The organism is Pseudescherichia sp., assembly GCF_031987975.1.
Taxonomy (GTDB): Bacteria; Pseudomonadota; Gammaproteobacteria; order Enterobacterales; family Enterobacteriaceae; genus Pseudescherichia.
This window is the reverse complement of sequence record NZ_DALZYX010000014.1, coordinates 1-56,064: the sequence shown is the minus strand read 5'-3', so window position 1 is coordinate 56,064 and position 56,064 is coordinate 1. Positions and strand designations below refer to the sequence as shown.

Genomic DNA, 56,064 nt, shown 5'->3' with positions numbered 1-56,064 from the left:
CAACTTATTCTGTTTCACCGCGAAAATAAACTTGTTTAATATAACGACCACGGCCATCTCCATGCCCCAAATCCATCGATACTAATGCTTCAGCTTCGTCGCGGCTCATTCCATTTTTAATATGATGATTTACAGCATCACGTGAATAAGCGTAACGCAAACTATGCGGGGCATTTTTACCATTCATCCCTGCCTCTCGTACAATATTTCGGTAACGATCTATTGCAGTATGCAGAGAAGGTTTATCAATCAGTTTTCCGTTATGTTCACTGACATAATGAATTGCCTTATCAAGAATTGATAAAACTTTTTCACGATTGAAAACTGTTGTTTCTCTCGGCCGCCCGCCTTTAGTCCCGAAAACAACACGGACACGCTCATTATTGTTAATCAATGACTGCTTCCATGTTTTTAACGACTTTGCGGACTGCACGGTTTCTTCTGTTCTCAATCCAAGGTATCTTGAAAGTTGTACCGCGAGCGCAACACCTTCATCTTTTTTAAGCGCAAAATTCACAACCGCATTAAGTTTTTCATCTGTAATAGGAAGTTTAGTGCCATCCCGGTTAGCACCAGAAATTCCCAGGGCCTGATTACTCAGGCTGGTATGATTGGGATCGGCCAGTTTATTTCTTCCTGCTGATAATAAAACAGAGCGGATAGCAGACATCTCATTCTGTAACGTCCTGAGAGACAAACTGTCTGCCTTCCTGCTCTCAATATATTTTTCAATATGGGAAGTTTTGATATGTTTTACGTCCCTAATCTGAATATTCAGTTCAGACAGACGTTCAGAAAAACGTTCTGCAATTCTTGAGCGGTCAGCCACAGTTTTATAACTTCCCCTTCCCTGACGAGCAAGTGTGACAAGTTGTTTGCACAGCTGTTTACTGAATCTGGACATTCCTATATCTCCACAGGGATACACGTCCCTCGGCTTGTAAATAAGCGGACGGATCTGTACCCCAGTAATTCATCCCCGACGACACGGTTGCTTTTGCGCTTCCTGCGTCTCAACTGGTATCTGTGCATCGGGGCGGCGAATTGTTGAGTTCTTGCGAGGCACCCCAGATCTCTGATCTGTTTGCTGCTTATGCAGAGCTGACTTACGTCAAGCTGCCTCCAACACTACTGTTCGTAGTGTCGCCATCGATACCGAGTCGATTTCCTCCTTACTGATAATTGAACGTTCAGACGGCCTTCCGTCGTGCTTACGTTGATGTAAAAGTGAGTTTAATACCGTACTAACACGGACTACATGTTGGTCAGATGGTAGTAAAACGTTGAAAACCACGTCGTACGTGGGTTGAGACGTTATGCGCTGCGCGCGTCACTTGGTAGTGTCTTCGCCACTTCACAAGTGACGCCGCGCAGCTTCGTGCTCCTAATGCAACTCCGTAAGCGGCCAAATGTGCCAAATGGCCTTATCCGTCGATGCAAAAGTCGTACGAAACTCAGGGCGTATCCCTGGCAAGAATCATAACGTAGTGAAAGATCAGAGCCTGATTCAGCTCCTTTAATGACAATTCAACATCAGGAAGATGTGAATCATTGAGGCGTTAGCCGGCCAGTTTTTGGTCGGTGACCTTATCCACATTAGTGGCCCCCGTTTTCAAAGGTTAAACGGGTTTACCGCCATAAGGCGTCCCTCTCAGGTATGTGGGACATTAGCTGGCAGTCACCCGAAGGCGCTTCTCTCAGACCGCTGAAGCATTGGCTGGTAACCGCCCGAAGGCACCCCTCTCAGGTTACAGGGGTTTTGGATGGTCGCCGTAGCGACTTCTAATGCACTGGTGATGTTAGCAACGCCTCAGATGATCGTCAACTTTCTTATATTATTCATTGTTAGGGTCTGCATATATCACCATTCCAACAGACATTAGATCCTCAACGTCATTAGCAAGAAAAGGTATAAAAGATTTGCTTTGAATTTTTTCTACTATACCTTGCCCAACGACTATAGGTACGTATTGATAGCCAGGAAAAATATCATTTGGCTTACCTACCAGCACACCTCCAGTATATTCATGGCAATCAGGAAATACATTTGAAAGAGTACTCAGATATGAAATATCAATCAAATGACCAGTATCTGTTGTATACCAGGCATGAAGATTTAGAGCAGGCGTCTCAGAAAAATCTTCGGGCTGAAATCCCTTGTTGGACCATTTTTCAAATTCATCATATGTGGGATTATAAAGCCATTTATCTCCCTTCCATAATTGACCGACTGTCGTCCAAATTTTACAGCCAAGTGCGGATTCAAAATATGGCTGAAGGAAATGACACCACTTGAGACATTGCCCTGCTGAAAAAGAGAAGCTATCCACTTCTGCTTCATGACACACTTTTGCCATCATATTATGATAATCCAATTCACCATCCTTCAAATCCGTTATTGAACCTTCATTAAAGCCCAGCCCTTTTGTAAATTTTAATGCATGCTCAAAGTTGGCTCTGTAATCCAGAGTTTCGTCACACTCTATAATTCGGCCTTTATATTTATTATGGAAATAGGACAAGAGATTAAACACACTTACTCCTTATAGATTTATGAGTGCGGATATAGCAATATCCACACCCTTAATAATTAGTTACTTCCCTTCAGCTACATTCTTAATATTTTGCATTAAATCCTGCAAGCCGCTACTTGCGAGTCTTTGCTTTGAAGAAGAACTGTACGTTATATGAATACGACTACCTGACCCATTTTTTTCTAGCTCAATAGTTAGGTGATCATCATAGTCGCCCCAATCTGAGCCCATTTTATAATAACTTCCAGTCATCGCATCCCATTCCTGATTACTATCGGTAATTGCGCTGGCAGTCCATTCGCCATCGTTATTTTTTTCTCTAATTGATCTCAGTTCATCATTAGAGATAAACTTAAACTTCCTTTTAATTCTTGCTGCTGCAGTATCAACATCTACTGGTACAGTATAACTTTTAGAGGTCGATTCTTTTTTTTCTGAAGGAGATACTTTCATACGCTGCTCATCATTTCCTGAGGAGTTACCTCTCAGGGAATTCATTATTCCTGAGGCACCATCACTGATTTTCTGGTTTGTAGTTGCTATATCATTCATACTACAAGCTGTTACGAGAACAGGTAGTATTAAAATAGTATATAGACCCTTCATATTCCTTTTTTCTCCCTATTTTTACCGTGAAAATAACAGCTTTAGTACGACTTACTATTCCGTCACATTGTAACAGACTGTAAAACCCTGCCGTATTGTATAATGAAAGTCAATGATGAGGTATACCAAATGGCTGGGCGTAAAAAGGAAGCTCACTTCACTTTAATTATATCACTTAGCTTAGTCGTGAAGGCGGGGGAAAGCCTTTCTCTGCGCATCTTCCAGCCCATAGATGCATCTTTAATACCTTGCCCTGCAAACCAAACAGAGCCTTTGCCTGAATGGTTAATGCTGTCTATTAATGTCATCAGCTCTTCGCTGTTACGATGAGGCTGAAAGTCATCAAAAAGGGTCAATTGAGATACGGCAGCGCTTCGGAAATCAGTGAGCATCACGCCAGCACGATGATAACGGTGCCCTGGTACAAATATCGTATCAAATGCCTTTATAGCCGCGTTAATGATATCCCGTGAATCCTGAGCGGGTACAGCAAGCTCTGTTACCGCCTGATTCTTATAAAACACCTCATTTTCTGAGAAAGGGCTGGTACTGATGAAAACTGCTACCCGTTTACAAAATTGATGCTCTGCACGGAGTTTTTCTGCTGCACGTTCAGCATGAGCGCAAATGGCCTGATGCAGGCTGACTTCGTCCGACGGTTTTTCTCCAAAAGATCGGGAGCATATGATTTGTTCTTTTGGGGCAGTAAATTCTTCTAAACCGAGGCAAGGAATACCGTTCAGCTCTCTGACCGTGCGCTCAACAACTACTGAGAACTGTTTACGAATGAATGAAGGCGACAGCTCAGCCAGCTGAAGTGCATTGTTAATGCCCATAAACTGTAATTTTTTACCCAGCCGCCGTCCTATACCCCAGACCTCCTCAACTGGTACTAAAGCCATTAACTTACGCTGACGCTGTCTGTCACTGAGATCTACCACACCTCGCGTTGCGGGCCAGCGCTTACTTGCATACTGAGCCAGTTTGGCGAGCGTTTTTGTAGGGCCTATTCCCACTCCCACAGTCAGATGTGTTCTTCGCTTAATCTGATCACGTATCTGATGGCCAAACACCTCAAGCGATAACAGATTACGCATACCCGTAAGATCACAAAAAGCTTCATCGATACTGTAAATTTCCACACGCGGAGTCAGTAACTGCAAAATAGTCATCACTCTGTCTGACATATCAGCATTTATGTGGAATACAATTTCAACAGCTTAATTAGTAACCGACTCAAAGCACGCGCGCTTTAGGTATGTCAGACCAGCGCGTGGTCCAAGCAGGGCTTAGCATTTCACGTTTCATTTTCCATTCGGTATTAATGCCCTGGCCCGCAAACCATACATTTCCCATTCCGGACTGGTTGATATCATCCAGTACCTTCATCAGCTGTGCGCTATTGGCCCGCGGCTGGTTATCTTCAAACAGATTGAGCTGGCTTACACCGTTTGGAGTGAAGTTATCAAGCATGATACCTGCTTTCATGTACCTTCGACCCTCAAGCCAGATACGGTCAAGTGATCGCATCGCAGATTCAATAATGTCACGCGTGTCCTGTGTTGGCAGCGTCAGTTTCTCACCAGCGCTGTTCCCGTAAAAAACCTCACCGTTTGCGTGTGGCGACGTCCGGATAAACACACCGATGTTGCGACAGTACTGACGTTCCCCGCGCAGTTTTTCCGCTGCGCGCGCAGCGTACTGACACAGCGCCTGCTGCATAGCGACTTTTGAGGTAATTCGCTCGCCGAAGCTGCGGCTACAGACAATCTGCTGTTTTGCCGGTGGCAGCTCTTCGAGCGGAATACATGATTCACCGTTCAGCTCGCGTACGGTGCGCTCCAGCACCACGGAAAAGTTATCGCGAATGAACTTCGGACGCGCGCGTGATAGCTGCAGAGCAGTTTCGATTCCCATAAGGTTGAGTCGTTTACCGATACGCCGTCCCACGCCCCATATTTCCTCAACGGGCTGGTTAGCCAGCAGGGTTTCAGTACGTTTCGGATTACCTGGCGTAAGCGCCAGTACGCCGCGAAACTGCTTCCACTCCTTGCCCGCCCACTGGGCCGATTTTGCCAGTGTTTTGGTCGGCCCCATGCCGATACCGACGGTGAGACCCGTTGTGGTAAAGACATGCGCACGCAGGCGACGGCCAAAAGTTTCGAAGTTCTCACAGCCGTCAATACCGGTGAGATCCAGAAACATCTCATCAATGCTGTACTGCTCGACGCGTGGCGTTATCTCTTCAAGCGCGGTCATTACTCTCTGGCTGAGGCTGTGATAAAGCGCGTAATTGGAGCTGAACACGTGCACCTTTTCCGGATAATCCTGTGTTTTTACCTCAAACCATGGCGCACCCATTTTGATGCCAAGCGCTTTTGCGCCAGCGGAGCGTGCAATGACGCATCCGTCGTTGTTGCTGAGCACTAGCACAGGTCTGCCACGCAGGTCCGGGCGGAACAGCGTCTCGCAGCTGGCATAGAATGAATTAACGTCAGCCAGGCCGAACATGGACATCATGATCTCCGCCGTGTGTAGATAACCCGCACATATCAGTTTCTCCGGCGCGGAGTGTGCACGAAGTGCGCCACTACGCCGAAAATTTCCAGGGTATCCGGGTCTGGGATAATAACAGGATAGGCGGGATTCATCGGCTGCAATACCGGCCCTTTCTGGGTAATAAGAAGGCGCTTGACCGTAAATTCGCCGTACAGTACAGCGATAACCACGTCGCCGTGCTCAGGCCTGAGTGCCCGATCGACTATCAGCAGATCGCCGTCGTAAAGTCCTATATCCTGCATGCTGTTGCCCTGTGCGCGCAGGAAAAAGGTGCTTGCCCTGTGGGCTATTAGATATTCGTTTAAGTCGAGTTCCTGCTCCGCATAGTCCTGGCAAGGAGAGGGAAAACCGCAGGGTACGCGTTCCAGGAAAAGGGGCCTGTAGCTGGGCGGCGGATTATCCGCCGGGTGCATCAACTCAAAGGCGTGAAACATAGCAAAAATCCCTGTCAAAATGCTGTACGTATTTACAGTAGTATTGTCTGACTTTACGAACGAAGCAAGAAGCGTGGGGCGACACAAATATCATTAAAATAATGGACTATTGATTTATTTGAATTTATAGCGGAACGACAGCTCGTAAAACAAGCAGCTATCAGGACTTTCTGTGTCAGGGCATGTTAAAAATTTATTTTGATTCAGGAAAGATCTTACTTAGTCTGTTCAGTACTTCACTTATGCCCCTGCTGACAATCCGATCCTCCCGCATCACTGTCCCCAGAGTCCGGTGAAGCGATGGCGTTACTGAGTAAAGACTGAGACCCTGCCTTTCTTCATGACTTGCAACGGACATACGGGGAACGATGCTGTAACCCAGGCCGGAACGAACCATCCTTTTAATGGCTTCAATACTGCCAAGCTCCATAACCGGGCTGACAGTATGCCCTGCATCGCTGAACCATCCGTCAATCAGATCGCGTGTGGCACTTCCGGGTTCAAATACAATCAGCGGCAGTGGCAAAAGGGTATCAGGAGACAGCGGTTTTGCACTCTGCTCCGAGGTGTCCTTTTCCATGATTACAACAAACTCATCCGTACCCAGCGGGCTGACACTCAGGCATTTACCGGCTGCCGGCAGCGTTACCAGACCAATATCTATACGGTTTTCCTCCACTCCCCGTACAATATCTGAAGTATTGCCTGTGCGTACATCCACCTTCAGCAGGGGATGGGTCTGTCGAAGTTGCTGCAGTAAGTGAGGTAGCAGATGGATACAGGCTGTTGCGCCTGTGCCGACAGTAACGGTGCCGGTTATTTCGTCTGAATGCAGGGAAACCGCTTCAACCGCTCCGCTTACCACCGCATCAATTTTCATGCAGTGTTCAGCGAGAGTCAAACCGGCAGTCGTTGGTCTTACTCCCCGGCTGGTTCGCTCAATAAGCCTGACCTTAAGCGTCTGCTCCAGCTGTCTTATCTGCAGGCTCACTGCCGGTTGCGACAAGCCAAGTACTTCTGCCGCCCCCGAGAAACTGCCCCGGCTGATGACCAGCCTGAAGGTAGCCAGATGATCGAGGTTCAGTGTTGCCATGCCAAAGTTTTCCTCATAACGCTGATAAGCCCTGCTGCCTGTCTGAAATGATTCATCCGGGTTAGTCTCTGTTTCTGATCTGAAAGGGAGCTGTACTGATGGAAATAACCGAAGCAGATGAACGACATATTCCCGCTATACAACAGATTTATGCTTATCACGTATTACACGGCACCGCCACTTTTGAAACCGAACCGCCGGGTGAGGCTGAAATGGCAGCCCGGCTGAAAAAGGTACATGCAGCAGGACTGCCCTGGTTGGTGGCGGTTGACGGAGGAATTGTTCGAGGATACTGCTATTTGTCTCTATACCGGGAACGGTGCGCCTATCGCTTTACTCTGGAAGACTCTGTATATGTTGATGCCACGTATCAGGGGCGGGGCATTGGAAAAATGCTGCTATCCCGTGCAGTAGGATGGGCAGAAGCCCGTGGTTTTCGGCAACTTGTAGCGGTGGTGGGGAACAGTGAAAATACTGCCTCCCTTGCTCTTCACCGCGCTGCAGGCTTCAGCATCACTGGCACCCTCAGGTCTGTAGGATTCAAGCATGGGCGCTGGCTCGATACGGTTATCCTGCAGCGTACGCTCGGGCATGGCGACGCTACGCTTCCGGAAAGTACAGAATGACACAAGGATATCTGACAGGCCGCACCATTTTCTGCATCGGCATGACGCAGCTTATCAACTGGGGTATTACGTTCTACATGCCGGGTGTCTTCGGAGCCGCCATCATGGCGGAAACAGGCTGGTCTTCCGGTGAGACATTCTCCGGCCTGAGCGTTGCCATGCTCGTTATGGGGCTGGTTTCACCGCTTATCGGTCCCGTAATGGCCCGTACCGGTGGACGCACCCTGATGATGGCGGGAACTTTGGCTATAACCATCGGGTGTTTTCTGATGGCGTTTACCTATTCAACATTAGCGTGGGATGCCGTCTGGATCCTGACAGGCGCGGGCATGCGGCTTGCTCTGTATGACGCCGCTTTTGCCATGCTTGTGGAAACCGCAGGCGCAGAGGCTCGCAAGGCAATCTCTCTGGTCACCCTGCTGGGCGGTCTCGCGTCGGCCGCTTTCTGGCCTGCTGGCGCAGCGCTTCTTCACGTCACCGACTGGCGGCATGCCGTCATCATTTATGGCTGTGCGGGCCTGCTGAGCCTGTTTTTTTTAACTGCCGTTCCGGCAGGCAGTCGGGTAAAACTTCCCGTAACAGGGCGATCCGGCCATTCGGCTGACGCAACAGCAACATCAGAGGACACAAAAGCACTCATCAGCGGCCTGTGGTATGCCACTCTGATAGCGTTGATAAGCTTTGTCTCCACCGGCGTGTCCACACATTTTCCCCGGATACTGGCCTCTTATGGCGTGCCTGCTCTGGCTGGCATGCTGTGGGGAGTGGGGCAGTTAGGTGCCCGTCTGCTGGGTGTAGTTTCAGGTGCACGAATCTCCGCGATACGCCTGAACCTTATAACCGGTATCCTGCTTCCCCTCTGTTTTCTGACCGGCCTTGCAGGCAGCATTACTCCTGTGGCTACAGCCTTTTTCGTTCTGGGCTATGGGGCCGTAAACGGACTGAATACGATCGTGAAGGCCGTACTTCCTCTTGTGCTGTTTGATCCGCAGCAGTACGCCCGCAAAACAGGAATACTGTTGTCGCCGGCATTTTTTCTCGCGGCACTGGCTCCGTCTGCGTATGCCATACTGCTGGAGCGCTACGGTATACCCGGCACGCTGCTTTTTTCCTTCATCCTGACCCTGATCATTACGGCGATTTCTGTGGTCCTCTGGCAGCGTCATTCTGGCTCTGTTGTGCAGAACCGGGACCATGGAGCATCTACCCTTCACGAAAAAAATGTTTGACGGCTTCCATATTTCTATTATTCTGGAAATATAGTTAAAGGAGGCCGCATGGATTTACACACCGCAGCAAACGCACTTCGAGAACTGGGCCACCCGACACGTCTCCGCATATACCGGGAGCTGGTCAGGGCTGGTCATGAAGGCCTGCCGGTTGGCGAACTGCAGAAGCACCTTGAGATTCCTGCCTCCACGCTCAGCCATCATCTTTCAGCGCTGATGTCCGCTGGACTCATAAGCCAGGAACGGCAGAGTCGTACCTTGTTCTGCAGACCTTGCTATGCGCAGCTTGAGCAGCTGATGGCTTTTCTCACTGAAGAGTGCTGCGCCGGTGGCAGTAGCTGCAGCCTGTCTACCGAGATTTCCCATAAAGAGACTCCATTGTGAATAACGTGAATGATGCCCTGAACAATATCGATCTGACACTCCTGGATACGCCCCTTTCGGAAGAGAAATTAAAGGCCGAAGAGGTGGCGCATCCGCCCCGCATACTGATGCTCTACGGTTCGCTTCGGGAGCGCTCTTACAGCCGACTCACCACGGAAGAGGCCGCACGGCTGCTGACGGCCATGGGCGCGGAGGTGAAGTTATTCAATCCGTCCGGCCTGCCGCTGCCGGATGATGTACCTGAGACGCATCCGAAGGTCGCAGAGCTGCGCCAGCTAGTGCTCTGGTCTGAAGGGATGGTCTGGTGCTCTCCTGAGCGTCACGGTGCCATGACCGGCATCATGAAGACGCAGATTGACTGGATACCGCTGACGTCCGGGGCGGTCCGGCCCTCGCAGGGGAAAACCCTTGCTGTCATGCAGGTCAGCGGAGGCTCACAGTCTTTCAACGCCGTAAACCAGATGCGTATTCTTGGGCGCTGGATGCGGATGATCACTATCCCGAACCAGTCATCCGTTGCAAAAGCCTGGGCCGAGTTTGATGAGGACGGCCGCATGAAGCCTTCTCCGTATTATGACCGCATAGTGGACGTCATGGAGGAACTGATGAAGTTCACCCTGCTGACGCGCGGTCGTAGTGGTTATCTCACCGACCGCTACAGCGAAAGGAAGGAGAGTGCTGCGCAGCTCTCTGAGCGGGTAAACCAGCGCAGCATATAAAAAAGCCGGCATCTGCCGGCTTTTTCACATTTTCCCTGTCACAGCCAAGGGAAACATCAGTGGCTGACGCGATTCCCTTGCTCATCAATGACTGCTTCGCCGTCCTCTTTGGTAAACGCTCCCTTCTGCGGGTCCGGCAGTATGCCCAGAACCACTTCGGAGGGGCGGCAGAGCTTCGTTCCCAGCGGCGTCACCACCACCGGACGATTAATGAGGATCGGATGAGCCAGCATCGCATCGAGCAGTTCTTCATCGCTGAACCGGTCTTCAGCCAGGCCGAGCTGCTCGTAGGGATCGGTATTTTTACGCAGCAGGGCACGCACGCTAATGTCCATGTCCGTAATCAGCTTTTTCAGCTCGTCGCGCGACGGCGGTGTTTCCAGATACAGAATCACCGTGGGCTCGGTGCCGCTGTTGCGGATAAGCGCCAGGGTATTGCGGGACGTCCCGCAGGCCGGATTGTGATAAATGGTAATGTCAGTCATGAGCGTTACTCCATAAAGGCGCTGCACAGGCACAGCTCCGGGGTTAAGGTTAAACAGACAGGCGCAGGGCCAGCGCAGCCAGCGTCACAAACAGTACCGGCAGGGTCATCACGATGCCCACGCGGAAGTAGTAGCCCCAGCTGACGGTTATGTTTTTCTGTGCCAGGACGTGCAGCCACAGCAGGGTAGCGAGGCTACCGATAGGGGTGATTTTCGGACCGAGGTCGCAGCCGATGATGTTGGCGTAAATCATCGCCTCCTTCACCACGCCCTGAGCGGTGCTGCCGTCAATGGAGAGCGCGCCAACCAGCACGGTAGGCATGTTGTTCATGACTGATGAAAGCGCCGCCGTCAGAAAGCCGGTGCCGAGCGTTGCGCCCCAGACGCCATGCTCGGCAAACCGGTTCAGGGCGGCAGAAAGGTAATCAGTTAGCCCGGCATTGCGTAGTCCGTATACCACCAGGTACATGCCCAGCGAGAAGATAACGATCTGCCAGGGCGCACCTTTCAGTACCTTTCCGGTATCAATCACATTGCCTTTCCGGGCTACCAGCCAGAGAATAAACGCCGCCACCGCGGCCACAAGGCTGACCGGCACGCCGAGTGGTTCGAGGGCAAAGAAGCCGATCAGCAGCAGGATGAGAACAATCCAGCCGGTTTTAAAGGTACGCGCATCGCGAATGGCCTCACGCGGCGCCTTCAGCTTCGCCAGGTCGTAAGTGTCCGGGATGTCCCTGCGGAAAAACAGGTGCAGCATCACCAGCGTGGCGGCCACGGACGCGATATTCACCGGCACCATCACCGAGGCATACTCGCTGAAACCCAGTTTAAAGAAGTCTGCCGTGACGATGTTGACCAGGTTTGACACGATGAGCGGCAGGCTGGAGGTATCGGCGATAAACCCGGCCGCCATCACAAACGCCAGCGTGGCCCCGGGGCTGAAGCCCAGCGCCAGCAGCATGGCGATAACGATCGGCGTCAGAATTAGCGCGGCTCCGTCATTGGCAAACAGCGCCGCCACTGCCGCACCCAGCAGAACGATATACGTGAACAGCAGCCGGCCCCTGCCGCCTCCCCAGCGGGAAACGTGCAGCGCGGCCCATTCAAAAAAGCCGGACTCATCGAGCAGCAGGCTGATAATGATGACCGCAATAAACGTGGCCGTGGCGTTCCAGACAATCTGCCAGACCACCGGAATATCCCCGATTTGTACTACGCCGGTCAGCAGCGCCAGCGCGGCGCCGATAACGGCACTCCAGCCAATACTGAGTCCTTTCGGCTGCCAGATAACCAGTACCAGCGTCAGAATAAAAATCGCACCCGCCAGAAACATACCCTCTCCTTCTTAATTATAACTGCCCGTTGAAGCGGGCTGCTAACTGTACCCTGTAAATATATGCGTTTAATCGAATGTGTTTAGATAAAATTTTTACATGCAGACAGCTTTGCCGTTGGTGGTTGCGTTATCACGCTCAGCCTGCTGACTGAGATGAAGAATTTCATCCCGCTGACACAGATATGCCTGCTCAATGACCGCTGCTGCCCACGCAGGCATGTGTGGCGATAACCGGTAATGGATCCACTTGCCGTCGCGCCTGTCGATAAGCAGTCCACTCTCTCTGAGCAGGGCCAGGTGCCGCGATATTTTTGGCTGTGTTTCTTTCAGGATAGATACAAGCTCGCAGACGCAAAGCTCCCCTTTTTCGCGCAACAACAGCACCAGGCTGAGCCGGGTTTCGTCAGAAAGATTCTTAAAAAGTTGCAGGGGCAGCAGTGACGGCATAATTTCTCCTTCGTGGCGGACAGCAACAAGTCTCGTCTGCTGCAGACGAAAGGTCAACTTTATATTTATAAATTCATATATGTTTTGACGTGCTTACAGGCTTTTCAGTACAGCTTAATGAGGGAATAGCGGTTAAACGATATCACACAGATTTTAACGGCAGCACACTTTCAGCTGCCTTAATGGTCGGGCATGACGAAGTAACATCACAAAAAAAGCCTGTTTCTTTAGTGAACCGTTCTACTTATGGCAGAAAGCAGCATCAGTAAGAGTGGCTTCCGGCCAGATGACCTGCAGTGATAACCGGCACGATATCCTCAGGCTCTTCTGCCTGCTCCAGTTCGCGCAGAATACCGCAGTCCCGTGTTGCCCGGTTGGCATTGCAGTGGCTGTGGAGCTCAAATAGTTGTTTTTCCAGCATATTTAGTTCACGAATACGGGCCTGAACGTGGTTCAGATGTTCATTTATCAGGGCATTAACCGTACCGCAGTCTGCGTCTGGCTGGCTGCGCGCCTGCAGCAACACCCGGATTTCTTCATGGGTCATATCGAGCGCCCGGCAGCGCCGGATAAACATAAGCCTTTCGAGATGTGCGCTATCGTAATGGCGGTAGTTATTAGTCTGGTCCCGCAATGCGGCCTGCAGAAGCCCCTCTCGCTCATAATAACGTACCGTCTCTACAGGACATCCCGCCTGGCGGGCCAGTTCACCAATTTTCATATCACACCTCTTCTGAGCTTGACCCTGTAGTTACATCAGGGTCTTTAATGCCAGTATACGTTATGAACGGGATAAAAAAATGAGTGACTGCTGCAGTAATAAAAAATGTGGATCAGCCGCAACCGGAGAGGAGGCGTCTGTTAAAAATACCGCCACTGCCCCGACTGAGGCTTCAGGGAAAATGCCACCAAAAACGACTCAGACCACACCGGCCTGTTGCAGCACCGGGAGCTGCTGCTCAACGGACGGCCTGAGCCAGATGTCCGAACCGGTTGCAGAGCTTCCCCGCAACGATGACGTTCAGACGCGTCTGCGCATCATGCAGATGGACTGCCCGACGGAGGAGACGCTCCTCCGAAAAAAACTGGCAAAATTACCTGCCGTCAGCAATCTTGAATTCAATCTGATACAGAGGGTGCTTACCGTGACCCATACACCGCAGGCGCTGGAACCGGTTCTGCAGGCGGTGCGCTCGCTGGGTTTTGACCCGGAACCGATTGATAAAGCAATGCAGCCTGAAGGCAGCTGCTGCTCAGGCCGTGAGGCGGAAAATACCGGCGGTTCCTGCTGCTCGCCTGCCCCTGTCACATTCGGTGAGCTGCAGACGCAGCAGGTGACCGCTGACGGGGTGCGTACCAGTATCAGGATCATGCAGATGGACTGCCCGGTTGAAGAGGGCATGATCCGTAAAAAGCTGGACGGCATGTCAGCCGTCAAGGAACTGGATTTCAATCTTATGCAGCGTGTACTGACGGTGGTTCACGCACCGGATACGCTGGAGCCGGTTCTGGCCGCCATTCGTTCTCTGGGCTTTGAACCTGAACTTCCTGACAGTAATGGCCGGCACGCGGTCACTGAGGAAAAGAAAAAACACTGGTGGCCGCTCGCGCTTGCCGGTGTGGCGGCAATCGCCGCCGAAGCCATGCACTGGGCGGGCATGCCGGAATGGCTGGAAGCGGCTCTTGCTCTGGCTGCCGTTGCGGCCTGTGGCCTGTCCACGTACAAAAAAGGCTGGATTGCTCTTCGCAACGGCAACCTGAATATCAACGCCCTGATGAGTATTGCCGTCACCGGGGCGCTGGCGCTCGGACAGTGGCCTGAAGCCGCCATGGTAATGGTGCTGTTCACGATTGCGGAACTGATTGAAGCGAAATCTCTTGATCGCGCCCGCAATGCCATCGGCTCTCTGATGAAGCTGACGCCTGAAACGGCCACGGTTCAGCAACCGGACGGCTCCTGGAAAGAAACTGAGGCCAGGTCTGTATCCCTTAACAGCGTGGTCAGGGTAAAACCGGGCGAGCGTATCGCTCTCGACGGCACGGTGGTCCGGGGCAGGACCGCCATTAATCAGGCACCTATTACCGGCGAAAGTCTGCCGGTGGATAAAGGGGAAGGTGACCCGGTCTTCGCCGGGACGGTCAACGGCTCCGGTGGCTTTGAGTACCGTGTAACGGCCGCTGCCGGAAATACCACGCTGGCGCGTATCATTCATGCCGTGGAGGAAGCGCAGGGGGCAAAAGCCCCTACGCAGCGCTTTGTTGATCGCTTTGCACAAATTTATACCCCTGTGGTGTTTGCTATTGCCGTCGCAGTTGCCGTTCTCCCACCGCTGATTGCAGGTGAAAGCTGGCAGGAGTGGATTTACAAGGCGCTGGTGATGCTGGTTATCGCCTGCCCCTGTGCGCTGGTCATTTCCACGCCAGTGACCATTGTCAGTGGCCTGACGGCAGCAGCCCGCCGGGGGATATTGATCAAGGGCGGCGTTTATCTTGAAGAAGGCCGAAAGCTGAAGTGGCTGGCGCTCGACAAGACCGGCACCCTGACGCACGGTAAGCCGGTACAGACGGATGCGATTATCTATACCGGGGTGGCAGAAGATGAGGGGCGCAGTCTGGCTGTGAGCCTGGCAGGTTACTCCGATCATCCGGTTTCGCAGGCTGTATCGGCGGCATCAGATGGCATTCAGCGTTATGAAGTGGAAAACTTTGAGGCTCTGCCAGGCCGCGGCGTGCGCGGCGTCATCAACGGTCAAACCTACAGTCTGGGCAATCTGAGGCTGGCTGAAGAAACGGTGCGCTGTCCGGAAGCGGTCAGGGCTGCACTAACGGAACTGGAGACCGGGGGTAAAACGGTCATCATGCTCTGTGACACTCATCAGGTGCTAGGGCTGTTTGCGGTGGCTGATACGGTGAAGGAAAGCAGCCGCGAGGCGATAAGTCAGTTGCATAGTCTGGGTGTTAAAACGCTCATGCTGACCGGAGACAATGCGCACACTGCGCAGGCCATTGCCGGTCAGGTTGGTATCGATGAGGCGCGGGGGGATCAACTGCCGGAAGATAAACTGCGTGCTGTAGAAACATTTACGGCGCAGGGCACGACCGGCATGGTGGGCGACGGCATCAATGATGCACCGGCGCTGGCCCGCGCCGATATCGGCTTTGCCATGGGTGCAATGGGCACGGATACCGCCATCGAGACTGCCGATGTGGCCCTCATGGATGATGATTTGCGTAAAATTCCGGCTTTTGTCCGACTCTCCCGGCAGACGTATAACATTCTGGTTCAGAATATCGTTATGGCTATTGGGATCAAGGCAGTGTTCCTGGCCCTGACCATTGCAGGTATGGGGACCATGTGGATGGCCGTATTCGCGGATGTGGGGGCAAGCCTGCTTGTCGTGGCAAACGGTCTGCGCCTGTTGCGTAAGTAACCTGTCTGGCTGCTCTTCCGGTAAAGACAGGCACCTGAAAATAGCCGCTAATCTGCACTCCGATAAAGGAAGAGAGTATGAAACCGCGTAACATGATTTTATTGCTGATGCTCGCAGTCGTGTTTCCGGCAACGGCTGCGCAGGCAGTACACGGAAACCATGCCGGAATGTCACCGTCTTCTGAGGCCTATATGGACGGCATGAATAATATGCACGAAGGAATGATAAAGGCCGTACAGGACCCGGATGCAGACAGGGCATTTGCCAGGAGCATGATTGAACATCACAAAGGAGCCATTGCCATGGCCGAAACGGAACTCCGTTATGGTAAATCACCGGCAATGCGGAAGATGGCTGAAAGCATTATCAGCGCCTAGAAAGAAGAAATACGGCAGATGGAAGTATGGCTCAGTAAATAAGCTCTTTTTTATTACTTTCGTTACGGCGTAGCAGCTCCTTACTACGCCGTCCTTCACACACATAAAGTGAATTCCGGTCAGGGCCTGCTACAGAATACGTGGGATATCTGTTTTCATAAGAGCGGCGTTCAGTTTTTCCACATCACCTTCTATTACTTCTTTCTCATCGGGCGTCAGTGGCACTTCTTCAAGATAATGTTTTACCGATGCCTTACTTTCCAGTAACAGTCCTCTTGCACTTCTCTTTGGCAGATTAAAATCACATCCGATGCATGCCATACGGTGCGGGCAACTGCTCCAGAAGGGATTAGTACAGAAAGAGTCGCCCAGATCATAATATGTCGCAGGTCCCGTGAGGCTGGTTGCTGCGGGGTCATGATCAATCAGCACGCTTATCATGTGCGCTACCCGGTCAGCTTTAACAAAAGAGGCAGCAAGCTGCGTCGGGCGTATTCGAATATAATGCATGGTGGATTGCGGCGAAGAGTGTCCTGACCACTGCATCAGCTCGTATAAAGACATGCCCTGAGGAACACTGGCCAGGGCAGTTACGGCCGATGCGCGTCCCCTGTGGCTGGTAATGGGGCCCCGGCTGTCTTCCTCAGGCACTCCTGCCCGGGCACAGAGAACCGGAATAACGGTGCGGTTTATTATGTCTCTTCCCACCGGTTTGCCCCGGTACTGAAACAGAAAACGGACTTTTTCACCGGTGCGTTCATCCGTCAGAGCTGCCTGTTCTTCTGGTCGTTCTGCCAGCCAGATATCGACATACTTTTTCACCACTGCAGAAACCGGCTTAACAAAGGCTTTAGATGTCTTGCCGGCCGGCACGTTCAGATAGCAAAGAGTCCCGGCAGGAATGGTACTGCCGTCGTCCCGGTTAATATCTTCCGATTGTGGAATGATGCAGCCAGCGGTCAGGCGCATCAGCTCATTCTGACGCAGCCCTGCATGCGTCCAGATGACTGCCATAGCCTGCAGCATAGAGAGGGGGTAGTGAATTTCACTGAGCAAATCTTCCTGACGCAGATTCAGGCTTGCCCAGACCAGTTTCAGCCATACAGGATCATCAATAACACGCGGATTGACGCCCTGACGAAAGAGCGGTGTATCAGGTGTGGAGAGATGGCGGGCCGGACTGAATTTCAGACGTCCCCATTCCCAGAGTTCGTAGTCAAACATAAAACGACGAACGGCATACACGAAACCGGCACGGGAATTTGGCAGCATGGGCTCTCCGGAACGTGGAGAGCGGCGCACCCCACGTTCTGTACCCAGTGAAAGTTCATCAACCTTCATTCTTCCGATTGCAGCAATGAAGCTGGCGCAGATCTCCATTGTCCAGTCGGACGGCGAGCGAATTTCCGGATGCTCGCGGGCGAGCCACAGACCGCAGCGGAGGATAAAGCTGTACTGGCTCTCTCTGGACCGGGGCCGAAGCACCGACGTTTCTCTCCAGCGCCGGCACCACGTTACCCACTCTGTGGCAATATTTTCTGTGGGTTTTTCGTGCCACTCACGGTAATTGCGCATACGTACGGCACTTTTGAGGATGCCCATTGCGGCCAGCGCATGTGAAACTCTGCCTACTGTTCGTGCGATTCCCCGATCGTGATAATTCTGCGCGCGCCACAGGAGTTCAGTTGTGAAGCTTTCAAGCTCAGGATTATTGTTCATCATCATCAGTATGCCCAGCAGGGCTGACAGGGCGTTTTTCTGGTTCTGTCGTTTGTATCCCAGCGAGACAAGCGTATCAGTCAGCCGGTTGAGTTCCTGAATGAAAATGTCCCGGCCATAGATGGCACAGGCGTACAACGACGGAGCACCATGATGCGGCAGGTCGAACGGTGAGGGAAACGGGCCAAGATGGAAGGCAAATGCCGCAATAAGGGGCCTGCCGGAACGGTGCTGCAGGCACAACGTCAGCCACTTTTCCGAATCCCACAGCCAGCAGGGTTTCCTTGTCCGGTGTATTTCCGCCAGCACGACAGGAATGATAATCCTGACGAGTCTGTCACTCGTACCGCTGCGGGCGGCAATATCCTGAAGTGGCCGCAGTAAAGATGACAGCGGACCTTGCTTGCTCAAAGCAGAGATACGTTTGTGCCCTGTGCTTAATGCCTCAAGCTCTTCAATGCTTAACACATTATTCAGCTGATAATCTGAACGCCTGAAGGGGACATAAATTTTATGAATTCCTGTTTCTGCTTTCATCACACGGCTCCCGCCTGAAAGATAAGCCCTGCAATCTTACGGTCGGTTTCAGCGACGGCAGCAGCCATGCGGGCAGCCATATCCGTTCCCGACAGATGAATATAAATTTGTGTTGTACGTGGGTCCCTGTGCCCTGCATAAGTAGCCAGTTCATGCAGTTTCCATCCGGCCCGTGCCAGATGCGTCAGCCGGAGGTGACGAAAAGTATGCGTGGTGATGTCTGGCTGATCAGTCTTTGCCGCCCATTTCCGTACGGTTTTACTCCAGCTCCAGAAAGAGAGAGGAGCGCCGTAATTACGGTCAGAGACGGAACGGAACAAAGCACCGCCTGACCAGCCTTCCAGCCGTAGCTTTTGAAAATGGTTTGCCAGTACCGGCGCAACGTCGGCGCTATAGCAGACCATTCTTTCCCGTCTGTTTTTCGTCGTTTCTGCCCGGATGCGTATCAGGCGATGAGCCAGGTCAATGTCCTCAAGCCTCAGAGCCGTCACTTCAGTACGTCGGAGCGCCCCATAATAAGCCAGAGCAAGCATCAGTCGGTCACGCAGAGGCGCTGCAGAAACGTGTTTCAGGAACCTGAGCCACTCCCCGTCATCGGGAATAACGGGGAGTCGGTTGATACGTGGGATCAGGCCGCGTCCGGTATAAATGGCACCAGGCAAACCCGAACGGGGTAACGGGTTGAGACTGCAAATATCCTGATAAACCAGAAAGTCATACCAGAGACGAAGAGCTGAAAGGCGCAACTGGAGCGTGGCGCTTGCAACGGACGACGGCATATCAGGGAGCTGAGGTCGGATATATCCTGCAATGTCTTCAAAGGAAGCTCTTTCAGGAGCAATGTCGTGTATTTCACAGAAGGCAAAAAAATGCGTCAGGGCACTTCGATAGGCTTTAATAGTTGCGCTGGCTCTTCCTAAATTCGAAAGAATTGTAAGCCACTGCTCAGTCAGCAGAAGAGCAGATGCGGAATGCATGGAAGTGTTCACGGCCTTCCCCTTTCAGTTCATAACAACTGATTAAAGTTTATACCGAAGATGTTGCATTCCATTTAACTTACTATAAGCTGTAATTACTTGAAAATGCTACAACACCCTTTTTCTCAGCCTCACGACCAACCTTGAACCAGGGATCGCCCATTTTTAACCCAAGTGATTTTGCTGCTGAGGAACGGGCTATTATGCAGCCATCGTTATTAGACAGCACCACCACAGGTTTGCCACGGAGATCTGGTCTGAAAACTGTCTCGCAGGAAGCGTAAAATGAGTTAACATCGACTAGGGCGAACACTGCTAAGCGCCCCTAAACTTGAATGAATGCACAAGATGGCGTACCACACCGAAGACAACGGTTTCGATGTCGTCAGTCAGGGGTATAGCTGAATATGCGGGATTAGCTGGCAACAGGGCTGGAGAAGGCAACAACTGCAGTCGTTTACAGGTAAACTCTCCATTTACAGCTGCAATGACAATATCACCGTGCTTGGCCTCACGAATACATTCAACTATTAATAAATCTCCATCTCTGATACCGGCGTTACGCATCGAATCCCCTTCTGCTCGCACCAGGTAAGTACTTTCTGGATAGCGGATACAAAGGTCATCCAGGGAAAGACGCTTTTCAACATAATCCTGAGCGGGAGAAGGGAAACCACATGAAACCCCATCGCCAAACAAAGGAACACATGCCAGTGATGGATTGCTACCTGTAAGTCTGGCTATCGCCGCCATCATCAAAACCGGTGTGTTTGCTGAATTTTTCTGCGAACTTTTATCCCAACACATCGTCTGTTCTAAAGGAATTGGCATAACTCGCCCCCCTCAAATTATACTGTTTATAAATACAGTATAATAATGCATTTTCAACGATGACAAGCTGTAACTATTTGGAAAAAAGTAACCTGATGAGTTTTAAAGAATTAATTAGTGTTCTCAGTCAGGTATCATGGATGTTCGTAATTGCACAAAAATTCCGCTATAGTCCCTTTAGAATTCACGTAATTCGGAGGGGGTGATGTATCAGTCTCAAGAGAAACGCGCCTGGAATCGTGGCGTCCGTTTTGCGGGTATATGGAAACGAGCCAGAACTACTCTATTAAACTGGGATAAACGGTGTGTGTCGTGGGCGGCTACTCATCGTCTACCGTCTTGGTGTGGGCATATCCCAATGATACCCATTGCATGTTTTGTAATCCTCACTTTTGGATCATTGTTTCTCATTAGTGCCGTGCTCTCACCTCATAGAAAACATCTCTCCGAAAGTGAAAATGCACCATGTGAGAACTTTATGGAAGAGCAGCCAGGTTATGGAAAATATCGTGATGGCCAGCATGGATGGGGATGGTACGACGCTGCAGGGCGTATGGTTAACGAGGATGAGTAAGGGCTCCCCCTTACTCATTTGTGACAATTTACGCTTACTTCATAGCTTTATTTGCAACAGCATTAGCTCCAGCCTCTCCCAACTTACCTCCAGAGCTTTCAGCTTTTGCTGTTCCTTGCTGATATGCTGAGCTTAAAGCATTCCCGATGGTAACTCCTGCCCATGATAATGCCCCTAACCAAACAGCAGGAAGTACCAGAAACATAGTGCCCATAACCAGATTCATAATAAGGTCATCTGAGCTGTTCTGCAGTCCCGCCATATTGAACCGACTGTGTGTATCCGAACTGTACAACGCGGTTAACAGCCAGCTGTCGAGCCAGCGCGCCAGTTCCCACCAGAATGTCAGGAAGTTAAGAGCAAACATCACAAAGGTCAGCGTAATAACGGTTTTGAATTCGTAGGCCGCAAATGCCAGGATCAGCGGCAGCATGACATATATTGCCATCAGCAGGATGGCCTGCACCATTGGCAGCGCCTGTCGCATCGCATCGAACGCCGGGAACGCGGCCAGACTGCCGAGGGCCGTACCGCCAATGGAGGCCACGCGCGCCGCGGCATTATCCAGGGTAAAATCGGCATTGCCGCCATAGCCGGCATACACGTGACCATTCTGTGAGACAGTCAGGCTTTCCGGGCTTACCAGACGACGGATGACGGCTTCCTGATAGTCACTGTCGTTAAAGCCTGACATTTTCATTGCGGCCGAGATACGCAGCCACATATCGGGGTCGGCCTGATCTTTCACCCGCGCTTTCAGTCCTGTGTCCGTACTGCTCCACCACTCGCTGCAGGTGGGATAGCCTCCTCTTCCGGTATTGGGCCGGCCACTGTCCCGGCTGTCAGACCATGGGAACGCAGCCCGGGGCAGTTTGGACTGCAACGAAGGATAGTACCGGCTCAGGAATGTACTGCTGCCAATCCATTCGATATCACGCAGCGTAGTTTTGTCCTTTGTCTGGCCCTGATCCTGTTGCTTCCACAGATACAGCGCAACCGAATAGCAGTCGTTGGTGAAGTCCTGCAGTTCCTGCGCCAGCGCTTTGTTGTCGATACGCGTATGCTGCACTTCAAAGCGGATCTGCCGCATGTCAGGGCGGCAGGGAATGGTCGCCACGGCCGCCTGGGTTACCCCTTTCGAGAGTTTATGAATCAGCACCCACCACACCGGTGCTGCGGCCGTCTGGTCGTTGAGACTGGTGACCACGCCGGCATACCCGCTTTCATCCGGCGCTTTTGGCGTCCACACACCACAGCTCTTTGCCCGGGTTGTGTCGTACTGCATCGTACTGAGGCTGACATTAATCAGCGGTACGCAGCAGGCAATCATCACCAGGAATCCGGCATACAGCGCGTTCTCGATACGAGGCAGCGACAGCATCCCCTTGTTGCCTTCATCCTCCCCCTCTTCACGGACTTTGAGCCAGATCCCCACCACCTTAAACGCCAGCGGCAGGACAAAAAGCCCGGTGCTCAGCAGGACATTCCACAGGCCGTTATTGATCACCCAGCCGAGCAGCGTGAGAAAATACTCAAGATAGCTGTTTGTTGTCATCGTCAGGCTCCCGGACCGGTAAACATCGCGTACTCACACAACGCGATAAAAAGCACACTGACCACACTGATGCGCAGCAGCGGCCGCCGGTATGCCTCCCGAAAACCCGGCGCATGCCGGATTTTCCAGAGGCCCCAGGCAACAAGCGCATACAGCGCCAGTCGCCACATCAGCCAGCCGTAACGCGTCGACTGCATCCAGCTCCGGAATGCAGCAGCTTCAGTCGGATGTTTCATGGCGGTGTCAGCCATCATCAGTGAGACCACCATGAACAGCGCCATACAGGCGAGGAAGAAGCCGGCACGGGTCAAGACTTTCCTGACAGTCGTTTTATTACGCATCCTTATTCCCTCATTCAGCCGACTGCGGCGCTGCCATCTGGTTGAAGCGACTGTCGGTATTGTCATCGGACTGGGTCTGCGGGTTGGTTTCGACGCGCTGATTCTCCCTGTCGATAATGGTCAGCACAGAATTACGTGACAGTTCGCGCTTCATCTCCATCTCGTTTTTCAGCGCCGCGATTTCCCGATCCAGCGCCTCAATGCGCTGGCCGGCGGTATCAATGGCCTTTGGCTGGGCAGCGGCATTCGGCTCCGACATACCGGTAACCATCATGCGACGCATCAGCAGCGCCGTTTCCACCGTGTCAGACATGGCCAGTTCGCCTGCAAGGCGGGCGGTTAGGGCCGCGTTATCCGGATCACGCTGCAGGGCTTTAATCACGCCGGCCGTCACCGGCAGTCCGCCAGTTTTCAGCTTCGCCAGATTCGCGGCCGTGGGCTTTTCCGTACCGTTGACGAGCCTGACCAGCTGCTCAGCGTTGGCTTTGGTTGCCTCTTCCAGCAGTGGGGCAAAACCGGTGCCGGCAACGGTCGTACCGGGCTGGTCATCCGCATCACCGCTGGTACATTCACTCGCGTTGGCACAGGTGCGCATCGAGCGATCGCCCAGCACCTTCACGGTCATGGCCGCCGCCTCTTCCGCGCTGCCGAATTTAGAGCATGCGCCACCGTTACAGCTGCTTTCGCCCACGGTCGAATCAGACGTGACGGGCAGACCGTTCATCATGTTGTAGCCGGCAGCGACAAGGTCATGGGTGACACGTATCGCGGGCTGCCCCGCCCCCCCACGTTTTTGGCCGCCAACCCAGTTACTACCTGACGCGCCGCTGGCCTTGCGACCTGCGTCATCAACACGAACTGCGTCAGCATCACCGCTGTTTACGATGGATTTGTACTCATCCATCATGGCCTGCTGCGTCCAGTTACTGCTGTCGCTGAAGTCCATCATTTTTTTCGCCATGTTCTGGCAGTTGAGTTGCGCCTTGTCGAATGACACATTGGCCTGAAGCACGCCGTTGGTGAGCATGTCATACAGACCGGGGTTAGCCCGCTGAATGACCATCGCCGGCAGACTGGCCACCGCGCCGGTGGCCCCCTGAATCACGTCGCCCATCAGGTTTTTAAAGCCTGATGTGACGCCGTTGAGCTGGTTGCCGACTGTGGTTTTCAGATCAAAATTGCCGCACATCAGGTCACTGCTCCAGCCGGTATTCAGCCCCAGCTTCTGCATATTGCCGCGCGTGGCCGGCTGGGAAATGACCGAGCCGCCGCCGAGGGTGTAGAACAGTTTGTCCGACACCGCACCATCGACGGACTTGCCGTAACCGATGGCGCTGTTGTTCACCTGCGGCAGGGACATGCCCAGGATGGTATTGTCATCATCGGCCGCGTGCGCGCCCGGGAGGACAGTCAGCAGTGAGCCGGTCAGCAGCAGGCTTAAGCGAACGGCTGAAAATGAAGGTGTTTTTTTCACGGTTTTCCTCATCAGATATCAGTGCTGCCCAAAAATTTCTGCCCGCGCTTTTTGCAGCAGCTGTAGGGCTGCCAGAACGCAAAGGCTTCATTGTTATCGCTCGCGGCGGTATAGCTCCCGTCCGGGAAGACGGCACATGACTGAGTCATGTGGGGAGCCAGCCGCTGCCATTTGTGATTGCGCGTGCCGGTGTTTTCCGTGACTTCGCCCGGTGGCCAGTACCCGTCATGATGGCTGCCCTGGAGCACCTGATAAACATGGGGCTGCCCGGCGCGGGTGATAATGTCTGCCACACGCTGCGCCACCACGGCAGAGGCTTTGTCATCATCGGTCTGGCTGATAAACCCCGAACGGGGATAGATGTTGCCCCACATATTGGCTGCTGCCTGACTGCCGATTTCCCGCTGGCCGGGCACAAGCGCTTCCGGATACAGGGACTCCGGTACGCCCGTGCGCCAGGCCGCCGAATCCAGCGTACTCAGGAAGTAAGGCATTAACGGGGTGGCTGCGGTATCACAGGAATAGCCCGGAATACTGCCGCCAATCAGGGAGGTGGCCGGGTGGCCAATCGCATCGGCATACTTGAAACGCACGGCGGACTTGCGCTGGCCGGGATTTTTCATGTCTGCCGGATTGGCTCCTCCGGCAGAAACACCGGAAAGCCCGCTGGTCACGGCACTTTCCAGCCCGCCGGCGGTCTGGCTGACAAACGCCATTTCCTGCCACGGGTTGCCGCCCGGCGCGACATAGGTCGAAACGACTGCCTGAGGAATGAAGTGGGTGACTTTGACCGACGTGCGCACCTTGCAGCCAAAGGGGGTGCAGAACAGCCAGTAACAGATGCCACTGACACGCCAGCTGATACAGTTTTGCGATACGGCGCTGGCAATAATCTGCGCCGTGTTAAGTGCTGCAACAGCTGCCGGCGCGGTTGCCGTACCCAGTACCGTGGCAACCGCCAGCGAGCACACTGTGGTTCTGATGCGGGAAGGTTTTGTATTCACTGACCACCCCCCCGGTTACGCAGGGAAGTGGCCACGTCAACATCCGTGGTGCCGTACACCACATCGCGGTCATCAAACACCACGGCCGGCACTTTTTTAATGCCCAGTTCCCAGGCCCGGACCACCTGGCGATAGGAATCATTCAGCTGCAGCTGTTTTTGTTGCCAGGCAGATGATGCCATAACCTGCCTGACCTGTGCTTCGGCCTGCTGCGGGTCTGCAGGCAGTTCCCCGAACATCTCGGCCTGCAGTTGGTCAGGACCATCAAGAAGTACCACCGGCACGTCCGGCGGCAGATTTGCCGGCAGATGCTGACTGTCGGTGAAGACGACCGTGCCGGCCAGTACGGATGCCGGCAGCAGAGCCGGCAGGAAAACAAGTGAGGTCAGTTTCATGAATCGGGGCTCCGTCAGACTGAATCGCCTGACAGCGTGCCCGTGGCCGTTCAAAAAAGCCGCATTAAATTCTATACCCGAACAAAAAAATTAATCAGCGAATCTGTAGCTTTTGCAGTAGGAAATGATCACAACCATTTAGCTAATGATATAACTACAGACGGTTAAACCCGGCATAAAGTACTAATCTGTAATCATTCAACTAAATTGCCAGAGGTGATGATGAATATCAGGTATCTGTATGGAAAGGAGAAGATTCTTGGCCCCGTTATCCGCGACGAAGCTCCGATACGACTGTGTGACCTGACGCATTATTCACGCATGGAAAACGAAAAAATGCGCGATAATGAAATGGAAAAAATTTTCACTCCGGATCGTTATCAAGTTGCTATAAAAATTAATGGGCGCACCCTTAACCCTGACGATATGACTGCAGATCCCATGTTTACGCTATCGCCTCGTCATTGTTATTGTATATGTTTGAGTAATCGGCAAGATGAGCCAGAACTCTATGCTGCTTTTAAAGCTGATATCTGCATCGCATTCGACGTTGATCTCCTCCAAGAAAGACTTTCTCTTTTAGACCACAGATTCCCGGGTACTGAAATTAAAGGGAAAGATGTGATCTATTATCATCCAGGAACGGCACCAGACAGCTTCACTCCTGAAGAACTTGTTTTTTTAAACCAAATATATTTTCTCATGAAGCAGAGTATAGGATTGCGCTATTTTATCCTCTAAACAAAACAGGGTTTGCATACGAGGGAGGAGTTTTACCTTTCAAAATGGAAGGTGAATCAATGTTCATGGATATTTCCCATCAGCAAAAAGGATTTATAAGTGAATGCGTTAAGAAGGTTATGCGAAGGAAATCTTCTTGACCTCGTAGTCAATTTTATGACGTTACTTAGCAAAAAACCGGCCCTGAGGGCCGGTATGCAATATTGTTATTTTCTTTTTGTAATCATGCCCCTGGTGAAGGCAAGTCTGTAGTTATACGTCAAGCCCGTTAATCCACAGCATCAGATACACCAGGTCAGCCGAATCCGGCACCGTGATATACCAGCGCGGATGCGCATACTCCTCTTCCTGCGGCCAGCTCGTCTGTCCCGTCACGGTGATAAGAATATTCACCGCCTGCTTCAGCTTTCCCTCAAGATAGATGGCCACGCTGCTGCTGAGTCCCACCCGGTGCGGGTGACACGTCATTTTGACCGGCCCGGTCAGGCGCTGCCTGAGCATCGCCCGCAGCCTCACCAGATGCTGATGTGTCGCCGGGAGCACGCCGGGCTCCCCCTGAGGCGACAGGGTGAAAAGCGCACCGCCACTGTGCTCATGAATGGCGGGTTCAGGGTACTTCAGTGTCATCATACCGTGGCAGGCTCCTGTTGTTTATCCGTCAGACCGCGCAGACGGTCCAGATTCTGCGCGACGCGTTTTGCCGCCTCGAGTTCGCTGCAGTGAAATTCATTCATCAGCGCCCGGCGTTCGGCTTTCTCTTCTTTTTCCGTCATGCCCAGTGCCAGGAAGAGACTGGGCGGCACGGCACGAAACAGCGCTTCGATCCGTTTCGCCAGCACCACGCCTTCCGTATAACACCCCGACAGTTTACTGGCGGAAAGCAGCACCGATTCCTGCTCCGGCGTGAGCGCGCGGAAACGGCTGATATCTTTGACCTCCTCCGGGGGCATGGTCAGACAAATCCACCATTCCGCCATGTTCAGCATTTTTTCGGCAATATCCGGGTAGTCTTTAAGGTTCTGGGTGGCCAGCCACAGCCAGGCACCGAGCTTACGCCACATCTTGACCACCTTCGTCATGTAGGGCGACAGCAGCGGGTTGACCGTCACGATATGCGCCTCATCCACCGTGAAGACAATATCCCGGCCCAGGAACTGGTCACGCTCCGCGATGTTGTTGATCATGTTGGTCATCGAGACCATGGTCAGGGCCATCTGCGCCTCGTAACCCTCACGCGCCAGATGCCCCAGGTCGACCAGCGTCACGTCCGCTTCCGGCCACAGCTCCCCTTCGCGGTTGAACAGCTCCGCTTCAAAGCTCCCGGCCTGAGTGAACATGCCCAGGGATTCCGCCATTTCCGCCGCTTTCGCCTTGCGCTGAGCATTGCGGACATTGATGACGCCCTCATCGTTGTCAGAGGCAATGTCGTACAGCGCCTTCTGCAGGTCAGACGGCAGCATCTGCCGCCCTTCCTTATACGTGGCATGTGCCGCCATCAGCAGCGCCTCACGTATCATCGCCCTGTCGGCACGCTTAAGGTCAGCCTCTTCTTTCGGGTCGCCGCCGGTGATCATCATGCGCGCGGAGATTTCCATTTCACCGAGAACGTCACGCTTGTCATCCTCGCCATCGTCGTCCGTGTCGATATCAGGCAGGTCGCTCTCATCCACGGCCTGGGCGGCCAGGCCTTCTTCCACCAGTTTGTGAGCATCAGCAAACGGCGGCAGACTGACGCCGCTTCCGGGTTTGACGCTGATTTTATTCACCGTCAGCCCGAGGCTGTCAAAGAAGTCGGCCAGCAGGCCGAACGAGTTGCCGGCCTCCGCAATAAACAGCCGCGGACGATGGACGGCCATCAGCTGGGAGAGCGCGGCACACAGCGTGGCCGACTTGCCCGCCCCGGTCGGGCCGAACAACAGCAGATGCGCGTTCTGGGTGCGGTCGAGCTTGTTGAGCGGATCGAATGTAAGGGTATCCCCGCCGCGGTTGAAAAAGCTGAAGCCGGGATGCCCCGTGCCGGTTTCCCGCCCGGTTACCGGCAAAAGTCCTGCCAGGTGCTGAACCCATGTCAGACGGGTATACCAGTGTTTTTTGTCGCTGTCCGGGTTAAAGCACATCGGCAGCGCCCGCAGCCAGCTGTTCAGCGGACCTTCTTCAAACTCCGGCCGTACCGGCTGCAGACCGGCCCCTAGCAATACGGTGGACAGCTCCAGCCGCTTGCGCTTCAGGCTGGTCATGTCGTCGCCGCGCAGCAGGAAGGTGATCCCCGCCCGGTACAGCTTGTGCCGGTTGCCCAGATACTCTTTGACCGTCTTCACATCCTGGCGGACGCGGCCCGACTCGGTATTCTCACCGACCGCATTTTTCGACAGCCGGTTAAACTGCTCTTCAAGCCGGTCCTGGGGCTGTACCACCACGGTCATGCACACCATGGTCCCTTCCGGAAACATATCCATCAGGGCATTAATTTTCTTTTCACCCCGGCTTTTCTCGCCGGTCAGGGTGCCCGGCTCCGGCGGTGTACGCAGTTTTTCCACCGCCACCGCGCAGTGCGGCTTGTTGTCAATCCACCACACGCCGTTTTCCGGGTCTGAAACCGGCGGCGTGAACCACAGGGTTTCGGCAAAATCATTGCTGACCGGCACGGTGCCTTCAGGTGTCTCGCGCGGGTCTGCGTAAGCAGCCTGCCGATAGAGCGTGGTTTTCTCCACCCAGTCCGGTGACGGATTGAACAGCCGCAGCAGCCAGCCATGCACCTGCAGGCCGTTCTGCCGGGTGCAGCGGATCCCCGCCCCGCCCAGGGCATTAACGACCCGGTCACACACCTGATTGAGCATCGCCACCGGCGGCATCGGATCCCGGCTTTTACCAAGCCAGCGATAAACAACCATCCGGGTGCGGCGCTGCTGCCCGCGCCACGGCTGGCCGGTAATCAGCGAGTCAGTAAAAAGTCCCTCAGGCCGGGAGATACTGCGGATATGGCGCTCCATTTCACCCAGCCAGGCGTCGGTAAACGCCGTGCGCTGTGCATGTGGTTTGACATACCCGCGCAGCCTGTCCAGGTACGCGTCAGTGTCGTCCTCGTCCTGGCAGAAGAACTGCACGACCCAGGGATTCACGTCATGTTCATCAAAGCTGTCCTGAAGTGCATCCTCAACCGAGTCCCGGATCTGCTCCAGGCGCTCTTCGGTTCGCCCTTCGGTCGCCACCGGTGTCACATCATAAACGGCCCCCACCGACACGCCGTCATCAAGCAGGAGACACTGCTCTTCATCGAGAAATTCTGCCCAGGGCAAAAAGTCAATGATGGACGGATTGGCGTGATAAACCTTCTCCTCATCCTGGCGCGTCATTTTCCCGGGGCGCTTCAGAGGTTGCCGGCCCTTCACGGCCGCGGTCAGGGTTTCATCTGCCTGAACGGACTGGCCGTCATCAACCGGCGTCTGCCGGTCGGTGGATTTATTACGCGTAAACAGTGAAAGCATTACAGGGCCTCCGTGCGCTCGCCAGGCATGGCATACTGCGTCTGGCTGTAGAACGGGAACACAGTGCTGTAACCCGGCACCGGCGTGTTACCGTCTGCCAGATGGGGATACAGGTACATCACCATGTCGGGGTTGGGCAGCCGGGGAAACTGCTGGGTGATTTCGCTTTCCTGAGTACGGCTGTAGCTGCGGTCGGCCTGCGCGTCCGCCTGCGTTTCGCTGCCCGTCAGCGGGCGTCGCAGCGTGTCGCGGGCCGCCGCAGACTGGCGGGAAGTACTGCCGCCACCGTCCGCCCCGTTCCACAGTTCAAGCATGGTGTTATCGCCCGCCGGCAGCATTTCCTCTTTGGAGGTTGAGCAGCCGCTGAGCATTACACAGCTCAGGGCCAGAATGAAAACCGTTCTGTACATTACCGGTATCTCCTTTGTGAGGCGGCCGGATCGTAACCGCCGCAGATAAAAACGAACGCACTGACATTCAGCAGGTGCCCCAGCTCCCGTAATGTCATACGCGGGCAGTAAAGCCGGCGCGGGATTTTCGGGCTGCGCCACGAAACGGCACACTCCCGGGCACTGAGCGGCAGGGAGAACCTGCCGATATCCAGTAAAAGCTGGCCATTGCGCCAGCGCAGTAAAGGTGCGCCGGCAGGCAACAGCGCGACGGGTCGCAGCAACAGAACCGCAGAAGACGCAGGGATCACGTCAATATGCCAGCCTGCCCCGTCGCTGAACATCCAGCACACGGATGAAAGAGGGAAAAACGTTATCTGTCCCGCCATGGCCGTGTACTCAGTCCAGTCCGCCATTGTCACTGACGCCACCCGGCAGGGTGAAGTCGTAGCGCACCTTACGGCCCTTATCTTCATAATCAATGGCCAGCTGACGGGTGATATGCACGGCGAGACGGGCACCGGGCGGCACATAAATGGCATCAAACGTCATCCCGTAACGCTGTTTGATCCAGTCGGTGGTTTCAGACATGCCGCCGGAAATGGCTTTCCCCAGCGCCGCCTGTCCGGCGTCGCCGGTCATGGTGGCGGAAATGCCATTCACGTTGTTCTGCGTCGTGTACTGCCCCTGGCTCATCGCTTCACCCGCCGCACCGGCAGCCGACAGGCCAAAGATGGTGGGCAGGTAGGTGGAGGCGTTGGACTTACGTTCGCCGCCAATGCACGGGATCCCGTTTTCATCCGAAATCCAACCGATACCGCCACTGGTGCCGGTATCCTGTTTAGCCTGAGCGTTATTATTTTGCCCGCCGGCGTTGTTACTGGTGTCGGGTCTGGGGAGGGTGCGCACCGTACCGTCGGAAAAAACAAAGGTGACGCTGTTAACCTGCCCGCGCACGCAGGACAGCGTCCAGTCGCCGCTGGCCGTCCCCGAAACAATCGCCCCTTCGACGTCCGGTAACTCGATGCCGTTCGCCGTCAGGTTATCCTTACCGATAAGCACCTTGAACGGATAAGGATCGGTCACGGTGCCGTTGATGGGCACCCGGCCAAGCAGTGCCGTCATGGCGCGGCTGCCGACCAGCGTGGAATTTTCCGGCAGCGTGTAAACCGGCTCGGCGCTCTCTTCCGCCCCTTTTTCATTCGTCCGTCCCTTCACTTTCTGCTCATAGGCGGCTTTCTGGCGGGTCAGCTCATTTTCCCCCAGAAAAGAGGTCGGGAACTGAGGTGAGGCTTTGCCGCTGGCCGCATCCCGCGGATCCGTCTCTTTCTGGTCCGTCGGCGCGACCCACATCATGCCGTCACTGCCCTGAGAAGCGCTCCCCCCGGTGCTGCTGCCCATGCCGTCCAGTCCCAGCCCCAGCGGGATATCGCTGTCCGCCGTTTTTTTCTCGCTGTCAGGCTTTTTGAGTTTGTCAGTCAGCTCCTGGATTTTCGCCGTCAGGCTCAGTTGTTCGTTCTGAAGCTGAGCCTGCCGCTTGTCGTACTGCTCGCGCAGGCCATTAACGGCCTCATTCACCTGTCCTGAAACGTCCTGATTGCGCCGGCGCAACCGTTCGTTTTCTTTCACCAAATCCGCGTTCTGCTTATCCAGCGTTTTCTGGCGGTCACGCACATCGTTCAGCCGGCCGATGAGCGTGCGCAGGGTGTCCTCCGGCGTGTCGCCTTCCACCCCCAGCGCCTTCAGTTCATCCGGCGAGAGGTTTTTCAGGGAGCCGCTTTGTTTTGCCTGAGGTTGTTCTGCCGGTTCGTTTTTGCAGCTTTTGAGCCCCACGGCCAGCCCGGCAATCACCACGGCCGGCACGATAAACTTCACCAGGGCATTAGATTTAATCTGCATGGCGGGCCTCCTGTTTTACCGTGCGGGTCGCTTTACGCAGTGCAGACGGCTCAGCAATGAATGCGCTCTCCGGACGACCGGCGGTCACCACATACACCGTGGTGGTGTCTTCAGGCGTGCCGGCCGGACCGACCCAGCGGTGCTGGAAGGTGGCGGACACAAACTGTCCCTGCAGCGAGCGTGGATCCAGAACGACCTTACGGCTGCCGGTGTTCGTGAGCCTGAGTGCCACCACGCTGCGGTTTGCCACACCCCAGCCAGCCAGCGGCGTGACCGTTAATGGTTCAGAGGGATACAGCGTGCTGACACGTCGGGGCAGATGAGGATTGACCGGATGAATACCCGGGACCGCCTCGACCGTACGTGCCGGAGCATAAAGGCTCTGAGCGGCATATCGGGTCAGCAGCACCGGGATGGGGGCGCTGTAGCGGATTTTTTTACGCTTTGCCTGAGTACCATCATCGCTGCCGGTGGGAGCAGATGAGCCTGATCCGGAAGCAGCCCGGTCTGCACCACCTGGCTGACCGGCCGCATCGCCGGCGTGACTCAGCGTGCTGACATCACCGCTGTAGACCAGCCGCACCGGCTCAGTCGGCCCTTTTTCACCGGCGGCGATATCAAACAGCAGAACCTCGCCGCTTTCCACATCCTGCAGCTGCACCCGCGTCTGCGGAAAGGCGCTGTCGGCTTTCAGGTAGACGGCTCCCCCGGTGCTCTGCACCCGGAGTTTACCGTTAAGCGCCGGCGGAAAACCGACGCGGACGTTTTTGTCCACAAAGACCACCCGCTCCTGCCCCACCTTCAGGGGGATCTGCAGCGGAATACGCTCCCATTTCATCAGCTCATCTGCGCCGGCAGGACGTGATACCAGCATTGCCAGGGGCAGCAGGGCGAAGGACAGCGCCATCAGCCCGGCGCGGTAGTGGGGGTTTTTACTCATCACTGAAACACTCCTGACTTCTCCGGTTTAGGTGCAGGCGGTGCCGCCTCCAGACGCTGGGGCACACCGGCATAACAGTCCAGCGCCAGCCCGAACGGGTTGCGCTCCGCATCACCTTCCCAGCGCACCACTTTAAGCGGGTAACGTACCAGGGCGCGTTTGACCGGCTCGGCATGGAAATATTCGTCGGCCACCACGTCCAGGCGGGCAATCCAGTGATCGCGATCCTGTACGGTCACGCTCTGTGACTGGTAACCGCGACCAGGCACTTCATACACCACGCGCACGCGGTCGGTGAGCTCCCCGGCGTCACCGCGTTTCTTTGCATCCGCTTTCAGGAAATCCTGACAGGACGGCGTCAGATACGGCGACAGCGCATTGATTTTGGCGGAATAATCCACCTCGCCGTTTTTCGGCCAGGCATTGAGCTGCTGAAAAATGTAGAACGCAAAGGAGTAGACCGTCGGGGGCGGCACTTCCCACCAGGGCCGCGTGCTGCCGGTACGTAAATCCGGCGGGTTATGCACGGTCAGCTTGCTGGGTGCCAGCATCCAGCCTGCACAGGTGAATAAAAGGAAAAAGGCAAGCACGGCGCAGGCGATGCGCAGCGTCTGAATATGCTGGTCGCGGTCTTTTACCGCATGGCGAAAACGGCTCATGAGGCTCTCCTGTTACGTTTCACTGACCAGCCCCGGGCATCCACAATCAGTTTCGGATTGCCCATCCCCAGCCGGCGTTTTTTCGTCTCCAGTCGCTGCCAGAGCCAGTTCTCGGGCTTACCGCGCTTGAGCCTGGCCATCCAGCGGCCGCCGAACCAGACGAGCAGCAGCGGCATGACCAGCAGGCCGGTGGGAACGACAACCCAGCCGGCAAGCGGGATAAACGGCAGTGACAGGAGCAGACCCGCACCCGCGCCGGCAAGGGCTGCCAGCCCCATCTCATGGGTGGTAAACCCGCGAAATACCACGGGCTCACTGTTGAGACGGTCAGGTAAAAAACGAATGGTCTGCATCGTCGCAGGCTCCTACAACAGAATGTCGGCAGACTTGCCGAGCAGCCAGATAACGGCAACCAGCAGCACCACACCCACCACCACAATGGCCCCGAATTTGGTCCAGGTGGCTTTCTCATTGCGGACTTCGGTGAAGGTGTGCAGGGCGGCAATGGCAACGTTGATAAAGGCAACGGCCGCCACGACCAGCCCCCCGATAACAATGCCGTCCTGCAGGTATCCCTTGATTTGTCCGGACAGCCCGCTTCCGCCTCCGGATTCAGGCGCTTCAACGCTTGGCAAGTCCGCAAAGGCCGGTTTGCAGGTGAGCCAGCCCAGGAGGGCAAGCGTACCGGCGCGGGTCAGCGTACGACTGGCGAGACGGCGCAGGCGGGCAACAACAGACTCAGAATGGTGCATGGAATTCATCTCCTGACTTAACGTTCATAATCGGGTTAACTGGCAAACATCCAGATACACACAAGCAACAGCAGCACGGTGCGGACGGCAAAACGCCCCAGGGCCGCGTCCCGCACTTTGGTGTTACTCCAGCCGGTCCAGACATCCGACAGCGCCCACGCGGCCCATAAAAAAAGAAATGCCAGCAGTGCCCCGATGCAGAGCAGATGAAGGATGTTCACATCAAGACTGCCGGAGCCGGCTTTAAACGCGTTCGTTTGTTCGGATGTCATGGGCATCAGGGCCGCTCCCGCCGGTAATTACCGGCCACATAAGACGGGTCACGCGGTTGCGCGCGGGAGGGCTCCAGATAGCGGTCAATGCCGCTGCGGATGGTGTTGAGATCGGATGTGGCCTGACGGTAATCAAAGAAAAAGCGGCCACGGTCAGCCGGGTCGGCCTGTGCAGCCGCCACGCGGGCCCGTTCAAGCGACGCCTGAACCTGGTCCAGCTGACGCTGAACAGACGCAAGCTCGTCTTTCTCGGATGCCTGTGCAGCAGCTGATGCCAGAAAGGTCAGCAATACCAGGCCAGTGATGCCCGGGACACGACGGTTGCGCCGCATGGCCGGACGATTTGAGTTCATACGCACCTCCAGAAGGATTAAGGGGTGCGGACAGGATGCGGAAGAGGGAGCGTCGGGTCAGCGATAAACCCTAAACAGGAATTTCAAAATTAATTGCAGGTCAGTGCCGGTGGCAGGTTTAGCTGTAAATAAAGGTTCATTGTGATATTAAGAAAACTCAACGGTAAACAGAGGGAAAATGAAAATGATGAAGACTGTTCTGAAGGCCACGTTAATCACTGCACTGATTACCGGCCCTGTTCTTGCGGCCGACGGTACTGGCAAAGTCCAACTTTCAGACCTGCATTTCGCCACAGCAGCAAATGGTTTGCAGCAAATTGAAGGCACGGGAACAAACGTGTCAGGTGGGCCTGTGAAGACTGTAATTGTCAAATTCAACTTGCTTCAGAATGGGGCAGTAATAGGAAATACGGCAGCGATGGCTGAAAATCTGGAGCCGGGTCAGCAATGGAAGCTACAGGCACCCTACGACAGCATAACCAACAAGCCAGACAGCTTCAAAGTGACAGAACTGACGGTATTTAATAACTGACACTGACGCGCCAGTAACAGTGGTTTCATGGCTTGTCTGCTGACGGCAGGCGCGCAAAACAAGTTTTGCACGCCTCCGTCCAGCCCTGATTTAAAGATACTTCTTGAATGAGGCAGTGGTCACGGTCACGGCGATACCCAACAGGACAGCCGCCGGCAACAACAGCAGATTGGGGTAGACTGCAGTGGGCCAGGAAAGGTACAGCATGGCGGGCACCACGGCTGCCGGTTTGACCAGTTTCTTGGCATGGTGATAGACAAAAGAACTTTCATACCCCGCCCCGTAACGCCGCAGATCACGCCGCCCCAGCCCCTCAACCAGGGCCACCACCACGACCAGCACAAACAGCGGGACGGACAGCACCAGGATGGTGACGCGTACCAGTGTGATAATGCTTATCCATACCGTGGCCAGCAGGTATTCACGCAGGTAGCCGGCAAGCCAGCCGCTCCAGCTGTTGATTTCCCGCGTGACTGCATTGTCACTGTGCATCTGGTGCGCATACTGCTGCCGGACCCAGTCAAGGAAGCCACTGTCCACAAAGGCCCACTGATACGCGGTGCTAACCCAGCGCACAACCGTCACCGATGGCTCAGACAGCAGCAGGCTGCGGGTGAACTCTGTGGACAGCCACCCCAGCTCGGTGTTCATGACCGCTTCACTGTGCGCCGCCCCGGCTTCCGGCCAGAAGAAGGCGATGCCGATATATTCAATCAGCAGGCTCAGCAGCAGCGAGGACAGCACCACGCCCACCAGGGCCCATGGCCAGCCCCAGAGCAGATTATACAGAATGCCGTGCTTGCGTTCCGGCAGCGTCTGCTGCTGTGGGGGACGTTTTACCTCAGCCATTCGCCCCTCCTGTGACCGGCACGTTCAGGGCCGGGCCGTCCCGCCACCAGGATTCGCCGCTGTGATAGCTGCGCCGCATCTCCTCCGCTATTTTCTCAATACTTTCCGGCATCAGCACATCATCAGCATCCCCGGCAGGCAGCGGCATGCGGATTTTCCACAGTTGCCCTCCTTCCAGCAGGGCAAACGCCTGCCCTTTTGGTAGCGTCACGATATCGGCCGGCTCCAGTAGTGGGACTTTTACCGTCCCGACGCGGTCCTGGGTGCTTGAGGTGAAGTCCTGGTCTGCATTGACATCCGCCGTGTCCTGGTGCCCGGAGACCAGCGTTTTGGTGTAAATCTCCACCTGCGGCAGCTGCGTGGTCAGCAACTCGGCGGTGCGGTTCTCCCTGACGCGCAGCATAATCAGGTTGTTAAAGTTACCCTGTACCTGGGCCGTCTTGGCCGCATTCCCGATGCGTGCCTCAATATCAGAAGACGTCTGGGTATAGGCCGTCACCTGCATGCCGGCACCGCCCCCTTTGTTGATGAGAGGAATAAACTCATACCCCATCAGCTCGTTAAACTCATCGCAGTGCAGGTTAATCAGGGACTTCCCTTCTTTCCCGCCCGGCAGGCCCGCATTGATACCGTGTTTATAAATGTGCCCGGCCACACTCACCAGATCGGCGAACATGGAGTTACCGACCGCGCTCGCCACTTCACTGTCACTGAGCGCATCGAGCCCCACATACACCACGGCTTTTTTACGGATGATCTGTTCCCAGTCAAAAATCGGCCGCGTGTCGTCAATGTCCTGATAATCCGGCGACAGCAGCTCGGCGGTCTTGCCGGTGGTCAGTTTTTCCAGCAGCGGCAGCAGCGACGCCACGATTTTGTCAAAGTAAGTACGGTCATAACGTACCGCTGACCGCAGCCCGTCAAGGATGGGATCATAGAGTTTTTTACCCTCTTCTGAACTCAGGGCAACCTCAATGGCCCAGATACGTAAGGCATCCGGCTGACCCTGCATGTTACGGGGCACGTCGTCCTCTCCCAGCACCTGCTGATTATTCTCAATCTGCGTCTGCAGAGCCGGCAGCTGCGCCTGGATGATTTTTTCCGCATAGCGGATATAGAGATCGGCGATATTGTTCACGTAGCGCATGATCAGCGTGTAGTCAGGGCGCTCACCCAGGGCGACCAGCGCACGGGCGATGATGTTGACGAACCGCCAGGCAAATTCGCGAAATGCCGCGCTGTTCCCCTCACCCGACAGCTGACCGGCCACGCGGGACGCCACCTCTGACACGCGACCAAAACGCCCGACGGCATTATAACGGGCTGAAATTTCAGGCCAGCCAAGATGAAAAATATACAGCTTGTCCCCGCGTCCGGCCCGGTGGGCCTCTGCCCAGACGCGTTTCATCAGGTCTGCGTCGCCTTTCGGATCAAACACGATGGTGACTTCACCCCGCCGGATATCCTGGGTGACCAGCAGCTCTGCCAGCCGGGTCTTCCCGACGCGCGTGGTGCCGTACACCACCGTATGGCCAACGCGCTCCCCCAGAGCCAGGGTGACGTCTTTTTCGTCGGGCTCGATGCCGTGCAGCGCCGGATTGCCGCCCACCGGTGGTAATGGCCGCACCGGGTTCAGCGGCGTATCGGCACTCAGCAGCTTACCCAGCCAGGGCAGACGGTGCTCTGTCATCATTTCGAGCTGACGCGCCCCCAGGTAAAAGCGGTTTGGCTGCAGGTAACGGGCCACTTCAGGGCGCAACGTATCCTGCAGCCGCTGGGTGTGTTTCTGCGTCCAGCGGAACCCCCGGCCTAGAAACAGGCGACGATGACTGACGGGGATCTGTTTAGTACTCATGACATAGCGCGGCAGGCGGCGGAGATTCCGGCGGTAGCGAATAATCTTCATCCCCTGATGCGTGCGGGTGACGGCCAGCGCCGCAAACCCGGCTGCGGTGACATAGCTGACAGACGGAGCCAGAGCGACAGCCCAGGGTGCCTGCACACAGACATACGCCGCCATGCCCGATACCACGGCGGTATTCAGCTCAACGGCCGGACGCAGCAGGGCCTCAATGACGTAACGGTTACTCATCGTCTGCCTCCTTTATAATTTTACCGTCGGCTATACGGATATACGTTCCCCTCCCGGCACCGGCTTCCCTGCAGGAAAGGGAGTGGTAACGCAGGGCATCCGCCAGTAAGCGCCAGAGCACATACAGAACATTCGACAGGATGAAAAAAATGATCCATACAGCCCGCAATGACAGCAGGTAATTGTTCGCCGCGGTTTCTGTGGAGACGGCAGTGACGGTACAGGCTGCCGGCTTTGCATCAGGCGGAGCCGCATTATCAGGCGCCGGGCATTCCTCCCACATGTAATGTCCGGGCGGCGCGGTGCGCCATGCCGTTGCCTCCTTCTGCAACTGGTCGTTCAGGTCACTGACCGGATGGCCGAAAACAAGCCAGGCGAGCAGGTAGACACCGCCGAAAGCGGCAGGCACGAAAACGGCATGACGGAATAAACAGAACACAAGCCACAACGCGTAACGCAGGCTGTTCAGGAAGATGTGCATAAAAGATTCCTCAGAGATACTGCCGGACGTCCTGACCGGCGAGAATGGCCAGCAGGCGTTGCCCGCTGATGATGCGCAGACGCGGTGACGCCGTGCGAATGGTGCGGCTCATTTTTCCGGTACGGCCCGTGTGGATAAACAGCCCCCGGCGGCCGGACTGCAGGAGAAGCCGGTCGAAGTCCTCAACATGTGCGGGGGAAACAGCACGACTGTACCGTTTGGCCTGGATAAGCCAGTGCTCACCGTCAATGATGACCTGACCATCAAGGCCGCCGTCACCGCTGTAGGAGGCATTGCGCACCACGGTCAGCCCCTGGCGTTCAAAGGCAGAGAGCAACAGCTCTTCAAAGACATAGGGACTGACTTTGCGCAGATAGCTCAGACGCTGCCCGTCTCCCGGCAGGCGGGTCAGTTTATCCAGTACCCGCCCCGCCGTTGCCCGGTATCGCCGGTGACGGCGGGTGCTGGCTTTCTCCCGCCGACGCAGGTTCAGAAAGGCCATCACCACCAGGAAAAGGACAACCAGTATGACCGCCCCGTAAGGGTGCGCCATCAGCAGACCGTTGATATCTGGCGCGCTCATCACGGCTTAACCTGCTGCGTCAGGCCGGTATCGGTGATGAGTACCGGATAATGCGCAATCTGCAGGCGACGGGCCAGTTCGCTGCCGGAAGCCGGGGCCAGGCTGACACCGGGTGCCAGCTCGCGCAGCTCGCGCACGGTATCCATGTCTGTGACGTTGACTATCATCCCGGCCGCATGCTGTTCAGCCAGCGCGCCGGCATTGGCTTTCAGCCATTCACGGGACAGAGCATCATCCCCGATCAGAAACAACGCCCCAATGCCGGGCAACTGCAGCGGCCGGTCTGCTGTATTCCCCGGGCTCAGTTCAGGTGTGTTAACGGGTAACATACCCGCCATCCCGTCAGCCAGGGGAACACCGTGGTCCGGCTGGCGTGAAGGCTGTACGTCACTGACGCCGGGCATGCCGGGCTGTTTATTAACGGCCTCAAAATACGGCGCAGCATCTTCACCGCCCAGATCAGCAATCACATTCAGTTCAGCATGGCCGGTCAGGGGAAGGAGGGTAAACAGCAGTAAGGACAGCGTTTTCATCAGGGTTATCTCCCGGGTTCAGTCCAGACGAAGCCTGGATCGGGGGTGAGCGCAGCAACCGAGCGGGGCGCTTCAGCTGCCGGCGCAGAAATGCGGGGTGCAGGGCTGATTTTTGCCAGATGCCCTCTCACAATGGCGCGGTAACGTGCAGCAGGCTGACCACCTGCGGGATGGTGGTAGCAGCCGGCCGCATCCAGCCAGCTGCCTGGCTTACGCGCCCAGCACTCACGCAGAATGGTGGCGGCGGCGTTCAGGTTGGTGTAAGGGTCAAACGCATCCCACGTCGAGGCAAAATGATGACCGTTCCAGCCCAGATTGACCTGGGCAATACCGACATCGATGCGCTTAAGCGGGTGACGCTTCATAAAGACCTGCAGCGCCTGCCAGGCCTGCAGGCGCGTCTCATAGCGATACCCTTTGCCTGCCACATTGATGGTCCAGGGCCATGGCCGTATTCCGCGGGGAAGTTTGCGCGAAGACTCGCTCAGTGATACCGAGTAAAGCGCTTCGGGGGGCACGCCGTGCGCCATGGCCACGCGGACGTAACCCTCCGGCACCGTCTGGTCAGCATGGCCGTCAGGGACGGCCGCCATCAGTAAGCCCAGCGCCAGCGCGCCGGTCAGAATGCTGCGATTGCCCATTTACCGTCTCCCGCCTGCTGCAGTAAAACCGGCATCAGGCCGTTACCAAAGCGCATCCACCGGCCGCCGTCGTGGTTAAGCGTGATCTGGCGCTTGCGGACCTTTTCCACGGGAATGTGATGGTCCCGCGCCCAGCTGCGAAGCGCATCATCACTGCCCTGGCTGTCGACCAGATAGATGTCCACCGGCCGGTTGTCAGCCAGCACGGCAGACAGTTTCGCGTCGCAGGTTGCGCAGTCTTTTGACCTGACGAACAGTGCCAGCCGGCCGCCACTGTCGTGCGCCACGCCGGAGGCGTTCCCCATATTGACCGGCAGTGTGCCCGGATACAGGCGCTGCCAGGCCGCGTTCACCTCACGCTGGAAATCAAGCTCTTTCTGGGTGCGGGCAAACTCTTCCTTCACCCACTTTTCAGCAAACTTACGGCGCTCTGCCGGCGTCTGCGCCTCGATACCGAGGGTGGAAAGCGGATCGAGACCCGGCGACTGGGTACCCCGGGGTCCCTTCATCAGCTGCTGATAACGCTGATAATCGTCGGCACTGAGTCCCCACTGACCGGCCTGCTGCTGCAGGTTTTGCTGTGCGGAGTCCGCCCGTTGTGTTGATTCCTGTCGGCTGACATCCGTCTGTCCTGATGTGGTCGCGGCCAGGGTCAGGGGACTCAGCAGCATGGCGGCTAAAAAGGTGTGTTTCAGTTTCATCATTCGCTCCGTTATTCTGCTCTGAGCACGGTCAGGCGGCCGTTAACCCGAAACGTCGCCTCACCATAACCGGCACTGACCAGCGTCCAGCCGGCAACGGTTTCGCCCTCTCCGACCAGGGCCACCTGCGACAGGCTGCTGTAGCCCCGGGGCGCGATGGCAGCCCAGGACTCTGCCCCCCGCTTCTCCACGCCCGTCAGCACAAAAGGCGCATTGCGGGCCACGCGAAGGGACGGAGCAGCACGACGTGTGTCAGCGGGACGGGGCTTTTTTGCAGCAGGCGCGTTTTTTTTGACCGGTGCGGCGACAGGTGCGGCGGGTGCGGGTGCCGGCTGTGATTTCAGCGCTGTCAGCTGCTCAGTCAGCGCACTCAGGCGGGTTTCCAGCCCCTGCTGGGCGTCCTGAAGGGTTCGCAATGACTGACGCACGGCGTCGTCGCTGCCGGCCTGTTTCGCAGCAGCGCTCAGCTCCTGCTGCATCTCACCAAGTTTTTTCCGGGTATCCTGCAGGCCGGTTTTGAGCGTGGTCACATCTGACTGCAGGGCCGCGACTGTCTCAACAGTGGCCGCTGTACTGCCCTGAGATTCAAGGCGTGCAAGGCGTTCATCAAGGTTCGATATGCCCAGACTGAAGGCGGTGTAGCCCAGCGCCAGAATGCCGGCCAGCGCCACACCGCTGGCAGCGCCCCAGATGAGGCGGCAGCGGGGACGCCAGCTGAATCTTTTACGAGCCGGAGCGGGGTCAGTATGGAATGGTTGCTGTTCGCTCATTTTCTCAGAAACCCTCCGCTGACAGGTTTAACGGGTACTGACTGAGGGGCGCTGATGGCCGGTTGTGACACGGCGGACGGCGCAGGCGTGGACCAGCTGCTGACCGGCGGCGGAAGCTGGGAGACCGGCAGCTGGTAGCCGTCGCGCAGGCTGTGGCAGACCACACGCTGTACATCATCCACCTCAAGCTGCCAGGCCGGACCGGCCAGGACCTGCAGGGCAGTACGCAGGCGCATCGGGCCCAGCTGGTACTGAACCGCCGGCAATGCCTGGCGGTAAAGCACGCCGTTGGCGGAGCCTGTCGCGCACAGGGAATAACCGGACTGGCGCAGGGCGTAACGCAGCGCATCCGCCACGGTAGGATGCAGGGATGACGGGATACGGATATCAATAATCTGGGAGAGAGGGTCACGCTGGGCCGCCTGCGGATCGGTGCTGACCAGCAGATAACGATCGTAGCGCACCACTTCCGGCGTCCGCGCATACTCGTCCGGAGAGACCGGCTGAACGTTGCGGGTGACGGTGGTGCCGGGTGTCGGGTCGGCAGGCGCACGCTGTTGCAACTTTTGCGGCTGGGAAACACAGCCCGCAAGGAGCAGCAGGGGAAGAACAGTGGCAAGCCTGCCTGGTGAAAATACGTTGTGAGAGGTGTTACGTTTCATCCGGAATTTTCCTGTACAGTGATAAAACAGCCCTCACTGTGCGGAATCGGTCCGGTTTCACTCAATTAACAACTGATTTTCCGTTGATGAAAAAAAACGCCACCCGAAAGGATGGCGTTGCGGTGAAACAGACAGTAATCAGTCCGGGTAAAACTCGTTACTGAGAATAGTATCTGTTGTCCAGATGCTGTCTTCAGGAAAGATATCCAGACCTATGCCGGTTTCTTTGGAAGCATCGGCGCGGGCGTCAAACCACACATCCGCAAGCCATTCAGGATCAGAAAACGCGCTTTTCAGGCTCGGCGTCTTGTTCAGACGTCGTACAATCAAATCACGCTGACCTTTAATGGTTAACTCCCAGCTTTTACCTCGATGGGTTGGCTGAAACTTCCATTTAAGAAGGTGGGCCAGTAAGACAGCCATACGGCTGGCCAGCTCACGCTTTTCACTTTTGCCCACGTCTTCAATCTCCTCGGCGATGTTCTCAATATCAATCTGACTGAGCTTTCCGGCACGCAGTAAAGCTGCCTGTTCACTGGCCCAGGCAACAACGTCTGAATCGTAACGTGCTCCCATACAAGCCTCCGTTAGTCAAAAAGTGAAGAAACGGCCAGAACAGATATGCTCCGGGGATAACATAAGATGCAACATAAAAAGTTGCTTCCTGAAGTTTGTCAGAGACAGTCATAACAGTCAAAGCTCCATTAATTCAGAGGGCGTGAATTGCCACTCTGGAACAGTCATACCCGAATCCAATGAACGGTATATCGTCATCGAAGTCCATCGGTGGCGCACCGGCACTGCTGCCGGAGGCCTGGCCACTGTGAGTCGGTCCTGAAGGTTGCTGAGGCTGCCCCCAGTCATTCCGGGAAGACGTATTCTGTCCGCTGCCGGACTGGCGGCCGCCAAGCATCTGCATGGTGCCACCAATATTGACCACCACCTCTGTGGTGTATTTCTCCTGGCCGGCCTGATCGGTCCATTTGCGTGTGCGCAGCTGACCCTCGATGTAAACCTGGGAGCCTTTGCGCAGATATTCACCCGCAATTTCTGCCAGCTTGCCGAAAATAACCACCCTGTGCCATTCGGTCACTTCTTTCTGTTCGCCGGACTGCTTATCGCGCCAGCTCTCAGACGTGGCCAGAGAAAGGGTGGCAACTGCACTGCCGTTGGGAATATAACGAACTTCAGGATCCTGGCCGAGGTTTCCGACAAGGATAACCTTGTTAACGCCGCGTGAGGACATAATCATTTCTCCTGTAAGGAATAAAGAAACACCCCGCGAACGGGGTGTGTCAGGTGCGCATCAGAATGAGTTTTCTGCGTAGTTTTGTTGTGCGGCAGAGCCATTCTGCGGCGGCACGGAGTCAGATTTTTCAGTCTTGTAAACCATTTCCTGGCCTATTTTGATCCAGTCCACCTTTATCAGGCGGGCTTTCAGACTGACGCGCTGTTCGCCGGCATGGTCGCCTTTGTTCAGCGTAAATATGTCCGTGGACGGGTTACTCAGGTTAAAGCCCAACAGGACTTTCTTGTCTTCATCGACGGCTTTCTGGCAGCGGGCGATAAGGCTGGTTGCCTCTTTACCTGCGACAGAAATGTCAAAACGGACGTAGGCCGGATTATCAGTCGGACCACTCAGTGCATTTATTACGCAGCTGAGGAACGAGCCATTCTGATGGTTAACCTGGCGGATGTTGCTGAGATACCCGATGCCTTTGATAGTCAGGTTGAAGTACTCAGATTTTGCAGATGCAGAAGTATTGTTTGCAGACATGATGTTTTCTCCATGGAGGTAAAAAAAGGTACGGCGGAGAAACCATCTGCCCTGACGGGAGTGGTTTCCCGTCGGGGGTCAGGATCGGTTGAATCCTGAGAGTCTGGTATGTTGAAAGGACCTCAATCACTGTGCAGTGATATCCGTTTCCAGAGGTTAAACGGATTTACCACCCGAAGGTATCCTCTCTCAGGCTGCGAGGATTTTCCGGTCACCCGAAGGTGTTTCTCTCAGACCGGTGAAACGTTAGCTGGCAGTCACCCTAAGGCGTTTCTCTCAGACTGCTGAAACTTTAGCTGGCTGTGAAAAACAGCGGTAAGCACTGTTGATTTTTAAACCAAACAAGCCTGGTGTCAACCCATAAAACCAGAAATGAAAACGGCGCTGCATATGCAACGCCGTGGGGGCTGTACCAGACCTTAATGTATCTCACTACTCCGGGGATCCGTTCCCGACGCGATTTTCACGGAGCGCATGCGTCTTACAGTTCCTGCCAGATGTGCGATGGCAGACCGTCGTGCCGGTTGCCAGATTAATCCCGTTAAAGTTAAGCTGGCTGCCTCCGGCAAAGGGGTACATATCGAAGCGTAGTCACATTAGCAGAACCCGGCCCGGGGTTGTACAGTGAAATAACTCATCACGGTGCGGATGATTCTGTTTTTGTCCCTGATGCTGCTTTTTTGCGCTTTGTGGTCTTTTTCCCGTTGGTGTTAATAATACCTTTGCAGTCTGGGTAACGCACGCAACCCCAAAAATCTCCTTTCTTACCTTTGCGTTTACGTGTGGGCCCTTTGCATAACGGACAAGGGGGCGTGACGGGAGCGGTGATTTTCACACTGTCCTGGCGGCCTTTTTCGACAAGGTGACGGGTCCACTGCAGCTGCTTTTGCATAAAGACCGCAAGCGACATTTTCCCCTGCGAAATATCATCCAGTGCCTGCTCCCATAATGCGGTCATGCCCGGGCTCGTCAGCGTTTCCGGCAGGGCCGCAATCAGCTCCCGGGCCATCTGCGTTGAGTGGATGTGCTTCCCTTTTTTCTCCAGATAGTGTCGTTTGAAGAGGGTTTCGAGTACTGCCGCACGCGTCGCCTCTGTGCCCAGACCTGCGTTATCACGCAGCACTTTCTTGAGCTTCGGGTCACTGACGAAACTGGCCGCGTTCTTCATGGCAGCAATCAACGTCCCCTCCGTGAACGGTTTAGGCGGACTGGTTTTCATATCTTTAACCTCAGAACCGGTGACAGCGCAAATATCCCCTTTTGCCAGCGCCGGCAGCGCCATACTGTCACCGTCGACGTCCTCTTCATCGTCATCTTTTTCAGCCTGGAACAATGACTTCCAGCCCGTCACCACACCGACTTTCCCGCGTGTACGGAACAGCTGACCACCGATATTGAAAGACGCCTCCGTCACGTCAGATTCCTGCAGCGGAAGGAACTGGGCGAAATAATGCTGGCGAATCAGATGGTAGACCTTCAGCTCATCGGCGCTGAGGCGCGACAAATCAAATGCCTGTCGGGTGGGAATGATGGCATGGTGCGCGGTGATTTTCTTGTCATTCCAGACACGCGAGACAAACTTCCTGTCCAGCTGATTCAGTACCGGGGCCACAGCGGGATCGGATTTTGCCACTGCCGCCAGAACGTCGGGTATTTCCTGCTGCATCGAAGTTGGAAGGAAACCGCAATCTGTCCGGGGGTAGGTGGTCGCTTTGTGGGTTTCGTAGAGGGATTGGGCAATGGCGAGCACATCATTTGCGCCCATGCCGAACTTTCGGGAGCAGACCTGCTGAAGGGTGCCCAGGTCAAAACAGAGGGGGGCCGCCGTTTTTTCCCGCTTCTGTGTTACCTCCAGTACCACAGCCCTGCCCTGCTGCTGACACAACTGCCCCACCGCCCGGGCGGCCTGGGGATTGATGCAACGCTTTTCCTCATCACAGTACTGCTCAACGGGCACCCAGACTGCCCGGAACCGGACGCCCTCTTTTTCAATAAGCGCATGTACCTGCCACCAGGGCTTTGGCACGAAGGATGTGATTTCATTATCCCTGTTAACCACCATAGCAAGCGTCGGCGTCTGTACCCGCCCGACGGACAGCACTTCTGACACCCCTGAGTCACGGGCCTTAAGGGTATAAAGACGCGTCAGGTTCATGCCAATGAGCCAGTCCGCCTGGCTCCTGCCCTTGCCGGCATCATACAGCAGGGCTGTTTTTTCCCCCGGAAGAATACTGCTAAGTGCTTCCTTCACACTGGCCTCATCCAGGGCTGACAACCAGAGCCGGCGTACCGCGCCACTGTAGCGGCAGTATTCCATCAGCTCACGAGCGATCACCTCGCCCTCGCGGTCGGCATCGGTTGCGATGACCACTTCAGACGCCTTTTTGAGCAGCTTACTGATAACGGTGAACTGCGATTTTGTCTGCTCTTTAACGACCATTTTCCAGGCCTCAGGCAGCACAGGCAGAACATCGGCACGCCATGGCCTGCCATACTGCTCGCCATAGGCTTCAGGGCTGGCAGTTTCGAGTAAATGGCCGACCGCCCAGGTCACAACGATGTTACCGCCGCTGATAAATCCCTGCTCACGCTTGCTGATACCCAGCACGCGGGCAATATCCTTTGCCTGGGAGGGTTTTTCACACAGAAAGAGTTGCATGTGTTGCCTCCCGCATCAGCGTTTTTCACCCGCCGCAACAGCGCGGACATCATTCATCAGCTTCGTGACGCCGGACCCGGCCAGACGCTGTGATGATGATGAGCGATAGACAACATAGAGCCTGCTGCCGGACCCGTTTTTCTCGATTTCGATATCCAGGTGATCACGTCCGTTCCAGTCGGAGCCCATTTTGTAGTAGCTGCCCGGCATGGCGTCCCAGACGGGATGCGCATCATCTTCTGCCGCCGCTTTCCAGTCGCCGTCATTTGCGGCCTGCCGCAGTGCCTCAAGCTCCTGTGTGGAGATAAATTTGTAATGGCGCTTCAGGCGGGCCGCCGCGGTATCCACATCGACCGGCACGGAGAACGTTTTATCGACGGACTGCATGGCCTGTTGCCCCGCCGGGCTCATCAGCGGCATCCCGCCACTTTCTCCGCTGTCGTTGCCGCCTAACGTTTTTGTCAGGTTCGCAGCGGTATCGCTGACCTGTTTATTAATCGCAGCCCAGTCCGTTGTTGCGCATCCGCTCAGTAAAAAGAAGGAGGTGAGGAGGAACACAGGGCGAATCATATTATTTCTCCTCCTGAACGGCTTTTCTCAGAGGTGGAGAAAAGGAAGAGCGTTTCTTACCAGTAAGAATGTCAGTATCGGGCATGCCCAGTTTTTCTATTGCCTGTTGTGCTTCTTTAGTCTGGATTGCTATGTCAGCACGGTTAACCTTGACGGTTCGATAAAGGCGTAGCACACCATATACTTTTCTGATTAAGTGAGCGCAATGGCTCAGTAGTTCATCGCGACGGTTGCGGGATATGAGACCGTAATGAGCCGCCTGGAATGCTTTAAGGGCCATCTGGTCATATCCGACGAGTACCCATACACATCTGTAACCCAGCGGAGAACGACTGTATACGCCTATATTAAGTGGAGACGAGGAGGCAATGTCAGAAAATGAAACAGCAGGGGGAACTGATTTCAATATGACCTCAAGTTCTTCTACCCGGCTTTTGATATGTTCTCCAGCTTCATTCAAAAGCGTTTCAACCCTGAACATCGCCTCATCTGCCCATGGGTTATCTGCCAGGGAATCCTGATAAATAATTCCTGAGCGCTTAATAGCCTGGGGCATACTCATGATGGCATGCTTAACTTTCTTTACACCCTCCTTCGCCTGAGCCTGCGGGCGGCCTTCCCAGAGACGGATAGCATAGTTTGAGTGGATCTCGATTTTCAGGGAGGATGTGAGTCCGCCCGGTTTATCGCTTCGCGTTTCATTTTCAGTGGTCATGAAATCATCTCCTGTAAGATCCCGGTCAGGTTCGACCTGAGTCAGTGATACTCTTCAGGCAGGAGCTTGGGGACAACTAGAAACCAGATCCCTAATCTCGGAAATTCACTTATATGGCTTCATAGCGGGCTGGCTCAGGGCGTTGAAGTAGTCAGTTATATAGAATGACACCTCAAACTGCTTAAAAATCAAAAGATAAAATCCTTTCATGTTTTACTCAAACCAGACCCATACAGTGCTGTACATTTTTTATCCGCCGCTGCCACTCGCAGCACTGTTTGCTTTTTAACCACTGCTGCCACTCGCAGCACCGATTACTTTTTAACCACTGCTACCACTCGCAGCACCGATTGCTTTTTAACCACTGCTGCCACTCGCAGCGGTGGTTGTTTTTTAACCTCCGGTTCTAGAAGTAGCTATCTATCGTTTAGCTTTCTACGAATATCTCTAACCAAATTTCGTATGTTCTCTTCCGATACAGGATGGACAGAAGAACGTGGTTCTGGCTTCCACAGCTGTTGTTCAGGACGCTGAGCATTTTTTTGCACGGCACTCTCAGGCGAATCATCAGCCTGACGGGGCGCGTATAACCTGCCCTCACGGGCCTTTTTCATTACGGCCAGCAACCAGCCAACCGGGTTGCTGAGCTGCTGGCGTGCCATCACCTTTTGCAGGCTGAGCAGCACAAGTTGTGCCTGTTCTTCAGGCAGCGCCTGCAGCTGGGCGGTCAGCATGGCAATATCTTCTGCCGGCACAAGTTCATGCAAACTGTCGGGAAGCACAGGTTTACCCGGTACGTACGTATTTTTATTCACACTGTGTGTGATACTACGTACGTAATGGTTCGGTTTCCGAACCCGGTCATAACTGCCTGTTTTTACTGGCAGTACGGATTCCGAACTCAGTGAATTGTTGTATCTTTCTGGGCTGAGTTCGGTATCCGAACCCTGTTTTTTAGCGATGATTCCTGGCCGTTTATGACTGAGTTCGGTTTCCGAACCCGGTGCGGGACGGGGTATTCGGTGATGATGTTTCGCCATCTGGCTGGGCGTCTGTGGGCGGTCCAGACGCGATTCGATCAGCGCAAGATGGCTGCGATAATGGCGCATGGTGGGGTCGTTTTTTATATCGTCGAGCACTTCGCGGGCGGTCTGGCTGATAGTCCGGTTTTTACTCAGGCAGGCATCCGCCACCGTATCAAGGAAGCGGGGGTCGAGCGTTTCCGCATCGCTGAACGTCAGGGGCTCATCGTGCTGAGCATAGATATTCCCCCGCACCCGCCCTTTATCATCCCGCACGCGTTTACAGAGGCTGAGCCAGCCGGTTATTCGTAGCATAAGCAGGACGCGGCTTACCGTTTCCCTTGAGGCTTTCCCCTTTCCGGGTGAGGCAAGCTGCAGTTGCAGTTCGTCATAGCTGGGGAAAACTGCCCCCTCATTATTTTGTGCATACAGCCGGATCATCATCCAGCCCATCTTGTCCAGTGGTGACAACCGCGTGTCGAGCAACAGCCGGCGGGGAATGGAATCATGCACATTTCCGGTAAACAGCAGGCCGTTACGTATCCTGCCATCATCCCGCCGGGGTCTGGCCGCAAGGCGGGCATTCATTTTATCCAGCGTATAAGCAATCAGGCTTTCTGCAGGCAGACTCATTATTTTTCCTTTTCGGCCGCCATCACGGCCGTTCTGAACTGTCAGTATGCTTAGTAATGCACCCGCGTACGGGTGCAGGGTAAACAGGCTGTCATGCTGCTATTTCCGTATGGCGCTGTTATAGCGTTCGTGGCTGAGAAGAAGCCATGTCCGGCCTTCGTTGCGACTCAGCAAACGCCAGAACGGGCCGAGATCGATTTTGTAGTAACCGCAGCCTTTCTCATCGAGCCGGGTGTAATTACGCGCCCCCTGCCGGAAACGGCGAACCTGACGTAACGCCTTCTGACAGCATTGCGGCGGCGTACCATGGGGAGCCCGCAGGCCCGGCGCAACCATCCTGTATTTCATGCCGTCTTCCTTACCGGCGTTCGTGCCGGAGAAGGCTGCCGGGTTTTGTGCCAGCCGCGGACGGCATGCCAGACGGACGTCAGCGAGACGTTCATCTGTTCTGCAGCCAGCATCATTACGTCCAGCCCGTCAGCACTTTCCGCATCTTCAACGCCGGACTTTTGCCACTGACGCCACAGGGCGGCGTTTTCCTCATCACCCAGTGCGTTACCGCGCCCCGGCCGGACATCGATACCGGCAATACGACGGCGGGCCGCCACGTCCGTACTGGAGAGCCCGAAGTAATTGGCCATCAGTTCAATGGAGCCGCCCAGCGCCAGCGCCCGATCGATACGCTGGAGTCGTTTCTGTTCCGTCCGGGCCTGCTGCAGCATGCGCACCAGATTGCCGTGATTGATGCCCACACTGATGATCGACACCTCACTGCCGGAAAGGTAGTGAAGCTCTTCGAGCGAGAGCCCCTGCAGCATCTGCATTTCCTCGCGGTTCAGTCCCAGCGATTCGCAGCGGCGCAGATAGCCACTTCTGAGATCCATAACCAGCTGCATCAGCAATCCGTTGGCAGCCTGAGATAAACTGTTCATCATTCCCCCTTAATCCTGACGGTAACCAATGGCTGCCGGACCCCGGCCGCTGACACCATGATGAATACGGGCATTTTGTCCGGCTTCATACCCCTGATAACGTGCTGTATCCGCCCCGCGGCAGGCTTTCAGTTCACGGGTTGTGACTGTTTTCATACTGCGGCTTTCCAGCCAGTGGCTCATCACCTGCTCCTCCTCGCTGCTGATGTCAGTTGCCGATATCACCTCACGCACCCCACATACCCAGCCGTCACGGAACTGCTCCGCTCTCGCCCGGCGTGTGGCCAGTTTCAGCCGCTTACTCTGGGTTTTGAGATAAGAATTTGTGGCATCTTTCAGCTGGCGCGTCAGCACATCAAAGGCATAGGCTGCTATCTCAGGTTTTTCAATGAATCCGTAAAAGGTTACCGAACGGCGATACCCGGCAGAGGTCTGACGCCATGAGTAATAAGCGCGGCAGCCAAAGGCATGACAGACGCCCCGGACAAGGGTCACCATCCATTCCGGAACTTTTTCAGCATCCGAAGGGGCCGTGCGGGAAGACGCCTCGCGCACAGATGTAAGACTGGCGTCAAGCTCGCTGATACCGTATCTGGCCATCAGCTTCTGGGCACGCTGCAGGGCCAGTCCTGCCTCATGGGCATTACTGTTGCTGCGGCCCAGCTTCAGCAGTTTCCTGACAAGATTCAGCAGTCGCAACTGTCGCTGTGAGTTATTCATCACTGTTATCCTCCCCGTACGTCAGACCGCGTTGCAGCTCCCGAAGACGGCGCATAACGCGCATCAGGCGCAGCAGTTTCAGAGCATCTTCATCTGTCAGTGCAGGTGCTTCCCCCTCACCCGGGCCGCCGGTGAAAAGCTCCGGCAGACCACACACTCCTGCCGCAGGATGCAGCGCAGGCGCTTCGCCGGTCAGGCCCAGCAGAAATGCGGCGGCTTCAGAACACACCTCACCTGCCCCGACGTAACCGGCAGACATGTCATTGTCGCGTTGCGGAAGAATTTCATCTTCGCAGCCAAGGACCTCACCCAGCTCCCAGGCCAGACGAAAAGCGGTATTCTGCAGGTGTTCGATATCGTCCTGATGGGCCGGCACATGCCAGATGCTGTCATTAGTCACTGGCGCGTCATCCTGCAGGACAACTTCAGGTTCTGGTGTTAAAAGAGAAAGCAGGCCATCCTCCCCATTGTCCTCTTCTCCACCATTCTCTTCTCCGTACCCATCGGAGAGGGTAACCAGCCCGCTAACATCCCCGCTCTCACCTGAAATGACCGGCGCGGCACCGTACATATCTGGCTGAACCTCATGCCGGGGGGGCTGTTTATCCAGTTTTTCAGGTGGGGTATTATCCGGGGCGGGCGTTACCGGCTCTCCTGAGATTTCACGACGTGGACTGGAGAAAGGCTGCGCGACCTCAACAGACTTCTGCGCCGGTGTGGCCTGACCTGCAGAGTCAGCGGTGACGAGGCTGTTTACGGGAGGGATGGACACCGGTTCTGGATCGCCGAAGTGATGTCTGCGGTTACGTTCTTTAGGATCCAGTTCCATCATCCAGCGGTCATAATCCAGCTCCGGATGGGGCAGCGCATGCAGTAAATCACCAATTAATTCATCGCGAAACATCTCAAGAGACCACAGTTCCGGTGAGTTGAAACGGCCACAACACTGGCCAAAAACGTCGCTGAAGGATTTGTCGCCTGTGTCTGAAATCAGGCAAAACTCATCCCACACGCGTTCAGCATCATGCCGGAGCGCCAGCAGCGCCGTTATCTGAGGCCTGCCGAGCCCGGACTCAAGCAGGTCTGGGATCCACGGAAAAAGATATTTCAGTGCATCTTCCATACGGCTGATAGTTGAATTATGTACCGGCAGACCTTCACGGGTCAGAAGCTCTGACAACTGTCGTAAAGAGACTGGCTTTCCTAACTGCTCTTCATATATAGAGCGGGCTTTGTGGATCCCCTGCGCTTTTTCAATAAAACTCAGTTCCCCGCGCACTTCATTCTCTGCCAGATGGCCGATAACACACTGCAGCCGTCCCGGCCACGGCTTGAACAACACATGGACACGGAAAAAACGGTCTTCTCCGGTCTCCTGCCACAGTTCTGACAGGATCTGATAACGTGTATTACCACCGTCGCTGAAGATGTACATATCGGGCTCACCATCCGGGTCACGGGTGACTTTGGGTACGGTGTCCAGCCCGCGCGAACGGATGGAAGCCTTGATATCGTCATAACGCGGATTGCGTGATGTTCGCGGATTATCAGGATTCGGGCTTAACTGGTCGAGCGTCAGGACCATGGGCATTTCAGCCGCCGGCATGACGCTGATATTGCCGGCCGCCTGCGACTGGCGTCCGGGCTGCAGCATGGCAGCCCCCACATTAGAACTTTTACGGCTCATGCCTGTTTCCTCCCGCTGCGGTAACCGAAGTCATAGCTGCCTTCCTGAAACTCCGAAAAGAGGGTATAACGCCCGTCAAATTTGACTTTCACCGTGCCGGTTGGCCCCTGCCGCTGCTTGCCGACAATGATCTCAGCCACCCCGGCATCAGGAGTGCCGGGGTTATAAACCTCATCCCGGTAAATAAACATGATGAGGTCTGCATCCTGCTCAAGCGCACCAGAGTCACGCAGGTCACCATTATTAGGGCGTTTATCGGCCCGCTGCTCCACCAGGCGGTTGAGCTGGGAAAGCGCCAGTACCGGACAGCCCAGCTCTTTACCGAGCGCCTTAAGCGAGCGGGAAATTTCCGCTATTTCCTGCGTGCGGTTTTCCTGCTCGGGGGAGCGGACAAGCTGCAGATAGTCCAGCATGATGAGAGAGGGTCTGCCGTATTTGCGGACATAGCGACGGGCGCGGGCGCGCAGTGTAGCCGGGGTCTGGTAGCTGGTATCATCAATGATCAGACGGTTTTTCCATTCAATAATGCGACCGGTAGCCGCTGACACGCGAGCCCAGTCTTCATCATCCATGTTGCCGCTGCGAAGCCGGGACAGTTCCACCCGGCCTTCCATCGCCAGCAGGCGCATCATCAGCTGCTCTGAGGGCATTTCAAGACTGAACACAAAGACGTGATCGTCAGGTTTTGCGCCCACGGCCGCGGTGCAGGCGGCCATGGCCAGCGACGTTTTTCCCATGGAAGGACGGGCGGCCAGCAGGGCCAGATCGCCGGGCTGGAGACCACAGGTCATCGCGTCCAGTTCACTGAAACCGGTCGGTGTGCCGGTGAGGCCGTCACTGGCGGACATACTTTCCAGATGCGTCAGCAGTTTATCCAGCGCCTCGTTAACGCCGGTCTCACTGTTGAGCTGCATGGCTCCCTGTTCGGCAATGTTAAACAGCTTACCTTCGGCCGACTCAAGGATGCCGGCCGAGCTGGCTTTCGGGGCCTGCACATCGGAAAGAAGACTGTTACCCACTGTCATCAGCTGCCGCAGGCGGCTTTTCTCCGCCACCACGCCGGCGTAAGCAAGGATATTGGCTGCAGACGGCGTGTTTTTACTCATTTCAGCCAGATAAGCAAAGCCGCCACACTGTTCAAGGTCGCCTTTGTTCTCCAGCCGTTCCGTAATAGTGATGAGATCGAGCGGTAGCCCTTCTCCGGCCAGCTCGGCCATGACGCGGAAGACCATACGGTGCGGCCGGGAAAACAAATCTTCCGGGGAGATTTGCAGTATCACCTCATCCCACCGGTCGTTATCAAGCATCAGTCCGCCCAGTACGGCCTGCTCAGCCTCATAAGAGCAGGGCATCATCATCTCAGACATGACGCACCTCCCGGGTCAGAACGTCACTGAAATGGCTCTGCCACTCAGGGAACAGTTCACACGCGAGGTCGTGCATGGTGACGGCTGCGGCCGGACCTTTGCGGCGTGTTTTGTATTCCAGACGATGCACGGGCTGCTGCTTGACGTGCCCCAGTTTGAAAATATCCAGCGCCTCGATACGGGTATTGAGTAAACGATAAACGTCACGGTTGCCCAGCGCAGAGGCGTCGTAATGTTTTTCGTTAATGATGGCGGCAAGACCGTCCATTGCTTCACGGTCAAGCAGAGTGTTTTCGATACAGTTGACGAGAATGGAAATATCAGGAAGGCGGATACCGTAATTTTCATAGGTTTTCAGGCGGGTAAGCATGTGAAGGGAGCCGCGGATAAATTCACGGACATCCGGAAGGATGGGTTTAACAACGCCCATCACATTACCGGTAGAGGACAGGAGGGAAAGCTCAGTCATAACGCCTGTTGCGCCTTTAGAATCCACAATAATGGCGTCATAACGGTTAAAGAAAGGATGCTGAAGTATGTTACGCAGGCGAAGACGGCCATCTGCAGCGTGGAGCATCGCGGTCGGCAACAGTTCGTCCGGGTCGTTTGAGTAGATGACATCGAGATTTTTTATGGCGGTCTGCGAAATGCATTGCGTATGGTCACTGACCATCTGCATCAACAATTCATAGAGACCGAATGGGGATTCATGCTCCAGCGCGAAGATACTGCTGGCTGTGGGCTGGGAATAGTCTGCATCCACAAGAAGGGTATTCAGGCCAGCATCGGCAAGAAAACCGGCAAGGTAAGCAGCAAACGTGGATTTGCCTTCTCCACCTTTGGGAGAGATAACGGGAAGTATTGTCATTTTGCACATCCAAAACAATGGTTTGGATGTATGCGTTAGCGATTATTCACATCTCTGTAACACAAAGGCAAAAAATTTAACTTTCCGGCAATGGGATTGAAAATCCCCGTGTC

The 56,064-nt window shown here is 55.1% G+C and carries 60 protein-coding genes and 1 pseudogene; 8 read left to right on the top strand and 53 right to left on the bottom strand.

Annotated elements, in window-relative coordinates; genetic code table 11:
• Positions 1-4: 4 nt before the first annotated feature.
• From RTN40_RS19570 to RTN40_RS19540, 7 genes are all read right to left on the bottom strand, one after another.
• On the bottom strand, positions 5-904 hold the full coding sequence (locus tag RTN40_RS19570) for an integrase domain-containing protein (protein WP_006786007.1): 900 nt from the start codon (positions 902-904) through the stop codon (positions 5-7).
• 931 nt (positions 905-1,835) lie between these two features.
• Complete coding sequence (locus RTN40_RS19565; protein WP_020899212.1) at positions 1,836-2,534, bottom strand: hypothetical protein; 699 nt, start codon at positions 2,532-2,534, stop codon at positions 1,836-1,838.
• Between the two features lie 60 nt (positions 2,535-2,594).
• On the bottom strand, positions 2,595-3,140 hold the full coding sequence (locus tag RTN40_RS19560; protein WP_020899213.1) for a hypothetical protein: 546 nt from the start codon (positions 3,138-3,140) through the stop codon (positions 2,595-2,597).
• Between the two features lie 152 nt (positions 3,141-3,292).
• On the bottom strand, positions 3,293-4,339 hold the full coding sequence (gene umuC, locus RTN40_RS19555) for a translesion error-prone DNA polymerase V subunit UmuC (RefSeq protein ID WP_254889019.1): 1,047 nt from the start codon (positions 4,337-4,339) through the stop codon (positions 3,293-3,295).
• Positions 4,340-4,376: 37 nt separating this feature from the next.
• Complete coding sequence (gene umuC / locus RTN40_RS19550) at positions 4,377-5,651, bottom strand: translesion error-prone DNA polymerase V subunit UmuC (protein WP_023202697.1); 1,275 nt, start codon at positions 5,649-5,651, stop codon at positions 4,377-4,379.
• Between the two features lie 41 nt (positions 5,652-5,692).
• A complete protein-coding gene (gene umuD / locus RTN40_RS19545) occupies positions 5,693-6,133 on the bottom strand; it encodes a translesion error-prone DNA polymerase V autoproteolytic subunit (RefSeq protein ID WP_006786002.1) in 441 nt (146 codons plus the stop codon).
• Between the two features lie 193 nt (positions 6,134-6,326).
• Positions 6,327-7,226 (bottom strand): LysR family transcriptional regulator, encoded by a 900-nt coding sequence (locus tag RTN40_RS19540; protein ID WP_006786000.1) that lies wholly within the window; start codon positions 7,224-7,226, stop codon positions 6,327-6,329.
• Between the two features lie 98 nt (positions 7,227-7,324).
• Between RTN40_RS19540 and RTN40_RS19535 the strand changes: the two genes are divergently transcribed.
• Genes RTN40_RS19535 through arsH form a run of 4 tightly spaced genes read left to right on the top strand, consistent with a single transcriptional unit; the run spans position 7,325 to position 10,184 of the window.
• Entirely contained in the window at positions 7,325-7,852 is a 528-nt protein-coding gene (locus RTN40_RS19535) for a GNAT family N-acetyltransferase (RefSeq protein ID WP_020899215.1), read from the top strand.
• Complete coding sequence (locus RTN40_RS19530; protein ID WP_006785998.1) at positions 7,849-9,081, top strand: MFS transporter; 1,233 nt, start codon at positions 7,849-7,851, stop codon at positions 9,079-9,081. Before RTN40_RS19535 ends, RTN40_RS19530 begins: the two co-directional genes overlap by 4 nt.
• 48 nt (positions 9,082-9,129) lie before the next feature.
• Complete coding sequence (locus tag RTN40_RS19525; RefSeq protein WP_006785996.1) at positions 9,130-9,465, top strand: ArsR/SmtB family transcription factor; 336 nt, start codon at positions 9,130-9,132, stop codon at positions 9,463-9,465.
• A complete protein-coding gene (arsH, locus tag RTN40_RS19520) occupies positions 9,462-10,184 on the top strand; it encodes an arsenical resistance protein ArsH (RefSeq protein WP_006785995.1) in 723 nt (240 codons plus the stop codon). The genes RTN40_RS19525 and arsH overlap by 4 nt, the downstream gene beginning before the upstream one ends.
• Before the next feature lie 56 nt (positions 10,185-10,240).
• Here arsH and arsC read toward each other — a convergent pair whose 3' ends face one another.
• The 4 genes from arsC to cadR all read right to left on the bottom strand — a co-directional run bounded on the left by arsC (position 10,241) and on the right by cadR (position 13,173).
• Positions 10,241-10,669, bottom strand: a complete 429-nt coding sequence (gene arsC / locus RTN40_RS19515) for a glutaredoxin-dependent arsenate reductase (RefSeq protein ID WP_006785993.1) — start codon at positions 10,667-10,669, stop codon at positions 10,241-10,243.
• 49 nt (positions 10,670-10,718) lie between these two features.
• Positions 10,719-12,002, bottom strand: coding sequence for an arsenic transporter (locus RTN40_RS19510; protein ID WP_006785992.1), 1,284 nt, complete (start codon positions 12,000-12,002; stop codon positions 10,719-10,721).
• A 96-nt stretch (positions 12,003-12,098) separates the two neighbouring features.
• A complete protein-coding gene (locus RTN40_RS19505) occupies positions 12,099-12,452 on the bottom strand; it encodes a metalloregulator ArsR/SmtB family transcription factor (protein ID WP_006785991.1) in 354 nt (117 codons plus the stop codon).
• 262 nt (positions 12,453-12,714) lie between these two features.
• On the bottom strand, positions 12,715-13,173 hold the full coding sequence (cadR, locus tag RTN40_RS19500; protein ID WP_006785990.1) for a Cd(II)/Pb(II)-responsive transcriptional regulator: 459 nt from the start codon (positions 13,171-13,173) through the stop codon (positions 12,715-12,717).
• 259 nt (positions 13,174-13,432) lie between these two features.
• Here cadR and RTN40_RS19495 point away from each other — a divergent pair, with 259 nt between their 5' ends.
• Both RTN40_RS19495 and RTN40_RS19490 read left to right on the top strand, forming a co-directional pair.
• Entirely contained in the window at positions 13,433-15,883 is a 2,451-nt protein-coding gene (locus RTN40_RS19495) for a heavy metal translocating P-type ATPase (RefSeq protein WP_006785989.1), read from the top strand.
• A gap of 77 nt (positions 15,884-15,960) precedes the next feature.
• Positions 15,961-16,260 (top strand): DUF305 domain-containing protein, encoded by a 300-nt coding sequence (locus RTN40_RS19490; RefSeq protein ID WP_006785988.1) that lies wholly within the window; start codon positions 15,961-15,963, stop codon positions 16,258-16,260.
• A gap of 129 nt (positions 16,261-16,389) precedes the next feature.
• On the opposite strand, the gene RTN40_RS19485 is transcribed toward RTN40_RS19490, so the two are convergent.
• From RTN40_RS19485 to RTN40_RS19445, 9 genes and pseudogenes are all read right to left on the bottom strand, one after another.
• Positions 16,390-18,516, bottom strand: coding sequence for a tyrosine-type recombinase/integrase (locus RTN40_RS19485; protein ID WP_006785987.1), 2,127 nt, complete (start codon positions 18,514-18,516; stop codon positions 16,390-16,392).
• Positions 18,516-19,493, bottom strand: a complete 978-nt coding sequence (locus tag RTN40_RS19480; RefSeq protein WP_023259011.1) for a site-specific integrase — start codon at positions 19,491-19,493, stop codon at positions 18,516-18,518. Before RTN40_RS19480 ends, RTN40_RS19485 begins: the two co-directional genes overlap by 1 nt.
• 85 nt (positions 19,494-19,578) lie before the next feature.
• Positions 19,579-19,806: pseudogene (locus RTN40_RS19475) on the bottom strand (DNA polymerase V subunit UmuC); the annotation flags it as partial.
• 2 nt (positions 19,807-19,808) lie between these two features.
• A complete protein-coding gene (umuD, locus tag RTN40_RS19470; RefSeq protein ID WP_029376740.1) occupies positions 19,809-20,246 on the bottom strand; it encodes a translesion error-prone DNA polymerase V autoproteolytic subunit in 438 nt (145 codons plus the stop codon).
• 686 nt (positions 20,247-20,932) lie between these two features.
• Positions 20,933-22,453: a conjugal transfer protein TraG N-terminal domain-containing protein gene (locus RTN40_RS19465; protein WP_006785984.1), complete on the bottom strand. Its 1,521-nt coding sequence runs from the start codon at positions 22,451-22,453 to the stop codon at positions 20,933-20,935.
• A gap of 2 nt (positions 22,454-22,455) precedes the next feature.
• Positions 22,456-22,794: a hypothetical protein gene (locus tag RTN40_RS19460; RefSeq protein ID WP_020899218.1), complete on the bottom strand. Its 339-nt coding sequence runs from the start codon at positions 22,792-22,794 to the stop codon at positions 22,456-22,458.
• A 10-nt stretch (positions 22,795-22,804) separates the two neighbouring features.
• Positions 22,805-24,280, bottom strand: a complete 1,476-nt coding sequence (locus RTN40_RS19455) for an integrating conjugative element protein (RefSeq protein ID WP_020899219.1) — start codon at positions 24,278-24,280, stop codon at positions 22,805-22,807.
• The gene (locus RTN40_RS19450) at positions 24,280-25,272 is read right to left on the bottom strand and encodes a TIGR03756 family integrating conjugative element protein (protein ID WP_020899220.1); all 993 of its coding nucleotides are present in this window, start codon (positions 25,270-25,272) and stop codon (positions 24,280-24,282) included. The genes RTN40_RS19455 and RTN40_RS19450 overlap by 1 nt, the downstream gene beginning before the upstream one ends.
• Positions 25,269-25,667, bottom strand: coding sequence for a TIGR03757 family integrating conjugative element protein (locus tag RTN40_RS19445; protein ID WP_006785980.1), 399 nt, complete (start codon positions 25,665-25,667; stop codon positions 25,269-25,271). The genes RTN40_RS19450 and RTN40_RS19445 overlap by 4 nt, the downstream gene beginning before the upstream one ends.
• 219 nt (positions 25,668-25,886) lie before the next feature.
• Between RTN40_RS19445 and RTN40_RS19440 the strand changes: the two genes are divergently transcribed.
• Positions 25,887-26,408 carry a hypothetical protein gene (locus RTN40_RS19440; protein ID WP_308302682.1) on the top strand — a complete coding sequence of 174 codons (522 nt, stop codon included), beginning with the start codon at positions 25,887-25,889 and terminating at the stop codon, positions 26,406-26,408.
• 252 nt (positions 26,409-26,660) lie between these two features.
• Here RTN40_RS19440 and RTN40_RS19435 read toward each other — a convergent pair whose 3' ends face one another.
• From RTN40_RS19435 to RTN40_RS19385, 11 genes are read right to left on the bottom strand one after another with little or no spacing between them, the layout of a single operon-like run.
• Positions 26,661-27,038 (bottom strand): hypothetical protein, encoded by a 378-nt coding sequence (locus RTN40_RS19435; RefSeq protein ID WP_004115528.1) that lies wholly within the window; start codon positions 27,036-27,038, stop codon positions 26,661-26,663.
• A complete protein-coding gene (locus RTN40_RS19430) occupies positions 27,035-29,893 on the bottom strand; it encodes a conjugative transfer ATPase (RefSeq protein WP_023202704.1) in 2,859 nt (952 codons plus the stop codon). Before RTN40_RS19430 ends, RTN40_RS19435 begins: the two co-directional genes overlap by 4 nt.
• The gene (locus tag RTN40_RS19425; protein ID WP_006785978.1) at positions 29,893-30,303 is read right to left on the bottom strand and encodes a TIGR03751 family conjugal transfer lipoprotein; all 411 of its coding nucleotides are present in this window, start codon (positions 30,301-30,303) and stop codon (positions 29,893-29,895) included. The genes RTN40_RS19430 and RTN40_RS19425 overlap by 1 nt, the downstream gene beginning before the upstream one ends.
• Positions 30,303-30,698, bottom strand: coding sequence for a hypothetical protein (locus RTN40_RS19420; RefSeq protein ID WP_020899223.1), 396 nt, complete (start codon positions 30,696-30,698; stop codon positions 30,303-30,305). Before RTN40_RS19420 ends, RTN40_RS19425 begins: the two co-directional genes overlap by 1 nt.
• Positions 30,682-32,181 carry a TIGR03752 family integrating conjugative element protein gene (locus RTN40_RS19415; protein WP_006785974.1) on the bottom strand — a complete coding sequence of 500 codons (1,500 nt, stop codon included), beginning with the start codon at positions 32,179-32,181 and terminating at the stop codon, positions 30,682-30,684. The genes RTN40_RS19420 and RTN40_RS19415 overlap by 17 nt, the downstream gene beginning before the upstream one ends.
• Positions 32,171-33,121, bottom strand: a complete 951-nt coding sequence (locus RTN40_RS19410; protein WP_006785972.1) for a TIGR03749 family integrating conjugative element protein — start codon at positions 33,119-33,121, stop codon at positions 32,171-32,173. The genes RTN40_RS19415 and RTN40_RS19410 overlap by 11 nt, the downstream gene beginning before the upstream one ends.
• Positions 33,121-33,780 (bottom strand): PFL_4703 family integrating conjugative element protein, encoded by a 660-nt coding sequence (locus RTN40_RS19405; RefSeq protein ID WP_004115533.1) that lies wholly within the window; start codon positions 33,778-33,780, stop codon positions 33,121-33,123. The genes RTN40_RS19410 and RTN40_RS19405 overlap by 1 nt, the downstream gene beginning before the upstream one ends.
• Positions 33,777-34,133 (bottom strand): TIGR03750 family conjugal transfer protein, encoded by a 357-nt coding sequence (locus RTN40_RS19400; RefSeq protein WP_004115534.1) that lies wholly within the window; start codon positions 34,131-34,133, stop codon positions 33,777-33,779. Before RTN40_RS19400 ends, RTN40_RS19405 begins: the two co-directional genes overlap by 4 nt.
• Before the next feature lie 12 nt (positions 34,134-34,145).
• Entirely contained in the window at positions 34,146-34,532 is a 387-nt protein-coding gene (locus tag RTN40_RS19395) for a TIGR03745 family integrating conjugative element membrane protein (protein ID WP_006785968.1), read from the bottom strand.
• Positions 34,533-34,567: 35 nt separating this feature from the next.
• Positions 34,568-34,810 (bottom strand): TIGR03758 family integrating conjugative element protein, encoded by a 243-nt coding sequence (locus tag RTN40_RS19390; RefSeq protein ID WP_003029734.1) that lies wholly within the window; start codon positions 34,808-34,810, stop codon positions 34,568-34,570.
• Positions 34,810-35,157 carry an RAQPRD family integrative conjugative element protein gene (locus tag RTN40_RS19385; RefSeq protein ID WP_006785967.1) on the bottom strand — a complete coding sequence of 116 codons (348 nt, stop codon included), beginning with the start codon at positions 35,155-35,157 and terminating at the stop codon, positions 34,810-34,812. Before RTN40_RS19385 ends, RTN40_RS19390 begins: the two co-directional genes overlap by 1 nt.
• Positions 35,158-35,341: 184 nt before the next feature.
• On the opposite strand from RTN40_RS19385, the gene RTN40_RS19380 reads away from it, so the two are divergent.
• On the top strand, positions 35,342-35,689 hold the full coding sequence (locus tag RTN40_RS19380) for an FxLYD domain-containing protein (RefSeq protein WP_016808262.1): 348 nt from the start codon (positions 35,342-35,344) through the stop codon (positions 35,687-35,689).
• Between the two features lie 90 nt (positions 35,690-35,779).
• Here the strand turns inward: RTN40_RS19380 and RTN40_RS19375 are convergent, their stop codons facing one another.
• The 22 genes from RTN40_RS19375 to RTN40_RS19270 form a co-directional block, all read right to left on the bottom strand.
• A complete protein-coding gene (locus RTN40_RS19375) occupies positions 35,780-36,538 on the bottom strand; it encodes a TIGR03747 family integrating conjugative element membrane protein (RefSeq protein WP_006785966.1) in 759 nt (252 codons plus the stop codon).
• The gene (gene traD / locus RTN40_RS19370) at positions 36,531-38,630 is read right to left on the bottom strand and encodes a type IV conjugative transfer system coupling protein TraD (protein WP_006785965.1); all 2,100 of its coding nucleotides are present in this window, start codon (positions 38,628-38,630) and stop codon (positions 36,531-36,533) included. Before traD ends, RTN40_RS19375 begins: the two co-directional genes overlap by 8 nt.
• Positions 38,623-39,111, bottom strand: a complete 489-nt coding sequence (locus RTN40_RS19365) for a hypothetical protein (RefSeq protein ID WP_006785964.1) — start codon at positions 39,109-39,111, stop codon at positions 38,623-38,625. Before RTN40_RS19365 ends, traD begins: the two co-directional genes overlap by 8 nt.
• A 10-nt stretch (positions 39,112-39,121) precedes the next feature.
• A complete protein-coding gene (locus RTN40_RS19360; RefSeq protein WP_006785963.1) occupies positions 39,122-39,694 on the bottom strand; it encodes a restriction endonuclease in 573 nt (190 codons plus the stop codon).
• On the bottom strand, positions 39,694-40,227 hold the full coding sequence (locus tag RTN40_RS19355; protein WP_006785962.1) for an integrating conjugative element protein: 534 nt from the start codon (positions 40,225-40,227) through the stop codon (positions 39,694-39,696). The genes RTN40_RS19360 and RTN40_RS19355 overlap by 1 nt, the downstream gene beginning before the upstream one ends.
• A gap of 5 nt (positions 40,228-40,232) precedes the next feature.
• Positions 40,233-40,868, bottom strand: a complete 636-nt coding sequence (locus RTN40_RS19350) for a transglycosylase SLT domain-containing protein (RefSeq protein ID WP_006785961.1) — start codon at positions 40,866-40,868, stop codon at positions 40,233-40,235.
• Complete coding sequence (locus RTN40_RS19345) at positions 40,847-41,569, bottom strand: TIGR03759 family integrating conjugative element protein (protein WP_006785960.1); 723 nt, start codon at positions 41,567-41,569, stop codon at positions 40,847-40,849. Before RTN40_RS19345 ends, RTN40_RS19350 begins: the two co-directional genes overlap by 22 nt.
• A gap of 11 nt (positions 41,570-41,580) precedes the next feature.
• The gene (locus tag RTN40_RS19340; RefSeq protein ID WP_020899224.1) at positions 41,581-42,339 is read right to left on the bottom strand and encodes a hypothetical protein; all 759 of its coding nucleotides are present in this window, start codon (positions 42,337-42,339) and stop codon (positions 41,581-41,583) included.
• Positions 42,336-43,001 (bottom strand): PilL N-terminal domain-containing protein, encoded by a 666-nt coding sequence (locus RTN40_RS19335; RefSeq protein ID WP_006785957.1) that lies wholly within the window; start codon positions 42,999-43,001, stop codon positions 42,336-42,338. The genes RTN40_RS19340 and RTN40_RS19335 overlap by 4 nt, the downstream gene beginning before the upstream one ends.
• A 138-nt stretch (positions 43,002-43,139) precedes the next feature.
• Positions 43,140-43,577, bottom strand: a complete 438-nt coding sequence (locus tag RTN40_RS19330; RefSeq protein WP_006785955.1) for a DUF29 domain-containing protein — start codon at positions 43,575-43,577, stop codon at positions 43,140-43,142.
• Between the two features lie 133 nt (positions 43,578-43,710).
• Positions 43,711-44,247, bottom strand: a complete 537-nt coding sequence (locus RTN40_RS19325) for a single-stranded DNA-binding protein (protein ID WP_006785953.1) — start codon at positions 44,245-44,247, stop codon at positions 43,711-43,713.
• A 60-nt stretch (positions 44,248-44,307) separates the two neighbouring features.
• On the bottom strand, positions 44,308-44,778 hold the full coding sequence (locus RTN40_RS19320) for an STY4534 family ICE replication protein (protein ID WP_006785950.1): 471 nt from the start codon (positions 44,776-44,778) through the stop codon (positions 44,308-44,310).
• Positions 44,779-45,415: 637 nt separating this feature from the next.
• Positions 45,416-47,437, bottom strand: coding sequence for a DNA topoisomerase III (locus RTN40_RS19315; RefSeq protein ID WP_312229863.1), 2,022 nt, complete (start codon positions 47,435-47,437; stop codon positions 45,416-45,418).
• A 15-nt stretch (positions 47,438-47,452) separates the two neighbouring features.
• Positions 47,453-48,007, bottom strand: a complete 555-nt coding sequence (locus RTN40_RS19310) for a hypothetical protein (RefSeq protein WP_006777724.1) — start codon at positions 48,005-48,007, stop codon at positions 47,453-47,455.
• 1 nt (position 48,008) lies between these two features.
• Positions 48,009-48,722, bottom strand: coding sequence for a PFL_4669 family integrating conjugative element protein (locus RTN40_RS19305; protein WP_010615557.1), 714 nt, complete (start codon positions 48,720-48,722; stop codon positions 48,009-48,011).
• A 416-nt stretch (positions 48,723-49,138) separates the two neighbouring features.
• Positions 49,139-50,377: an STY4528 family pathogenicity island replication protein gene (locus RTN40_RS19300; RefSeq protein WP_006777723.1), complete on the bottom strand. Its 1,239-nt coding sequence runs from the start codon at positions 50,375-50,377 to the stop codon at positions 49,139-49,141.
• A 99-nt stretch (positions 50,378-50,476) separates the two neighbouring features.
• Positions 50,477-50,725 (bottom strand): hypothetical protein, encoded by a 249-nt coding sequence (locus RTN40_RS19295; protein WP_004115572.1) that lies wholly within the window; start codon positions 50,723-50,725, stop codon positions 50,477-50,479.
• On the bottom strand, positions 50,722-51,312 hold the full coding sequence (locus tag RTN40_RS19290) for a DUF2857 domain-containing protein (protein ID WP_006777722.1): 591 nt from the start codon (positions 51,310-51,312) through the stop codon (positions 50,722-50,724). Before RTN40_RS19290 ends, RTN40_RS19295 begins: the two co-directional genes overlap by 4 nt.
• A gap of 6 nt (positions 51,313-51,318) precedes the next feature.
• Positions 51,319-52,029, bottom strand: a complete 711-nt coding sequence (locus RTN40_RS19285; RefSeq protein ID WP_312229862.1) for a DUF2786 domain-containing protein — start codon at positions 52,027-52,029, stop codon at positions 51,319-51,321.
• Positions 52,022-53,716, bottom strand: coding sequence for a ParB family protein (locus tag RTN40_RS19280; protein ID WP_006777719.1), 1,695 nt, complete (start codon positions 53,714-53,716; stop codon positions 52,022-52,024). Before RTN40_RS19280 ends, RTN40_RS19285 begins: the two co-directional genes overlap by 8 nt.
• Positions 53,713-55,083: an SPI-7-type island replicative DNA helicase gene (gene dnaB-PI / locus RTN40_RS19275; protein ID WP_006777718.1), complete on the bottom strand. Its 1,371-nt coding sequence runs from the start codon at positions 55,081-55,083 to the stop codon at positions 53,713-53,715. The genes RTN40_RS19280 and dnaB-PI overlap by 4 nt, the downstream gene beginning before the upstream one ends.
• The gene (locus RTN40_RS19270; RefSeq protein WP_006777717.1) at positions 55,076-55,951 is read right to left on the bottom strand and encodes a ParA family protein; all 876 of its coding nucleotides are present in this window, start codon (positions 55,949-55,951) and stop codon (positions 55,076-55,078) included. Before RTN40_RS19270 ends, dnaB-PI begins: the two co-directional genes overlap by 8 nt.
• Positions 55,952-56,064: the final 113 nt, after the last annotated feature.

Coding starts and splice junctions, on each gene's coding strand:
- RTN40_RS19315 (WP_312229863.1), bottom strand. CDS start 47,437: ATGCAACTCTTTCTGTGTGAAAAACCCTCCCAGGCAAAGGATATTGCC.
- RTN40_RS19460 (WP_020899218.1), bottom strand. CDS start 22,794: ATGCGTAATAAAACGACTGTCAGGAAAGTCTTGACCCGTGCCGGCTTC.
- dnaB-PI (WP_006777718.1), bottom strand. CDS start 55,083: ATGTCTGAGATGATGATGCCCTGCTCTTATGAGGCTGAGCAGGCCGTA.
- RTN40_RS19445 (WP_006785980.1), bottom strand. CDS start 25,667: ATGAAACTGACCTCACTTGTTTTCCTGCCGGCTCTGCTGCCGGCATCC.
- RTN40_RS19440 (WP_308302682.1), top strand. CDS start 25,887: ATGATGAATATCAGGTATCTGTATGGAAAGGAGAAGATTCTTGGCCCC.
- RTN40_RS19270 (WP_006777717.1), bottom strand. CDS start 55,951: ATGACAATACTTCCCGTTATCTCTCCCAAAGGTGGAGAAGGCAAATCC.
- RTN40_RS19400 (WP_004115534.1), bottom strand. CDS start 34,133: ATGCAGACCATTCGTTTTTTACCTGACCGTCTCAACAGTGAGCCCGTG.
- RTN40_RS19560 (WP_020899213.1), bottom strand. CDS start 3,140: ATGAAGGGTCTATATACTATTTTAATACTACCTGTTCTCGTAACAGCT.
- RTN40_RS19305 (WP_010615557.1), bottom strand. CDS start 48,722: ATGACCACTGAAAATGAAACGCGAAGCGATAAACCGGGCGGACTCACA.
- RTN40_RS19390 (WP_003029734.1), bottom strand. CDS start 34,810: ATGCCCATGACATCCGAACAAACGAACGCGTTTAAAGCCGGCTCCGGC.
- RTN40_RS19435 (WP_004115528.1), bottom strand. CDS start 27,038: ATGATGACACTGAAGTACCCTGAACCCGCCATTCATGAGCACAGTGGC.
- RTN40_RS19430 (WP_023202704.1), bottom strand. CDS start 29,893: ATGCTTTCACTGTTTACGCGTAATAAATCCACCGACCGGCAGACGCCG.
- RTN40_RS19540 (WP_006786000.1), bottom strand. CDS start 7,226: ATGGCAACACTGAACCTCGATCATCTGGCTACCTTCAGGCTGGTCATC.
- umuD (WP_029376740.1), bottom strand. CDS start 20,246: ATGGCGGCGATAGCCAGACTTACAGGTAGCAATCCATCACTGGCATGT.
- RTN40_RS19490 (WP_006785988.1), top strand. CDS start 15,961: ATGAAACCGCGTAACATGATTTTATTGCTGATGCTCGCAGTCGTGTTT.
- RTN40_RS19530 (WP_006785998.1), top strand. CDS start 7,849: ATGACACAAGGATATCTGACAGGCCGCACCATTTTCTGCATCGGCATG.
- RTN40_RS19300 (WP_006777723.1), bottom strand. CDS start 50,377: ATGAGTCTGCCTGCAGAAAGCCTGATTGCTTATACGCTGGATAAAATG.
- traD (WP_006785965.1), bottom strand. CDS start 38,630: ATGAGTAACCGTTACGTCATTGAGGCCCTGCTGCGTCCGGCCGTTGAG.
- umuD (WP_006786002.1), bottom strand. CDS start 6,133: ATGTTTCACGCCTTTGAGTTGATGCACCCGGCGGATAATCCGCCGCCC.
- RTN40_RS19510 (WP_006785992.1), bottom strand. CDS start 12,002: ATGTTTCTGGCGGGTGCGATTTTTATTCTGACGCTGGTACTGGTTATC.
- RTN40_RS19455 (WP_020899219.1), bottom strand. CDS start 24,280: ATGAGGAAAACCGTGAAAAAAACACCTTCATTTTCAGCCGTTCGCTTA.
- RTN40_RS19380 (WP_016808262.1), top strand. CDS start 35,342: ATGATGAAGACTGTTCTGAAGGCCACGTTAATCACTGCACTGATTACC.
- RTN40_RS19360 (WP_006785963.1), bottom strand. CDS start 39,694: ATGAGCGCGCCAGATATCAACGGTCTGCTGATGGCGCACCCTTACGGG.
- RTN40_RS19525 (WP_006785996.1), top strand. CDS start 9,130: ATGGATTTACACACCGCAGCAAACGCACTTCGAGAACTGGGCCACCCG.
- RTN40_RS19290 (WP_006777722.1), bottom strand. CDS start 51,312: ATGATGAACAGTTTATCTCAGGCTGCCAACGGATTGCTGATGCAGCTG.
- RTN40_RS19535 (WP_020899215.1), top strand. CDS start 7,325: ATGGAAATAACCGAAGCAGATGAACGACATATTCCCGCTATACAACAG.
- RTN40_RS19365 (WP_006785964.1), bottom strand. CDS start 39,111: ATGCACATCTTCCTGAACAGCCTGCGTTACGCGTTGTGGCTTGTGTTC.
- RTN40_RS19465 (WP_006785984.1), bottom strand. CDS start 22,453: ATGACAACAAACAGCTATCTTGAGTATTTTCTCACGCTGCTCGGCTGG.
- RTN40_RS19330 (WP_006785955.1), bottom strand. CDS start 43,577: ATGGGAGCACGTTACGATTCAGACGTTGTTGCCTGGGCCAGTGAACAG.
- RTN40_RS19375 (WP_006785966.1), bottom strand. CDS start 36,538: ATGGCTGAGGTAAAACGTCCCCCACAGCAGCAGACGCTGCCGGAACGC.
- RTN40_RS19345 (WP_006785960.1), bottom strand. CDS start 41,569: ATGAAACTGAAACACACCTTTTTAGCCGCCATGCTGCTGAGTCCCCTG.
- RTN40_RS19335 (WP_006785957.1), bottom strand. CDS start 43,001: ATGAAACGTAACACCTCTCACAACGTATTTTCACCAGGCAGGCTTGCC.
- RTN40_RS19505 (WP_006785991.1), bottom strand. CDS start 12,452: ATGCCGTCACTGCTGCCCCTGCAACTTTTTAAGAATCTTTCTGACGAA.
- RTN40_RS19310 (WP_006777724.1), bottom strand. CDS start 48,007: ATGATTCGCCCTGTGTTCCTCCTCACCTCCTTCTTTTTACTGAGCGGA.
- RTN40_RS19350 (WP_006785961.1), bottom strand. CDS start 40,868: ATGGGCAATCGCAGCATTCTGACCGGCGCGCTGGCGCTGGGCTTACTG.
- umuC (WP_023202697.1), bottom strand. CDS start 5,651: ATGTTCGGCCTGGCTGACGTTAATTCATTCTATGCCAGCTGCGAGACG.
- cadR (WP_006785990.1), bottom strand. CDS start 13,173: ATGAAAATTGGTGAACTGGCCCGCCAGGCGGGATGTCCTGTAGAGACG.
- RTN40_RS19340 (WP_020899224.1), bottom strand. CDS start 42,339: ATGAGCGAACAGCAACCATTCCATACTGACCCCGCTCCGGCTCGTAAA.
- RTN40_RS19325 (WP_006785953.1), bottom strand. CDS start 44,247: ATGTCCTCACGCGGCGTTAACAAGGTTATCCTTGTCGGAAACCTCGGC.
- arsC (WP_006785993.1), bottom strand. CDS start 10,669: ATGACTGACATTACCATTTATCACAATCCGGCCTGCGGGACGTCCCGC.
- RTN40_RS19480 (WP_023259011.1), bottom strand. CDS start 19,493: ATGCATTCCGCATCTGCTCTTCTGCTGACTGAGCAGTGGCTTACAATT.
- RTN40_RS19320 (WP_006785950.1), bottom strand. CDS start 44,778: ATGTCTGCAAACAATACTTCTGCATCTGCAAAATCTGAGTACTTCAAC.
- RTN40_RS19410 (WP_006785972.1), bottom strand. CDS start 33,121: ATGAGTAAAAACCCCCACTACCGCGCCGGGCTGATGGCGCTGTCCTTC.
- RTN40_RS19485 (WP_006785987.1), bottom strand. CDS start 18,516: ATGAAAGCAGAAACAGGAATTCATAAAATTTATGTCCCCTTCAGGCGT.
- RTN40_RS19285 (WP_312229862.1), bottom strand. CDS start 52,029: ATGAATAACTCACAGCGACAGTTGCGACTGCTGAATCTTGTCAGGAAA.
- RTN40_RS19415 (WP_006785974.1), bottom strand. CDS start 32,181: ATGCAGATTAAATCTAATGCCCTGGTGAAGTTTATCGTGCCGGCCGTG.
- RTN40_RS19495 (WP_006785989.1), top strand. CDS start 13,433: ATGTCCGAACCGGTTGCAGAGCTTCCCCGCAACGATGACGTTCAGACG.
- RTN40_RS19280 (WP_006777719.1), bottom strand. CDS start 53,716: ATGAGCCGTAAAAGTTCTAATGTGGGGGCTGCCATGCTGCAGCCCGGA.
- RTN40_RS19425 (WP_006785978.1), bottom strand. CDS start 30,303: ATGTACAGAACGGTTTTCATTCTGGCCCTGAGCTGTGTAATGCTCAGC.
- RTN40_RS19395 (WP_006785968.1), bottom strand. CDS start 34,532: ATGCACCATTCTGAGTCTGTTGTTGCCCGCCTGCGCCGTCTCGCCAGT.
- RTN40_RS19385 (WP_006785967.1), bottom strand. CDS start 35,157: ATGAACTCAAATCGTCCGGCCATGCGGCGCAACCGTCGTGTCCCGGGC.
- RTN40_RS19295 (WP_004115572.1), bottom strand. CDS start 50,725: ATGAAATACAGGATGGTTGCGCCGGGCCTGCGGGCTCCCCATGGTACG.
- RTN40_RS19420 (WP_020899223.1), bottom strand. CDS start 30,698: ATGGCGGACTGGACTGAGTACACGGCCATGGCGGGACAGATAACGTTT.
- RTN40_RS19570 (WP_006786007.1), bottom strand. CDS start 904: ATGTCCAGATTCAGTAAACAGCTGTGCAAACAACTTGTCACACTTGCT.
- RTN40_RS19355 (WP_006785962.1), bottom strand. CDS start 40,227: ATGAAAACGCTGTCCTTACTGCTGTTTACCCTCCTTCCCCTGACCGGC.
- RTN40_RS19405 (WP_004115533.1), bottom strand. CDS start 33,780: ATGAGCCGTTTTCGCCATGCGGTAAAAGACCGCGACCAGCATATTCAG.